The sequence below is a fragment of the Citricoccus parietis genome, assembly GCF_042433045.1.
Taxonomy (GTDB): Bacteria; Actinomycetota; Actinomycetes; order Actinomycetales; family Micrococcaceae; genus Citricoccus; species Citricoccus parietis.
On record NZ_JBHLWH010000039.1, the window covers coordinates 1 to 55028 of the forward strand.

Genomic DNA, 55028 nt, shown 5'->3' on the forward strand with positions numbered 1-55028 from the left:
TCTCTGTGAGCGAGGCCCCGGCCCGCAACCCCTCGCGAACCGCGACGGGTCAATACATACCGTCTAGGCTTGTACGAACTCAGGAGCTCACTAAGAAACTCCTCGTGAAGTTCTTACCCTCCAGAGCACCCCTTCAGGGCCGTGTAAGCCGGATCAGGAAATCTTGGCCTGACTACTAATACCTGAGGAAGCCATGACCCTTGCCCCCGGCGACAAAGCGGACCATCCGCGGACCACGCCCATGGCAATACCCCAGACGCCCAGAACCGCAATGGAGCCACGGCAGGTCGTCAATGCAGGTGGGGACCTTGGACACATCTGTCCGCTTCACACCATGTCAGTGAACACTTCTGGGGGCGGGTATACCCGGTTGGATACTTTTGGAGTGTCCTCGGATCGACGCTCTCCTAACTGAACCCTGTCACGGAACCCTGTCGACGTCGAAGGTCGCGTAGAGCTTGAGCACCATAGCCCATGACCGCCGCCCACCGCTTCGGGGCCGAGGCCTGGGGTGAGCTCACCAACGCCGAATACGGGGTGCTCTGCGCCCTGACCAAGGACCCCAGAGGGGTGCGGATCACCGACCTGGGCCAGGACGTGCTGCTCACCCAGACCGGACTCACCCGCCTGGCCGCTCACCTGGTGAACAAGGGTCTCGTCGAGCGCGTCCCCGACCCCGACGATGGCCGAGCCATCCTGCTGGTACTCACCGACCAAGGACGGTACATCCAGCGCCGCATCGCCGTCATCCATACACGGGAGATCACCGACACTATGACCGAGCATCTCTGCGTCGAAGAACTCCTCCAGCTCCGCGACCTCTGCACCAAACTCATCCAGCAGTGCCCGCCCACCAGGCCCTGACACCTGCCCTCGGGAGCTCGTCGTAGCGGCCTCGAGGCGTCGACGCTAGGTGGAGCCACTCTGGTGGTAATGGCTCCTGGGCCAGCACGGAGGTGTCTTGTGAGCGTCCAGGCAGGGTCGACGGGCGCGGGGCTGACGAGGATAATCACGCCCGGAAGGAGGCGGTGCCCGTGGCGGCGTGAACCGCCACGGATGAGGCCACGGTGATATCACGCACGGCGGGTCCCCGAGAGGAACCGCGAGGTGCCGGCTCACGGACTGGAGGAACTGATGGGGCAACAGACCAAGGACTATGGCGTCATCGGAAACCTGCAGGACGTCCGGTGATCAGCGCGCTGGCCGCTGCCGGGTGGGGACTGTTCGCCGGGGCCGCCCTGGTCATCGGCGCCGCGATCGCCTGGTTCGTCGACGTTCCGGCCAAGGTCGTGGGTTCCGTGATGGCGTTCGGCTCGGGCGTGTTGATTTCCGCGGTGGCCTTCGAACTGTTCGACGAAGCAGCGCATACTGGTGGGCTGTGGCCAGCCGTGGTCGGCTTCGCCTTCGGTGCGGTGGTGTACATGATCGCCAACCTGGCCCTGGCCCACTTCGGCGCCCGGCACCGCAAGCGCTCCCAGCGTCAACAGCCCTCGAAAGAGGATCAGGGCGGTAGCGGGCTGGCCATCGCGATCGGAGCCCTTCTGGACGGAGTACCCGAATCCGTGGTCCTGGGCGTCAGCCTGCTCAGCGGTGGCGGAGTCAGCACCGCGGTCGTAGCAGCCGTGTTCATCTCCAACCTCCCTGAAGGTCTCTCCAGCGCTGCAGGGATGAAAAAGGCCGGCCGCGGCCCTGGATACGTGTTCGGAGTCTGGGGCAGCATCGCGCTCATCAGCGCTCTGTCCGCAGCCGCTGGCTACCTGCTCCTCGGCGCGGCCTCGCCTGCGGTGATCGCCGCCATCACGGCCATCGCGGGCGGTGCGATCCTCACCATGATCGCCGACACCATGATCCCCGAGGCCTTCGAGATCACCCACGCCTGGACCGGACTGATCACCTCAGCCGGGTTCCTCCTGGCCGCCGCCATCAGCTGGATCGGCGGCTGAGCCACGGCGGGCCCGTGTACGTCACGCTGCCCACCGCGGCCGTGGTGATGGTGGTCTGGTTCGGGCTGACGGCCGCGAATCGTCCGGCTCGGGGGTCAGGAACCCGCCGGGTACGGCTCCGCACGTAGCAGCCGCGCCAGGTGCGCCGCATTGCGTGCTGCCCCGGCCGTCGTGGAGGCCACGTTCTCCGGGACCTCGTCCAGGTCCTGGTAGTCCACGGTCTGCATGGCCTCGCCCACCCAGTACGTGCCGGCCTGCGCAGGGATGCTGAAACCGATGTCGCTGAGGGCCTGAGTCATGTCCGCGATCGTCTTGTGGGCGCCGTCCTCATTGCCGACCACGGCCACGATCGCTGTCTTGTCGTACATGATCGGCCGGCCCTGCTCGTCGGTCTCGGACAGGTCCGCGTCGAGCCGTTCGATCACGCGCTGGGCGATGCTGCAGGGGTGGCCCATCCAGATGGGGGTGGCGAGTACGAGGATGTCCGCGTCCAGGACCTGTTGGTGCAGCGCGGGCCAGGCGTCGCCAGGACCCATGTCCACCTGCACGCCTGGCTTCACGTCGTGGTCCACCACCCGGACGGAGGAGGTGGCCACTCCGTTCTTCTCCAGCTCGCCCAGGACGTGCCGGGCCATCAGCTCGCTGCTGGAGGGCTTCGGGGACGGGGTCAGCGTGCAGACCAGGGCAAGGGCCGTCAGGCCCTGGGTGGAGGTCGAGGCGGTGTCAGCAGTCGAATCAGTCATGGGTCCAGCATGCTGACCGCCGCCGGGTCCTGGCCAGTGCCCAGTGACAACCAGTCGGCGCGTCGGCTACGCTTCGATCCATGAAGCGTTGAGTCCAGCCCCTCCCGCGCCCGAGGCATCGCCCGGCGGGACCCTGCCGGTGCATACCAGGACTCCCCTCATGACCCATCCCCATTCCTTGCCCTCCGCTGATCTGCGCTCCTCTGGCCTGTCGTCTGATCGGCGCCGAGCCCTCACCCCCGTCGCGTCCGCCCTCGGCGGCGCGGACCACCTCACCCTCGACGGTGTCTCCAAGTCCTTCCCGGACCGGCGCGTGCTGACCGATGTCTCCTGCACGGTGGCCTCCGGCGAACGTGCCTGCCTCATCGGCGAGAACGGCACCGGCAAGTCCACCCTGCTGCGTATCATCGCCGGCCTGGACGACGACCCTGCCGGCCGTGTCACGGTCCCCGGCAGCGTCGGGCTGTTCCACCAGCAGCCGCCCTTCGTCCTGGACCTCACCGTGCAGGAGGTGCTGGACGAGGCCACGGCCCCGGTCCGCGCGGTCGCGGAGGAGGTGGCCCGGCTCGCGGAGGCGCTCGCCGACAGCGCCGCCAGCCCGGGCACGACGCCGGCCCGCGCCCCGGGTGCCCACGGCACCACCGCTGTGCGGTCGGACGCGGCCCCGACCGACACTGCCAGCCCCTCGGAGGTTGCCACCGCCTACGACCGCGCCCTCGCCGAGGCCGTCCGTACCCAGGCGTGGGATGTGGACCAGCAGGTGGACCGCCTCGTGGACGGACTCGACCTGGCACACATCCCGCGCACCCGGCCGGCCTCGTCCCTCTCCGGAGGTCAGCTGTCCCGGCTCGCCCTGGCTTGGCTGCTGCTGCGCCGCCCGGACACCCTGCTGCTGGACGAGCCCACCAACCATCTCGACGCCCGCGGCACCGCGCTGCTCGTCGACCTGCTGCAGGGCTGGACCGGCCCCGTGCTGATCGCCAGCCATGACCGGGCGTTCCTCGACGACGTGGCCACCACCCTGCTCGACCTCGACCTGGCCCCGCAGCTCCACCGGGACGTTCCCGGCGCCTCGGACGCCGGCAGTATGGGCTCCGGTTTCGGCCTCACCCGCTACGGCGGGCGCTACACGGACTACCTGCTGCACCGGATCGGCGAGCGGGAACGGTGGGAGCGCCGGTACCGAGACGAGCAAGCCGAGCTGAAGCGGCTGCGGAGACAGGTCAAGGACAACCACACCGTGGGCAACGCAGATCGACCGCCTCCCACGGAGGGCAAGATGGCCCAGAAGTTCTACGCGGACCGCAACGCCAAGGTCGTCTCCCGGCGTGTCAACGAGGCGGCCACGGCGCTGGCCAGGCTGGAGGAATCCCAGGTCCGCAGGCCGCCCGCCGTCGTGAGTTTCGGCGGGCTGGCCGCTGCAGCACCCTCCCGTGCTGCCGGCAACGGTGCTCTCAGCGGCGCGTCCAGCGGTGCCGCCGGCGGTGACCACCGCCCCACGGCACGGGGGCAGGGAACCGGTCGGCCGGCGTCGGACGCGGGGCCGGTCCTGGTGGCCACCGAGGTGGCCCTGGCCGGACGGCTGGCCCCCGTCTCGGTGCATCTAGGCGCACGCTCGCGCCTGCTCATCACGGGTCCCAACGGGGCCGGGAAGTCCACGCTGCTGCGCATCCTGGCCGGGGACCTGATGCCCGACGCCGGCTCGGTCACCACCTCCGGCCGGGTCACCATCGGCCTGCTGGGCCAGGACGCGGACCACCTGCCGGTGGAGGGACCAGCCCGGGAGGACCTGACCGTGGCGGAGGCCTACCGGTCCGCCCTCGGGCACGGACGGGCGGAGCGGGTGCCGCTGGGAACCTTCGGCCTGATCGCCGGGCGGGACGAACAGCGCCGTGTCCGGGACCTCTCGGTGGGGCAGCGGCGTCGGCTGGACCTGGCCGTGCTGTTGGCCGACCCGCCGGACGTGCTGCTGCTGGACGAGCCCACCAACCACTTCTCGCTGTTGCTGTCCACGCAGCTGGAGGCCTCCATCCAGGACTACCCAGGGGCCGTGGTGGTGGCCAGTCACGACCGTTGGCTGGCCGCGGGGTGGACGGGTGAGCGGCTGGAACTCACCCCGGGCGCGGGCCACTGAGTCGCGCGCAGTGGATCCGGGGGCGCAGGGTAGCGGCCTGGATGCGGGGCCGGGCAGGATGGGCGCATGACCTCTCTTGCGCAGACCTGGGACCGGCACACCGAACCTCTGACCCGCGTGGTCCAGGACGTCTCGGACTGGGATGCCGCCAGCCCCTGTGAGGGCTGGACCGCCGCCGACGTGCTGGACCACCTGATGGACACCCACCGCGATTTCGTGACGCGCCATGGCCGGGAGATCCCCCTGGTCAGCGGGTCGCCGGCCGAACAGTGGCAACACCACGCCGCCGCACTGGACGCCCTGGTCCGAGACGAGGAGTTCATCGGCACCGTGGTGGAGACGCCGTTCGGGGACTCCACGGTCGGTCAGGTGCTGCTCGACTTCTACGGCATGGACCTGATCGTGCACCGCTGGGACCTGGCCACCTCACAGGGCGCCGACCACCGGCTCAGTGATGACGAACTGGCGGAGGTGGATGCCGCCGTGGACGGCTACGGTGCCGCCGCCTACGGTCCGGGGATCTTCAAGGATCCGGTCCAGGTGCCGGAGGATGCGGACCGGCAGGCGCGGGTGCTGGGCCGGACGGGACGGGCGGCCTGACCGGTCACGTCATCTGACGTGTGCGCCGCGCGGGCGCGGGAACCGGCCGACCCTACTCAGCCCCACGGCGAGCCCCGCGCACAGGACCGTCGCCACGAGGATGACGGCCCCGGTGCCCGGACCGATCAGGTCCAGGAGGACCACTGCCGAGATCACCAGGATGAGGCTGTCCACCTGCCAGGCCAGGATCATCACCCCGGAGAAGTCGCCGAACGGCGTGCCGACGGGGGTCAGGAGGCTCAGGGGGAGATCGGACTTCATCTCGCTCATGAAGCGGGCGGGCAGGGCGATGAGCACCGTCGCGACGACGGGGAGCACCTGCGCGGGATCCCAGGGGGCGCCGGCAAAGCCGAAGGCCACCATCCCTAGTCCCGCGGCGAGGATACCGACTCCGCTGCTCATTGCGACGGATATCAGCGTCCAGGGAAAGTGCCGGCCGAGGAGGCCACCGTGGGCTGGGCCGTAGAGCGGTTCAGTCAGGAACTCGTCCCGGACCATGCGCCAGGAATCGCTGACCCAGCCGCTTCCGAGGTAGACCAGCAGTGCCCCGGCCACCCAGGCGAGGACGGTCGCCGAGGCTCCCACCGCGATCAGCACCGTCCCGCCGACGAGGGCCGCGAGGCCGGCCAGGGTACGCCCGGGAGTGCGGAACGCCCGCCGTGCTCCCAGCTGCAGGTGGCCCGCCAGTCGGCCGTCCGGGCGGACCAGCGAGGTTCGGGGGCCTCCGGCACGGGCGCGGTAGACGTCGAGGGCATCATGGAACGAACCGTTGCCGGCGAAGATCCTGGCCTGGTCGGCCCGAGCCGAGGCCTTCACGAGCCGTCGTCGATCAGGGGCATCCATGGATCTCAAGGCACCCACCCAGAGGGCGACGGCCAAGACTGCCTGGACCAGGAGGCCGAGCCAGAGCTCGGCTTCCGCTGCATCGCCAGACCCGGTGAGCGGTGCTGCGTCAGGGAAGGCCACAGCAGGAACCAGCTGGACTGCACCCGCGGGTGCGAGAGCCAGGGCCAGAGCCCCCATGACGGCGAAGCCCAGGGTCAGCAGTGCGCTGCGCCGCGCGGACAGGACCTGGCCGCTGAGCCAGGCACCGGCCATCAGGGCGCCGAGAAGCAGACCTGATGCGGCGGAGGACACGATCCACCCGGCTCCGAATCCCCCGGTGATCCCCAGACCGAGGGCGACCGCGCACCAGGGAAAGCCCACCAGGACCACGGGCAGCACGGCACGGCGCCAGGCGAGCGGGCGGAGGTACGACCGGGGCGGAAGGTCGCTGGACAGCAGCACGTGGAGCACGAAGGGCGGCATGATCAGCGGACCGACGTACCGTCCCACGAGCTGAGCGGTGACCAGCAGTGCCAGGACGATCCCCAGGCCCCAGCCCTGCAGGACCGCGCCACCGCCGATCTGCAGGGCGTCCCAGAGCGCTGTGGTGGCGGCCTGGCCGATCGCCAGCCCGTAGGGCAGACCGATCAGCAGGCCCAGGTAGATGCGGTACGCGTGGGTGCGGGCCACGGTCCGGCCGCTGCGCCGCCGGTAGGCCGACCAGACGGCGGACACCCTGGCCTGGGCACCGGATTCCGTGCGTGCCTGCGTCACCGTGTCACCCATAGTTCAGCTCGAGGCGCCGGTCGGCCGTGTCGATCAGGGTCGAGTCGTGGCTCGCCATGATGATCGTCGCCCCCTGCCGGCACCGCTGCTGGAGGATGTCGGCGAGGTTCTTGACGTGGTCGGAGTCCAGGTGGCGCTCCGGCTCATCCAGGATCACCACCTGGCCGGGCCGGACCAGTACCAGGGACATCAGGAAGAGCTGGAGCTGACCGGAGGACAGTTCATGCGGGAACCGGTCCAGGAGATGGGTCAGTCGCAGTTCTCCGGCGAGGCGGACTGCGTCTTCGGCAGCGGCTGGCGTGTTGCCCGACCATGAGGCCGCCACCATCCCCAGCTGCTCGCGGAGCGTCATGTCACTGGCCACCGGGACGGAGTCCACCAGGGAGGCGATCTCGCGTCGGTGGCTGGGGTCCGAGGAGCCGACCGGCCGACCCAGTACGCGGCAGGTCCCCTCGGAGGGGGAGGCCCTGCCCGCCAGGACCCGCAGGAGGGTCGACTTCCCGGAACCATTGGGTCCGGTCACGCTCCACCACTCGCCCGCCGACGCCGCGAACGTCGTAGGCCGGAGCAGTGTGGTGTCAAGGAGTCGAACAGAGGCTTCCACGCACTCCACCCGAGTCCTTTCTGCCGCATGGCCAGAGAGAGACACCCCGACTAACCGGTCACCCGCTCGCGTTCGGCGGTCACCGCGCGTGTCAGTGACACCAGCCGCGCCAGGACCTTGGCCAGGGAGGCGTCGTGGTGGTCGGTCAACGCCAGGGCCCCGCCCGGGAAGTCCATCCGGCGCACGAGGTTCACGGAGGCACCCACCACGTGCATGTTGTAGGCGGCCACCGTCACCCGCCAGGCCTCGTTGGCCCGGACCCCGCCGAGGCCGCCGTAGGCCACGATCGCCAGGGTCTTGTCCATCCACTGCCGGCTGAGCAGGTCGTAGGCGTTCTTGAAGGCGCCGGGGATGTTGCGGTTGTACTCGGGGCTCACGAAGACGAAGCCGTCGCACTCCGCCACGGCGTCTCGCCAACGGTGCACCTCGGCGGGGCCGTCCTCGGCCTGAGCCCAGTTCTCGTCCGTCATGACCGGCAGCCCGAAGTCCTTGAGGTCCAGCACCACCCACTCAACATCCGCGGAGTCCTGCTGAACCCGGGCGCGCTCGGCCACCCAGGCGCCGATGGACTCCCCGATCCGGCCCTCGCGAACCGATCCGATGACGATGCCGATCTTCATGTGGTGCCTCCTGCGCTGTCGGTGCGGCCAGTCTCTCCCCAGCGTAGGCGGATCGCGCCATACTGATCGGGACGGCCGTCACACGCCGAAGGACACCGCCGGAGAGGACTCACCGTGAAGATCGACCAGGCCCATGTGCTCGTCAACGACCAGGATGCCGCCAAGGCGTTCTACACGGAGGTCCTCGGCTTCGAGGTGGAGACGGACTTCGCCAGCGGCGACTTCCGCTGGCTCGCCCTGCGCGCCCCGGGGGCGGACGCCGGCGCTGCCCTGGTGCTCGGGCGCGCCGAGGGTGCGGCGGTGGCCTACCAGAACGAGACCCGCCTGGCCGGGATGCCCTCCTTCGTCCTGACCCTGACCGGCGGCCGCGAGGAGTTCGAGCAGATCCGGGCCCGGGGAGCCGAGGTGATCTCCGAGCCGCAGCAGCAGGAGTACGGCGGCACGGACGCGCTGATCAATGACACGGTGGGCAACATCATCTGCCTGCACCAGGACTGACGGCCGTGGCGCTCCGCACCCTGCCGCCCGGGAAGGTGGCCGGGGCACCCGGCCGGTGGGCCGGCGTCGGGCGGGTGGTGTTCGCCCTCGCGGCGCTGCTGTCCTTCACCGGCAACGCGCTCTCGTTCCACATCGGCTCCTGGAAGGACTCGGACCTGCCGGCGGACGCGGGTTTCTCCGGCGGCTTCGTGGCCGGCTGGGAGCACATGCTCAACCAGCCGACGTACTTCACGTTCCTGGCCAACTTCCTGGTGGGGCTGACCTCGCTGCTGCTGGCCCTCCGCCCGCACCGGACCTCAGACCTGTTCCACGCGCTGCGGATCGCGGCGGTGGTGTGCATCGTCATCACCGGCGTGGTGTTCAACGTGCTGCTGCGGGGCGCGCCGCCGGGGACCCCGGTGGAGCATCTGAACGACACGATCCAGCACATCATCACGCCGATCCTGACGCCGCTGGTGTGGCTGGTGTTCGACCCCCGCGGCCAGGTCACGTGGAAGCGGATCGGCCTGGCGGCCATCATCCCGCTCGCCTGGCTGGCGTTCACGCTGGCGCGGGGGCCGGCGCTCGACTGGTATCCCTACAGCATCCTCGACGTGCCACGCATGGGCTATGACGGGGTGGCGGTCTACGTGGTGGCGATCCTGGCCTTCTTCTTCGTGCTGGCCGCGCTGATGTGGGCAGCGGACCGAATGCTGGCAGTGGTGTCCGGCAGGACCTCCGGCTGATGCATACTGGCGGAAGGGCTCCTGCCGACCTGACAGGACGATAGACCGGCGGCAGCGCCCACCGGAGGAAGGGGTGCCCATGCGGATCGCGGTCCTGGCACACATGCACCACGCGATTCGTTCCCCCTATCTGGGCGGCTTGGAAATGCACACGGACCTGTTGGTGGACCATCTGGTCCGTCGCGGTCACCAGGTGACTGTCTTCGCCAAGGAGGGCACGCGCACCGCAGGAACGGTGGTTCCACTGGTCCCGGATCATTTCGATCCCACGGTCCGCTGCCCTCAGGATGCCGTCCGGCTCCGGGAGGTCCTCTATGCGGCCATGTCCACGGCGGCCCTGCGGGTCCTCGCCGGCGACTTTGACGTGGTCCTGAACAACTCCCTGTCTCCTGTGCCGCTGCAACAACTCCGGGCCGTCCCCATGGTCACCGTGCTGCACACACCCGCCACCCTCACCGAGGTGCTGAAGGTGGTGGACGACCCGGCGTGGGTCCCGCCGCCCCATCACCGGTGGGTGTCCGTGTCTGCGGCCAACGCGCTTGCCTGGCAGCACCGGCTTCCGAGGATCGCTGTGGTGCACAACGGGCTGGACTTGGACCGGTGGAGCAGCACCACACGGCCCGTCCCGGGACGGGCCGTGTGGACCGGACGAATCATCGGGGAAAAGGGCCTGCACGTGGCCATCGACGCCGCTCGGAAGGTGGGGATGGACCTGCACTTCGCGGGACCGGTTTCCGACCATGACTACTTCCGTAGGACGGTGGAGCCGTTGCTGGGCGAGGACACCGTCTACCGCGGACACCTGGACCACCACCAGCTTCCGGATCTGCTCGCCTCCGGCGAGGTGTACCTCGCCACACCGCTGTGGGCCGAGCCCTTCGGTCTGGCCACGGTGGAGGCGATGTCCATGGGGACCCCGGTGGCAGCCCTGCTCAGCGGGGCCATGGGGGAGATCGTAGGACCATCGGCCGGGCATCTGGCAGAACACCACTCGGCGGACGCTCTGGCCGACTCCATTGAACAGGCGCGTCACAAGCCCCGGCCCGGAGTGATCGCCTGGTCTCGCCGGTTCAGTGCGGATCTGATGGTGGATTCCTACCTCGGATTGCTGCGCGACGTGGCCGAACGCGCTGGCACCCTGACCGGGGCCGGGGCCGGATGGACGCCCCTCGGTGATGTCCTGGCCGCGAAGAACCGCGACGGGATCGACGCACCGCGCCGAGGACCGGATGAGGACAGACATCCGGTCATCCGGACCGTGGAGACAGTCACGTGAGTCCCCCGCCGAAGCTCCTGTACTACGCACACGATCACGGCTCGGGACACCTGCACCACGCCGCCCGGGTTGCGGCTACCGGGGTCTTCGACCTGACCGTCGCCACGGCATCCGCGGCTGCGGGCAGGATTCTGCCACCGGGGACGGCGATCGCCCGATTGCCTTCCGACGTTGTCCCCGGCCATCGCCAGCCGCCCGCATCCCGGTTGCACTACACCCCTACCGGCCGCGTGATCCGGGATCGTTTTGCGGCCTTGCTCGAGGCGGTACAGCGCGTGGGACCAGAGGCCGTGGTGGTGGATGTCTCCGTGGAGGCCGCACTGTTCCTGCGTTTGGCCGGATACCCGGTGATCTACCGGCGCATGCACGGAGAACGTGCGGATCCGGCCCATGAACTCGCCTACACCGAGTCCGACCACCTCATCGCCTACTACGGACCGGACCTGGAGGAACCGGACTGGCGGGATCGGTTCGCCGCGAACACCACGTTCCTCGGAGTTCCGGACCGGTCAGGCCGGTTGGGCATCGCGGCCCGGCGGTCCGCGGGACCGACCGCGACGCCACAGGTCACCGTGGTGACCGGGACCGGTGGTGGCGGCGTGGACCTCGCCGACCTGGCCCGCGCGGCCTCCCGGGTGCCGTGGGCCCGGTGGAACGTCTATGGCGCCACCCGGGGATCCGGCCGGGTGCCGACCAACCTCGTCCTGCACGGGTGGGCTGAGGACGCCGTCGCACGAATGCGGGAAGCGGACGTGGTGGTGGTGTCAGCGGGTTTCTCCGCCGTGACCGATGCCATCGGCGCCGCGCGTCCACTCGTCCTGGTCGCAGAGCCAAGGCCTTTCAACGAACAGGACCGTTTCGCAGAGGCCGCGCAGGCGGCGGCGGGAATCCCCTGGTGCCGTTGGGCGGACCCGGACGCCGACTGGTCGGGCGCTGTCACGGCCGCACTCGACGAACCGTCCTCCGCCGATCGGTTGGCCGCCGCCATCCTGACCGATCCTGGTGAACATCGCCGGGCCTGGGAATCAGTGGTGGCAACCGCAGCGAGTCCCGGCACGGCTCCTCAGTAGGCTGAGCCCTCGTCCAGAGCGGCGGCGATCTCCGCAGCGGTCGGCTCCCGGCGGACCTCCAGCTGTGCACCGGCGGGATCCCACAGCACCAGCCCGAGGTCCCGGAACCGGCCCAACCATCCCCCCATGGGCCATGAACCGTGGACCTGCTTGAAGTGCCGGGCGTTGACCAGGATGTCCTGGAAGTGGTGCAAGGGCGGTCTGTAGACCCCGTGGGGCTGGTGGAAGGCCGTTGCCTCGCTGAACACCAGGTCCAACCCGGCATCCCGGGCGCGGAACGCGAAGTCCGTGTCCTCTGCGCCGTAGCCTCGGAACCCCTCGTCGAAGCCACCCAGTGCTGAGAAGTCAGACGCGGAGAGAGCCAGCACCAGGGTCCACACCATGGACCATTCCGCCGAGGGCCCCGCCCCGAGATGCTGCCGGGCGGCATGCTCCACGGAAACCGCACGAAGGCCGTCATCCCGGGACTCGGTCACCGGGACCATGTCCTGCCACCCGGGTGGCAGATAGCGAGGGGTCCCCATCACGAGGGATCCGGGATGCCTCCGAACCTCATGTGACAGTGCGCCCACCGTCCCCGAGGCGGGAATGCAGTCGACGTCGAGAAAGACCAGCACCTCGCCCTGGGCGAGGGCGGCAGCCCGGTTCCGCGCCGCCGCCAGTGGCAAACCGTCGGGATCGGACACGTGCCCGGTCACCACCTCGAGCGTGGATTCCGGGACGGCCCCTGCGGGTTGGTTCATGAAAACGACGACGACGTCGTTCGGTGCCGGGACAGAGATTTCCAATCCGGTCAGGACGCGCGCCAGGTGCTGGTCCCGGCCGCCGGTGATGATCAGGACCGACGTTGACGGCGGGATGTCCCCTTCGTCCCGGGACACCGTGGCGCCTCCGAGTGGAGTCACGCTTCCACCGCTGGGTGAGACCGGGCGGGTTGACCCGTGCGGTCGGTGATGTTTCGCGTCAACAGACCCCTCCCCAGACCGGACCAAGCTCGGCTCCACAGCATACGTGGCGGATGCTCGATCCGGGGTCCCCGCACCGATGACGGCGACTCCGGCGGATGAGATCTCACGGCTGAAAGGGGCGGACCTCCACCTTGTTCCCGCAGGCCTTCGACGCGCGGGCGGCCAGGTCCTCAGCCTGCTCCGGTCCGGAGGCGTCCACCACCCAGAATCCGCCCATGTGCTGCTGGGCCTGGGTGAACGGGCCGTCCGTGATGACCGGTTCGGCACCGCGGGTGCCGTCCACCACCACTGACTCATCCGGGGCGACAAGACCACCGGCATACACCCAGGCACCCTCGGCCCGGAGCGCCTCGTTGAACTCGCCGACGGCCTGGAACGCCGCCTGCATCTCCTCTTCGGACGCATAGGGCCCCGTCTCCCGGTGCTGGACACCGGGGGAGTGCCACACGGAAATCAGGTACTCAGGCATGCCGGCCTCCTGGGGTGAGCGGGGTTACACTCTACGGGGCTCTTTCCGCCATGGCACCCCGTGGCGGCCGGGCCCGGCCAGAGAAATGCCAGACCCCCGGGCATCCACCACGCGGAACCGATCGTTCCACGTCCATCGAGGAGCATTCCCCGTGCAGTCCACCGAAACACCCGTCGAGACCAGCGCCGCACCCCGGTGGAACCGGTTCGACACGAGCTGGACGATCGGCCTGTTCGGCACGGCCGTGGGCGCCGGCATCCTGTTCCTGCCGATCAACGCCGGACTGGGCGGACTGTGGCCGCTGCTCATCGCCACCGTGCTGATCTGGCCGATGACCTACTTCTCCCACCGGGCGCTGTCCCGCATGGTGTGTGCCTCGCCGAACCCCAACCAGGACATCACCGGCGTGGTCCGCGAGTACTTCGGCGAGACCGCCGGCCGCGTGGTCACCGTCCTGTACTTCCTGGCGATCTACCCGATCGTGCTGATCTATGGGGTGGGCATCACCAACACGGTGGAGAGCCTCATGGTGAACCAACTGGGCCTGGACCCCTGGCCGCGGTGGCTGCTGTCCGGGGTGCTGGTCCTGGCGATGTCGGCCGTCATGGTGGGCGGCAAGAAGGTCATGCTCGTGGTCACCCAGTGGCTGGTCTATCCGTTGATCGCGGTGCTGTTCGCGGTCACGCTCCTGCTGATCCCCCAGTGGTCCTTCGACGGCTTCGGTGCGCTGCCCGCTCCCGGCGACTTCGCGATGTCCCTCTGGTTGATGATCCCGGTGCTGGTCTTCGCGTTCAACCACTCCCCGGCGATCTCCCAGTTCTCCGTGTCCCTGCGCGAACGCTACGGTGCCGGATCCGTCCAGAAGGCGTCCTCCATCCTCCGGATCACCGCTGTCCTGCTGGTGGTCTTCACCATGGGCTTCGTCTGGTCCTGCGTGCTGGCCCTCGGCCCCGAGGGGCTGCAGGAGGCCAAGGAGGCCAACCTGCCGGTGCTCTCCCACCTGGCCAACGTGATGGGCCTGCCCCTCATCGCCTGGCTCGGCCCCGCCGTGGCCATCACGGCGATCGCCTCGTCCTTCTTCGGCCACTGGCTCGGTGCCGCCGAGGGGGCCACGGCGATCGTCCGCACCATGGTGGATCCGCGGCAGAAGCGCCTGAGTGACCGCGGCATCACGATCGGCGTGAGCGTCTTCCTGATCGTCACCACGTGGCTGGCCGGCGTGCTCAATCCCAGCATCCTGGCACTGATCGAGTCGTTGGCCGGCCCCGTCATCGCCGCCGTGCTCTACCTCATGCCGATGTACGCCATCCACCGGGTGCCCGCGCTGGCCCGGTTCCGCGGGAAGGCCTCGAATGTCTTCGTGGTCATCGCCGGCGTGGTGGCCGTGGGCGGCATCCTCATCAGCTTGTTCCGCTAGTCTCCCGGTTGCGGCTTCCGGCCGCCCGGCTTCCCGGAGCACGACGCGCGGGCCGGACCTGCGCTGGCAGGTGCCGGCCCGCGCGTCCTGCCCGGGTTCGAGAGGGTTCCCCCCAGAGGGGGTGGTCAAGTCCTCAGAGCTGGGAGAACGCCGCCACGATGGGCTCCTCGCCGTCCACGAAGTCGATCTGCTGGCCGATGGAGACCTGGGTGGCCAGGGCGACCCGGATCGCCTGGGCCACGTTGCCGCGCGAGGTGTCCCGATTGGCGCCGTCCGCGGTGCCTCCGCCGACGGCGATCATGCCGGAGGGCTCGTCCAGGGTGAGCTTTCCCGGGCCGAGGATGGTCCAGTCGAGCCCGGAGTTGCGCAGGTACTCGTCCGCGGCGGCCTTGGACTCCGCGTAGGGGAAGAACGGGTTGTCCTCGGCGATGCCGTGCTGGGTGGTGGCGCCCATGTAGGACACCATGACGTAGCGCTTCACGCCGGCCTGGAGGGCGGCGTCCATGGAGCGGATCGCGGCGTCCCGGTCCACGGCATAGGTGCGCTCCGGATTGCCGCCACCTGCGCCGGCGGCCCAGACGACGGCGTCCTGGCCCTCGAAGGCGCGGGCGAGCTCGTCCTGGGAGGCGGTCTCGATGTCCAGCACCAGGGCCTTCGCGCCGGCGGCCTCGATCTCCGCCGTCTGCTCCGGTGAGCGGATGACCGAGGTGACCGTGTGCCCCTCCTGCGCCAGCAGGGGTGCGGCTCGCAGGGCCACCTTGCCGTGTCCGCCGATGATCAGGTAGTTCGCCATGGATCTGGTCCTTCCGTTCGGTTCAGTGCTTCCGTGGCCACTGTTGCACTGCACCCGGAGGGCGCGCCAGCGCGTTCGGCTGGCGGCGCAATCGCTCCGCCGGTGAACCCGGGTCTCTCCTTGGCTCCGTGGCTCAGGTGGCTGACGTGTCGGTGACGCCCTCGTAGAGTCCGATCTCGTTGCCGTCGAGGTCCCGGAACACGGCCCACCAGCTGGTCTCCGTGATCGGGGACCTCGGGGCGATCACGGTGCCGCCCAGAGCCGTGACGGTGGCCAGGGTCTCGTCGATCGAGTCGACCTCCACGGTGGAGCGGGGCTGGGTGAAGCCCTCGCTGCGCGGTGCCAGGCCGCCGCCGCTGATGTCGTTGGGGGCCCGCCACATGGGGTAGTCCTCGAAACCGGGGTAGGTCTCGATCTTCCAGCCGAACACCGAGCCGTAGAACTCGGTGGCGCGCTGATGGTCGGTGACCGGGATGTCGACGTGGGTGATGTCTCCGTGTGCCATGGACCTATGGTCCGGCAGGAGGCGGGTCCGTGGGAATCCCTCCCGGCCGGGCTCTCGTGCGAGACCGCCATTCCTCAGCCAGGATCCCCATCACGTGGGCATCCACCCAGGTACCGTCGAAGAGCAGCGCCTCGCGCAGGGTTCCCTCCAGACTGAAGCCGGACTTCTCGTAGACATGGCGGGCCCGCGGATTGAACGCGTAGACCTCCAGCGACACCCGGTGCAGCCCCTGGTCCTCGAAGGCATGCCGCAGGGTCAGCTCCACCGCCTCGCTGCCGAGGCCACGGTCCCGGCCGCCGGAGATCCAGATCCGGAATCCGCAGGAGAGGTTGTCCTCATCGAGGTCGTTGAGCACGGACTCCCCGACGATCCGGCCGGTGTCCGCCTCCTCGATGACCCACACGATCCGGTCCTCCGCCTTAGACCAGCGCGCGTAGATCTCGGCGAGCTCGTCCACCGACCAGGGCACCTGCCCTCCGGAGTCCGCCGGAGCTCCGCCACCTTCTGACCCCGGGTGCGCCGGCACGGTGGAGGAGTGCACCGTCCCGGTCAGCCGGGACACCTCGGCATCCGCCAGCAGCGGGTGGAGCACCGCGGCATGCTCCCGCCCGGCCGGAACCAGCCGCACCAGTTGGCCGGCCTGTGCCTGTTTGCGGGAGAAGTCGGGTATCGGAATCACGGCACCATCATGCCAGCGCTGACCGGGTTCAAGGCATGATGGTGGCTGGCAGACTGCGGTCCGCTGCCGCGCGGGCCGTCAGGGGAGCAGCGCGGTCCCGGTCCCCAACTTCTCGGCCGCGGCCCGGTTCGCCGCGGTCCGCGGCAGCACCACCGGGTGGCCCAGCAACGGATCCTTCACGACGTCGGCATCCAGCCCGTAGATGCCCTCCAGGTTCACCGGGGTCAGGACCTCCTCCGGTGTCCCCTCGGCCACGACCTGACCGCGGGCCATGGCGATGATGTGGTCCGCCGACCGGGCGGCGAGGTTCAACTCGTGCAGCACGGCGACGACGGTGGCACGGGGCCGCTCGCCCGCACCGCCTGCACCGGCTGCACCGGCCGACCTGGGGTCCGGCAGGTCCCGCACCAGGTCCAACAGCTCCACCTGGTGGGACAGATCCAGGTAGGAGGTGGGTTCGTCGAGGAGCACCACGGGGGTCTGCTGGGCCAGCACCAGGGCCAGCCAGGCCCGCTGGCGCTGACCGCCGGAGAGCTCGGCCACGTCCCGGCCGGCCAGCTCCACCAGGTCGGCCAGCTCGAGGGCCCGGGCGATCGCTACGGTGTCCTGGGGCGTCCGGGCCCCGAACCAGCCGCGGTGCGGGTGGCGCCCGCGGTCCACGAGTTGCTCCACCGTCATACCCTCCGGCACCACGGGGGACTGGGGCAGCAATGCCACGGTGCGGGCATAGCTGCGGGGGTTCCACCCCTCCACGTCCCGGCCGAGGACCTCGAGGGATCCGCTCACCAGGGGCAGCTGCCGGGTCAACCCCTTCAGGAGGGTCGACTTGCCGCAGCCGTTGGCGCCGATGATGGCCGTGGTCTGGCCAGCCGGCACGTCCAGGTCCACGGGCCTCTCCGGCCCCACGACGGTGTGCGGGCCATAGGCCAGGGTCGCGCCGCGCAAGCGGATCGCCGGTTCTACTGTCATCTCATGCCTTCCGTCCGCTTCGAATCAACAGCCACAGCATCAGCGGTGCCCCGGCCGCACCGGTGAGCACGCCGGTCGGCAAGCGGACCCCGCCGAAGGCCTCGGCGGCCGCGAAGTCCGCGACCACCACGATCACCGAGCCGCACAGGGCCGCCACCGGCAGCGAGGGCCGTCCGCCGGTGAGCCCCCGGGCCAGGGGGGTGGAGAGCAGGGCGACGAACGCGAGTGGGCCGGTGGCCGCCGTCGCCGCCGCCGCCAGCAGGGCGCCGATCACGAGGGACCAGAGGCCCGTCCGGCCGGGCCGCGAGCCCACGCCGTGGGCCAGCTCGCCGCCCAGGTCGGCCGGGGCCAACCGGGCGTGCAGGTGGCCGGCGAGGGGCACCAGCACGATCATGATGACGGCCAGCCGGGTGATCCGCTCCCACGTCACGGCGTTGAGGGATCCAGCGGTCCACACGGCGGCGGCCTGCAGGTCGTGCTGGGACAGGGCCAGCATCGCCCCGGACAGGATGGCCTGGCACAGGGACGCCACGGCGATCCCGGCCACGATGAAGGTGGTCCCGCCCAAGGCGCCGGCCAACCCGCCGGAGCCGGCGCCGGCGGAGGACCGCCCGGCCATCGAGAACCCGAGGACGATGGCGATCGCCACCAGACCGCCGATCAGGGCGGCGGCGGCCATGCCGGTCCCGCGCACCCCGCCGAAGGCGAGCACGGTCACGGCGGCGACGGCGGCGCCCTGGGTCACGCCGATGATGTCCGGGCTGGCCAGGGGGTTGCGCAGCGTGCGCCGGAAGAGCGCGCCGGCGGCGCCGAACGCCGCCCCGGCCAGGGCTCCGGCCACGGCCCGGGGCAGCTTCTCCTGCATCACGATGAACGAGGCGCCGGGGATGGTCTCCCCGCCGAGGATGGCGAAGAAGTCGGGAATGGTGACGGTGTAGTGGCCCAGCAGCACCCGTACCCCCATGGCCAGCGCCAAGGCCGCTGCGAGGCAGAGCGTGGCGGTGAGCAGCCGGCGTCGTGCCCGGGAATGCAGGGACTGCACGGCGGCCACCGCAGCCGGGGAGGGCCCGGTGGCTGCTTCAGGGGCAGCGGCCGTGGCCTCGAGGGATGGGGCGCTCACAGGGAGACCGCCTTCCGGCGTAGCAACAGCAGCAACACGGGCACGCCGATGACCACCGTGGTCACGCCCACGTGGATCTCCTGGGGCGCCACCACCAGCCGCCCGGCGAGGTCGGCGAGGACGAGCAGGACGGCTCCCCACAGGGCGCATCCCAGCACGAGCACGCGCGTGGAGGCCGGTCGGAACCGGCGCAGGGCATGGGGGACCAGCAGGCCCACGAATACCACGGGTCCGGCCAGGGCGGTCGCGGCGGCGGTCAGCAGCACGGTGGCACCGAGCAAGACCATGCGCAGGCGTTCGGGGCGGGAGCCGAGCCCGTGGGCCAGCTCGTCACCGAGGGCCAGCGCATCCAGCCCGGGGGCGGCCACGAAGACCATCAGGATGCCCAGGGCGATCACGGGCGCTAGCCAGGCGGCGTCTTCCAGTGAGGACCTGGCCACGGAGCCGACGGTCCAGAACCGGAAGCGCTCCAGCACCGCGGGGGAGAGGATCAACAGGGCGCTGGTGACGGCGGTGCAGCCTGCCGTGACGGCGGCCCCGGCCAGCACGAGGGACAGGGGCCCGGGGGCGCCACCCGTGCCGCCCCCCAGCCGGGAGGCGGCCGAGGCCACGGTGTAGACCACCGCGGCGGCCACGAGCGTCCCGAGGATCGCCAGCACCATCACCCCCGCCAGGCCGGCCGAGATGCCGATGCCCAGGCCCAGCGCCACCGCCAGGGAGGCCCCGGCGGTCAGACCCAGCAAGCCCGCATCACCCAGCGGGTTGCGGGTGGCCCCCTGCAGGGCCACCCCGGACACTGCAAGGGCCGCTCCCACGAGGACCGCGGTGATGGTGCGCGGGATGCGGGACAGGGCCGCCGCGGCGTCGATGTCCGCCGCCGCAGCGTCACCCCGGCCGGTGAGGAACGCGCCGAGGGCCTCCAGGGTGGTGCCCGGGTCCACGTGGCGCGCACCGAAGGCCAGCGCCGCCAGGCAGGCGAACACCAGCACCAGCGCCGGGAGGGCAAGGAACGGCAGGGTGCGGATACGCGCAGCGGCGACCGGCCGGCGTCGTGCTGGGGGCGCGGACCTTTGCTCCGGCGGGCCAGGGGTACTGGTGCCGGGCGGCGGGTGCTCCGTGGAGGGGCGCTGGAGGGAGAGTCTCATGCGCTTTCTGTCATCGGACGGTGTTCACTGGGCTTCTTCTCGCCAGACTATTCCGCGCTGTCGGCCTGCTCGGCCGCGGCGGCGATGTCCGGCACCACGTTCTCCAGGGCCCACGGGATGGACAGCGGAGAGGCGGCCGAGGTGGACAGGACCTCCTGCTCGTCGGTCTGCACCACGAGGGTCTCGTCCTGCACGGCCGGGATCTTGGACAGCAGCGGGTCGGCGGCGATGGCCTCGGTCACCGACTCGTCGGTGGCCGAGGTGACGAGGATGTCCGAGTCGAGTTCGTCCGCCCGCTCCGGGGACCAGGTCAGGTAGAAGGCGTCCTGGGCCTCCTCGTTGTCCGCGAGCACGGGGGCCAGCTCCATGCCGAGGGAGCTCAGGAACTTCGGCCGGTTGTCCGCGGCCGTGAACAGGTAGATCTGGTCGGCGGCGGCCGGGTCCACGGTGCCGGTCAGGAAGGTGGTGCCCTCCAGGGCGGGGAACTCCTCTGCGGCCTGGGCCACCTGCCCCTCCACGTCCGAGATGACCTCCTCGGCCTTCTCCTCCTTGCCGAGAGCCTCACCGATCAGGCGGGTGGAGTCCTGCCAGGCCGTGGTGAACGCCGCGGTGTCCTCCGGGTAGGCCACCACGGGTGCGATCTCGGAGAGCTTGTCATACTCCTCCTGCGTGATGCCGGAGTAGGCGGCGAGGATGACGTCCGGTTCGGTGGCGGCCAGGGCCTCGAAGTTGATGCCGTCAGCCTCGGAGTACTGCTCCGGGGCCTCGCCGCCGGCCTCCTCCAGGGCCGCATCGAACCAGTCGGTGGACTGGTTCTCGTTGCCGCCGTATTCGGTGGCCGCCACGCCCACGGGCACCACGCCCAGGGCCAGTGCGACATCCTGGTTCACCCAGGACACGGTGGCCACGCGTTCGGGCTGCGCCGGGATCTCGGTCTCGCCGTAGACGTGCTCCACCGTCCGGGGGAAGGTGGCGTCCGAGGCCGCGGACGCATCGGTGGAGCCGGAGGCCTCGGTGTCCGAACCGCCGGCCGGGCCGGTGGAACAGCCGGCGAGCAGGGCGGCACTCAGTGCCAGGGAACCCACGGACAGGGCCCGACGACGGGTGGTCCGGTGGGGGGCCCGGCGGAGGGTCGGAGCACTGGCGGTGGGGGAGAGAGGGGCTGAGGACACGAGGCGGCCTTTCGAGTCATTGGCAAACGAGGGTGTTGCCTAATTGCTGTAGGTTAGCCTAGCCTAACAACATGTGCAGCCGCCGTGCGGGGTGGCAGCACACTGCAGTTGGGTCAACGGTGGACGTGCCCAGCGACCGCACCGGATGTGCGAGCCCTCCCAGGTTTCCGGTGCAGTCGCTGGGCACGCGTCGTTGCGGTGGCGGAGGATCAGCCGGCGTCCGGCTGGACGAAGTCCGGCAGCCGCGGCACGGGCATCACGACCACGTCCCAGACCATCCAGTCCACTGACCGGCAGGCCTTCTCTGCCTCCTCGATCTGGTCCAGGCCGACGTGATCGGATCGGGGGACCACGAAGACCTCGATGTGCAATCGCCGGCCGAGATCCCGCACGCGGCAGCCGGCCTGATCCACCCACGGCAAGGCCTGCATGGCGTGGATGGCGCCGGCGATGGCCGGATGCGGAGCCTTGTTGTCTGGCGTGGTGGCCCGCCTGTCGATCAGGTCCAGGACGGCGGCCCGCAGGTGCTGGACGCCATCCTTGAGGATGTCCACCGAGATGACGAAGGCGGCTGCGTAGTCCATCCACCACAGTCCGAGGCCGATGCCTGCCACGCCCACGACGGACGCGGCGTTGGTGAGCCAGTCGGCCTTATTCATGTTCGCGTCGGCGAAGAGCACCTTGTCGTTGAGGATCGGTGCGACCTTCAACTTGGCGCGCGCCAGGAAAATCGGTGGAAGTGCAATGACCGCCATCACGCCCATCATGATCCAACCGAGCCAGACGGTGTTGCCGAACAGCTGCACCGTGCCGACCGTGGGGTGCTCGGCGGTCACCAGCCTGCTGACAGCCTCGTAGGCCAGGAACCCACCGACGAGGGTCAACGCCACGGATGAGACCAGGTGGCCGATGCCGGCGGCGCGGTGGACCCCGTAGGGACGCCGGGCGTTCTGGCGGAACCGGCGGATGGCGAGCAGGGAGACCAGGAAGGAGATCTGCGGGATCGTGGAGAGCATGTCCTCGATCCAGGCCGTCTTCATGGCCTGGGAACTGCCCAGCACGAAGGCGACCAGGGTGATCGTGCAAGCCGTGATCCCCAGACTGAGCCACTCCAGGCGCACCGCCTTGCGCAGTGCCTCCTGCTGCTCACGAGGCAGGTCCCAGCCGATCTTATGGGGATGGTCCATCGACTTGCTCATCACGGCATCACCCTAAGCCGCCATCAGCGCCGCCCGCCATGCGCCGAGCACACGGACAACCCATGGGCCGATCCATGGTTGGGCCCTTGGGGCGTCCGGCCGGAGGCCGGCTGTCGTCCCATCGGAGCGGCTCGCCAATCAAGAATCCCGCCGGGAGCGGCTACCGTGGAGCGGGTGAGCACACGCCAGCCAGCCTCAGAGAACCCATGGTCCGATCGGTCTGCGGACAACGCGACGGAGTCGGGCGGGGTGCCAGCGGACCATGGGACGAAGGTGGCCTCGATGTTCGATGGCATCGCTGGCCGGTATGACCTGATGAACCTCGTGATGACGTGGGGGCAGGAGCCGCGGTTCGTGCGCCGGACGGTGGAGAAGGCCGAGCTGCCGGACCGCCCGGTGGTCCTGGACCTGGCCACCGGCACCGGGGACATCGCCTTGGAGGTCTTGCGCTCACGCTATGGCGCCCAGGTCACCGGCGCGGACTTCGCGCCCGAGATGATGGAGGTGGGCAGGAACCGGCCGGGTGGCGGGCAGGTCGACTGGGTCGAGGCCGATGCCATGGACCTGCCGTTCGAGGACAACACGTTCGATGCCGTCACCCACGGCTACCTGCTGCGCAACGTGGCTGACATCCCCACCACGCTGGCCGAACAGTTCCGCGTGCTCAAGCCCGGCGGCCGCATGGTCGCCCTGGAGACCTCCCCCGCGCCGGACAACATCATCAAGCCGTTCTCCACGGCGTACATCAAGTACGTGGTGCCGCAGATCTCCCGGCTGATCACCCGCACCCCGGACGCCTACGAGTACCTCTCCGCCACCAGCCGGGGCTTCAAGACGCCTGCCCAGATCCAGGCACTGCTGGGGGACGCCGGCTTCGAGGGGGTGGGGCACGAGACCCACCTGTTCGGCACGCTCGCGATCCATTGGGCCACCAAGCCCCTCTGAGCACCTCCGCTCGGCACGCCAGCCGTTCACCTTCCGCAGGGGCGGTCCTAGGCTGGGAGTACGCCGGTGCTCCGGCATCGGCAGTCCCTTGGAGGAATGCCATGCGAGACGAAGAGATCCACGAGAACCAGAAGATCCACGTGCTGGAGAAGGACAAGACCGGGTTGTCCCCCGGATACCGCCTGCTGTGGCGGATCCGCTATGCGGCCAATGACGTCTACGGCCCTGCGAGCCGGCAGGCGGGCCTGAACCCACGGGAGGCGCTGCGGGTGGAGCGGGCCCAGCGGGTGGCCGCCGCCTACCGGGCCCAGGGTGAGGAGCCGCCGCCGGCCATCCGCAGAGCCGCTGGCGAGGAGGGGGTGACGGAGTCCTGGGACGACGCCGGCCACGGCCACCATGGTCAGCCGCCGAAACCCTTCCAGGAGGGTTATCGGTATTTCATGCTGAAGGACGGCGAGGAGCCTCCCGTCATGCGGCCGAACGAGACCGGGGACAAGACCTGATCCAGATTTCAGTTAGTGGGCTAACTAAAATAGACTGGCTTCGGCCACCGTAGCCGTGGTGGATTCCGAACCAGGGGGAACCTGATGACCGAGCAGAGCCCACAGCACCAGCCGAACAGGCCCACACGCCAGAAGGCCTACTCGGTGGTGAGGGACAAGACCGGCCTGGGTGCCTGGTTCCGGTTCCAGTGGAGGTTCATCTACATCGCCTCCTGCACGTTCGGCCCGGCCAGCCGCCAGGGCACGCTGGACCCCCGCAAGCAGCTCCAGAAGGAGCGCGCGGTGAAACTCCTGGAGGGTTACCGGAACACCGGTCAGCAGCCGCCCGCCGAGTTGCTGGCGTTCACCGGCCTCTGATCCGCCGCCGGCCGTACCGGGAATCCCGGCCGCGCATGATCACGGGTGGACGCGCTGCATCAGGGTCGTCATGAGCCGGTGCAGGTCCTTCAAATCGGCCTCGTCCATCTGCAGCCGCTGCATCATCTCCACCGGCACCTGCTCGGCCTGCTGGCGCAACGCACGGCCCTCCTCGGTGAGTGACAGGGCGAGGCCGCGGCCGTCGTCGGGATTCTTGGCCCGCTGAACGTAGCCCAACGCCTCCAGGCGTTTGGTCAGCGGGGACAGGGTGGCAGGCTCCATATGCAGCAACCCCGCCAGTTCTTTGAGGGACAGGGGTGCGTGCTGCCAGAGTGCAAGCATCACCAGATACTGAGGGTGAGTCAGCTTCAGCGGTTCGAGCACGGGCCGGTAGGCGGCGATCACGCCTCGGGACGCCACGGACAGCGCAAAACAGATCTGGCTTTCCAGGGCCAGGGGATCCGTGATGGGAAGCGGTTCGTCCATACCTCTAGGATGCCTGATGTGTCCGGATGCGGGCTCCCGGTGCCCGTGTGAGTGCGGATCCGGCCGGTGAGAGGAGTCCCCTGGTGACAGGACCGCATGGTTCCCGACGGCGGCGCCTCCGCCGGGCGGTCCTGGTCACCTGCGTGGTGCTGGCGGTCCTCCTGGCGGTCTTGCCCCATCCGGCGATCACCCGGCCGTGGGTCATGCCGGCCCTGCAGTCGCTTGTGCCGGTTCTCTGCGCGGTGGCCGGGGTGATCGCGCTCCTGGTACTGGTGTTCCGTCAGTGGTGGGCGGCCGGCGTGCTGGCCGCCGGTGCAGTGCTGGGGCTGTTGCCGACGTTGGTGCCTCTCGGTGCGCTCGGGGTCGGCTTCGGGGCCGGCGTCGAGCGTGGTGCGGAGGCCGGCGTCGAGGCAGGCGAGTTGACCGTGCTGAGCCTCAACGCCGAATACGGCGGCGTGGACCCCGCCGCACTGGCCGCGGCGCTCGGGGACGGCGGAATCGACGTACTGGTCCTCGTGGAGGCCGACGAGGACCTGGTCACGGCCCTGCAGGAGCAAGGGGCGCTGGACGGTCTGCCGTACCGTACCGAGACCATCCCGGACGAACCCCAGGGAGGAACCGCGGGCGGTGCGGTGATCCTCTCCGCTCATCCGCTGCGGTCCGAGGGAGTCCTGCCGCGCTTCGCCACCCACCGTCACTTCGAACAGCCCGTGGCGGTGGTCGAGCATCCGGAGCTGGGTGCCGTGCGGGTGGTGGGCATCCATCCCGTGCCGCCGATCGGAGACGACTTCGTCCCCTCATGGGACGCCACGCTCCGCGGGCTGGATGGCTGGCAGGCCGCGCACGCAGACCCACCCCTGATCCTGGCAGGGGATTTCAACGCAAGCCATGCCCACCCCCAGTTCCGGGCCCTGGCTGACGGGTTCACGCCCGCCGCGGCAGCTGCCGGTCCGTTCCCAGGGCCCACCTGGCCGGTGGGGTCGTGGTTGCCGCCCTTCACGGCCATCGACCATGTCCTGCTGAAGGGGCTGGTGCCGTTGGACTACGAACGGCTGGACTTTCCCGGAACGGACCATCGGGGCATCCTCACCACGGTGGTAGGAGAACGTGTCACGGGGGGAGGGTGACGGGGGAAGCCTAGTCTTCAGACGGCGTGTTTGCGCGGAACAGTTCGGACATGGCCTCCGCCACGTCCTCGGCCGTGTCCTGGCCGAGGACGTCGATGAAGGCCTCCCGGGTGAGTCGGGCAGCCAACCGGGTCAGTTCGTCAGCCAGCCTGCGCCCCTCGGGGGTGAACTCGAGGAACGTCACGCGGCGGTCGTCGGCGCAGGCGGCGCGGGAGACGAGCCCACGCTGGGTCAGCTTGTCCGCCAACTTGGTGAAACCACCGGTTGAGAAGGATGCCGCCCTGGCCAGCTTGGCCATCGGGGCGCGGAGCTCTGGCTGGCGATGCAGGTTCAGCAGGACCTGGACCTCGGCCTCTGACAACGAGAACCGTTCGTTGATCGCCCCGTGGATCCGGCGGTTGGTGACCTCGAAGCCGTTGATGACGCGTCCCCAGAGCTCGACGGCGTGGTCGTCCCGGGTCTCCCCGGTGTCCGCGCTGGCCATATGCACCCGTCCTCACGATTAGTTTCCAGCATGCTATCTTTCGAGGAAGTAACACGCAAGGTCCTCGTATAGGGTTGATGTGGTCAAAAGAGGAGCGCACGTCATGGGCGAGGTCGAAGCGGCGAAGACGGTGCCCCGTCCCGTGCCGCGGATCACCGGCTTCCTGGCCACCGTCATCGTGTTCTCGGCGGTCAACGCGCCCACCATGCTCTACGCGGCGTGGCGCACGGAGATGGGGTTCTCCGCCACCGTCCAGACCCTGGTCTTCGCCGTCTACGTGGCCGGGCTGATCCCCGGACTGCTGGTCACGGGGCGCCTGCTGAGCCGCTACTCCGCCCGCTCGCTCCTGCTGGTGGCCACCGTGGTCTCCGTGGCCGGCGCACTGGCGCTGTCCGTGGCAGCCGACCCCGGTCTCCTCCTGGCTGCCCGCGCGGTCCAGGGCCTGGCTCTCGGAGCGGTGATGTCCGCCTCGAGCGCCGCCCTCTACAGCGCCGTCCCGTCCCGGCCGAGGTCCTTCACCGCACTGCTGGTCACCCTCACAGCCATCGTGGGGGCCTGCCTCGGGCCCATCGGCGCCGGCCTGCTCGCAGATGCCTCCGGCGGGACCACGGTGCCCATGCTGGCGGCGGCCGGAGCGGTGGCGGTCGCTGCCGTCCTCCTGCTCGCCCACGGCCGGTCCGCGCTCCCCGCGCTCCCCTCAACCGTCGGCCCGACGCCGGCCCCGCCCGTCCCGCAGCCCGCCGCTGCCCCGCAGCCCGTCTCCGAAGCGGTCACGGCCCCGTCTCCCGCACCGCGCAGTCACCTCATGATCAGCCTGACCGCAGGCACCAGCTGGGCCATGGCCGGCCTCTACCAGTCGGTCGGGCCGAGCATCATCGGCACCGCACTGGGCATCGACAGCCTGACCCTCCTGGGGCTGATCGTGGCCACCATGCTTGCCGTGGCCGGCCTGGTCCAGGTGCTATCCCACCGCATGCCGATCCTCCTCGGGCGCCGGCTCGGCCTCTCGTTCCTGATGGTCGGCATCGGCGGCTTCGCCGCCATGCTGGCGACCGGGCAGGTGTGGCTGGCGGTCATCGCAGCGGTCGGGGCCGGCATCGGGCACGGGTTCACGTACCTGAGCGCGACGCAGGAGATGGGCGAGCTCAACCGGCGCGAACCGGTGCGGGCCGCGGCCAACATGAGCCGGTACTTCACCGTGGCCTACCTCTGCATGGCCGTGTTCACCGTGGCCCTCGGCATGGTGGGTGACCTGTGGGCCATGGTGCCCGCCGCGATGGCCCTGCTGGGGCTGCTGGCCGCCGGCTGCGTGGCGATGCTGTTCTCCGGGGGTCATCCCACAGGTGGACCCGCCGCGGCCTAGGTTCGGAGCCTGGTCCGATGCCGGCAGGGGGTGCCCGGCGGGACAGTGGAGACATGATGAATCGACCCGCACCCCTGCTCACCGCCCGTGGCCTGAGGAAGTCCTACGGCACCACCCATGCCCTCGATGGCGTGGACCTGACCGTGCACGCCGGGGAGTCCGTGGCCATCATGGGCCCCTCCGGCTCCGGCAAGACCACCCTGATGCACGTGCTCTCGGGAATCCTGTTGCCCGACGCCGGCTCGGTGCTGTTCACCGCGTCCGGCGCCGAGCCGACCGAGATCACCACCCTGAACGAGGAGGCCCGCGCCCGCCTACGCCGCGAGCGGCTCGGGTTCGTGTTCCAGGACGGGCTGCTGCTGCCCGAGCTGACCGCCCAGGAGAACGTGGCCCTGCCGCTGCTGCTCTCCGGGGTGCCCCGCCCCGCTGCCGAGGCCCACGCGGCCCAGTGGCTGGCAGCCCTCGGCCTGGACGGCATGCAGACCCGCCGTCTCGGCGAACTCTCCGGCGGCCAAGCCCAGCGGGTGGCCATCGCCCGCGCCCAGGTGGCTGATCCCCAGGTCGTCTTCGCCGATGAGCCCACCGGTGCCCTCGACTCCGCCACCTCGGCCTCCGTCCTCGACGCCCTGCTCGACTCCACCGTCGGCCGCGGCCGCACCCTCGTCGTGGTCACGCACGACCAGGCCACCGCCGACCGCTGCTCCCGCCTCGTGCGCGTGCAGGACGGACAGATCATGGCCGACTCGGCGGCGGCTGCCACCGGAGGTGCGCGATGAGGAACGAGACCATCCATCCCGGCGCGACGCCGGCCGGTCACCTCACCGCAGTCCCCGGCCGGCCACCGTCGTCCTCGGGCCGCGGGGCGTCCCGTGGAACCGCCACCCTGCTCAAGCTGTTCCTGGGCAAGCTGTTCTCCGATCGTCAGGTCTGGGGGCTGCCGGTCACCGCGTTCGCGATCGTCGGCACGCTGGCCCTGCTCGTGGCCGGCGGTGCCGCCTCGTTCTGGACCATCGAGGGGGACCTGGCCGGCTTCTACCTGATGCTCTCCGTCTTCGCGCTGATGCTGCTCGTGTTCCCGATGGCCGGCCTGGCCGGGTCCGCGGCCAAACTCCTCGCCCGGCGCCGGGACGAACGCCTGTCCTCCTTGCGCCTGTTGGGTGCCGGGACGGGAACGGTGCGCACCCTGGCCGTCGTCGAGTCCGTGGTGCTGGCCGCGGCCGGGCTGCTGCTCGGTGTGGTCGGCTACCTCGTGTTCATGCCGCTCGTCGGGCTGATCCCGTTCGCAGGGCGGCCGATCGGGCTGGAGGGGATGTGGCTCGGCACCGGCTGGCTCTTCGCCGTGGTCGGCGCCCTGCTGGTGATGGCCGCCGCGAGCTCGATGGCCGGGCTGCGGCGGATCGAGATCACCCCCCTCGGCGTGCGCACCCGCCAGGAGGCATCCAAGGTCCACTGGGTCCGCGTGGTGCTGGCCGTGGCGGGCCTGGCGCTGGCGCAGGTGGTGCTCAACGCCTTCGGGGCGGCGAACATGATGGTGCTGCTGATCATCATGCTGGTCGGCTTCAGCCTGCCGATGATCGCCCTGCATTTCATCGGTCCCTGGCTGGTGGGCGTGGTGACGCGCCGGACGTGGCGCCGCGCAGACACCGCCGAGAAGCTCGTGGCCGCCCGCAACGTGCTCGAATCCCCGCAACAGGCCTGGCGGCAGATCGGCGGGCTGGCCGTGACCGTGTACATCGGCGTGGTCGGGGGAGCAGGCATGGGGCTGGCCAACTCCGTCTCAGCCGACGGGATGCGGACCGAGGACCTGATGTTGGTGGCCGACCTGCGCACCGGAGTGCTGTTGACCATGCTCATCGCCTTCGTGCTGACCGCCTGCTCCGTGGGCATCACCCAGGCCGCGCAGGTGCTCGATCGCGCGGACATGTACCGGGGCCTGGGACGGCTCGGCATGACGGAGTCGAGCATGGAGGCCATCCGCCGGCGTTCGGTGATGGGGCCGCTGTGGATCGTGCTGGTGTTCACCCTGGTGGCCGCCGTGGTGACGACCCTGCCGGTGATCGGCGCCGCCGTGATCTTCAGCCCCCTGTCCATAGGCCTCGTGGCGGCGGTGCTGGTGCTCGGCGTGGTGCTCGTCCGGCTGGGCGTCACCGCCTCCCGGCCCACGTTGCGCGGAGTGCTGGCGGAGGGCTGATCAGCCGGCGTTGTGTCTGGAGGGATTCACTCCGGGGAGCGGGTTTTCGGTGAATCCCTCCAGACTCAACGTGGCGGTGCCGGTCTCAGTTGACGGTGCTCTCGCCCAGGTCCAGGTTGGCGGTGTGCTCGGCGCCGTCGGCGTCCGTCCAGACCAGGCTCACGGAGTCGCCCGGGTCCAGCGCGCTGACCTGATCGGAGAGCTCGGAGGAATCGGCCACCGCCGTGCCGTCCAGGACCGTCACGGTGTCACCGGCCACCAGGCCCGCCGACTCGGCCGCGGATCCCGGGGCGACCTCCACCACGAGCGCGCCGGAGGTTGCGGAGTCGGTTCCGCCCTCCCGCGATCCCCGCGAGCGCGGATCCGCGTACTCCTGCTGTGCCGCGGCGGCGGCATCCGTGATCGTGACGCCCAGGGCACCGGAGGAGCCGACCTGCACGGTGTCCGACTCGGTGCCGGCCAGGATCTGGTCTGCGATGCCCAGGGCTTCGGTGATTCCGACGGCGTAGCCGTTGACCTGCTCGGATGTCTGGCCGGTGGAGGCCGCGGTGCTCATGCCGACCACCTGGCCGTCACCATCCACGAGGGGGCCGCCCGAGTATCCGGGCACCACGTCCGCGTCTGTCTCGATCAGGCCGGTCAGGTCCTCGGTGTCCCCGAGGCTTGCAGCGGAGATCGACTGATCCACGGCAGTGACGTTGCCGGACACGGCGGTCAGGTAGCCCTGGCCGGAGCCGTTGCCGATGGCGGCCACCGACTCCCCGGTCTCCACACCCGCGGCATCGACGCTGATGGTCTCCAGGTCGGCGGCATCCTGCAGCTGCAGGACGGCGACGTCATGGGTGGCGTCCCGGCCGACCACCGTGGCCCGGTAGGTCTCCCCGGTGTCGGAGACGGTCACCTCCACCTCCGAGGAGCCGTCCACCACGTGATAGTTCGTCAGGGCGAGCCCGTCGGAACTGAGCACCATGCCGGTGCCGGCCCCCTCGCCGAGGTCGGAGGCGGTGTTGACCTCCAGGATGCCGTCCGCGTCGGGGACCTCGACGCCGGCGTCCACCTCGGTGCCGGCGGCACCCCACTCGCCGGCCGATCCGGCACCACCGGGCCCCGCGTCGTTGCGCTCGGGCCCGCCGAAGGAGTAGCCGCCGTTCGGCCCGTTGGGGATCTCCGCGCCGCTCCCCGCGTTGCCCTCCGGACTGACGTCCGTGCCGTCATCGGTGCTGTCCACCGTGTTGTCATCCGCCGGGACGGAGGTGCCGTCGTGGACGTGGTCCAAGGTCTCGGCCAACGTGGCCGGGTCGGAGACGGTCTGGGCGGAGGCGCCGGAGGTCGGGTCCGCTACGCCGGCGGACACCGGTGACGAAGCGACATCCGGGGTGCCCTCGCCGACGGACTCGGCCACCACGCCGCCGATCCCCCCGGCCACCATGAGCCCGGCCACGGCCAGTGTCGCCACCGACCACCGGATCCGGCGTGGCCGGTCACCCGTGGCGGCGTCCGGGTGGCCGACCGCCGGATCGTTGACGGCTGGGGTCTCGGACCCAGCACCTGGCGCAGCATCGGCAGACAGGATGGGCAGCGCGGCGGTCTCGGGGTGGGGCCGGCCGGCGGGCCGTGCGTCCGCGGGCTGTCCGCCGGAAGGCTGTCCGGCGCTGTCGGGGGTGGTGGGGCCGGTACCGGTCATGGCGTGCTCCTGGGGATGGGGTTGTCGGTGATTCGTCCATACATCACCACCGCCATCTCGGTGCCACGTGTGCCCTTCCTGTGCCTGCCCTGTGCATCACAGCCGGACGGGATGCCCGCCTGGTGATCCGGCGTCCGCGGCACAGGCTTCACAGCTGCAACACAGCTTCGGCTGGTGTCTCTGACAGGATCGCGGGCTGAACTGGGACCATGGCAACCATGAACCCTGAATCCCCGGTCGGCTCCCGGTCTTCCACGCCGGCCACCTCGATGGCCGCCCTGCGTGAGGTGCTGCCCCAACTGGCCCATCCGGACGGATCGCCGGTCCGGGCCCTCGTGGTGGATGACGAGCCGATGCTCGCAGATCTGGTCTCCATGGGGCTGTCGCTCTGCGGCTGGGAGGTCCGGGTGGCGCATGCAGGCCGGGCCGCCGTCGAGGCCGCTCGGGAGTTCGGCCCCGATGTGCTGGTGCTGGACTGGATGCTGCCCGAACTCGACGGAATCGAGGTACTGGCCAAGGTGCGTTCCTTCCGTCCGGGGATTCCCGCCCTGATGCTCACGGCCCGGGACTCCGTGGATGATCGGATCCGTGGGCTGGCGGCAGGCGGTGACGACTACGTCACCAAGCCGTTCTCACTCGAAGAGGTCCTGATCCGACTCCACCGGCTCGTCCAGCGCACGGGTGTCATGGCACTGGACGCCGACGAACTCGTGGTCGGGGACCTGAGCCTGAATGTCCGCACCCGCGAGGTCAGCCGGAGTGGTGAGGCGATCGAGCTCACCGCCACCCAGTTCAACCTGCTGCAGTACCTCATGGAGAATCCGCGAGCCGTGTTGTCCAAGGCTCAGATCCTGGACCACGTGTGGGACTACGACTTCGGCGGGCAGGCGAACATCGTGGAACTGTACATCTCCTACCTGCGCAAGCGGATCGACGCCGGCCGCGTCCCCATGATCCACACCGTGCGCGGTGCCGGCTACGTGATCCGGCCGGCCTGAATGACCGTGACACCCCGTCCCCGCCAAGCCCCCACACCCGGGGCCGACGCCGGCCGGCCCACTCGCACGGTGGCCTCGCCTCGGACCGCTGGTCCTGGTGCCGGCCGCAGCCGGGCCAGCCTGGCATTGCGGACCATGCTCGGGGTCGTGGTGCTGCTGGCCATCGTGCTGGCCGCCTTCACGGTGACCTCCTTGGTGCTGAGCGGGCGGGCGGTGGATGCCCAGCTGGAACAACGCGTGGACCAGGCCTGGGAACGGTCGTTGACGTTCCTGGGCGGCCCCGAGGGACTGTCCCCGGGGCCAGCGGACGGACAGCCGAACGAGGGGGACGCTCCCCGGGGTGAGTTCGACCGCAGCCCGCTCGAAGCTCCGGGCCAACCGGCGGGGATGCTGGCCCTCGTGGCGGTCGGCGACACCGTATTGAGCGCCGACAGACTGGATGCGGACGGCCGGGCGGTGGAGCTGTCCGACGCCGATGTGCAGATCCTGTCAGCCGTCGTCGAGGAGGCGGGCGCTGCCGATCCCACTGCCGCGGATCCCGCTGTGGAGGGTGTGACCCGGACCGTGGGCCTGGAAGCCGGTCGCTACCTCGTGAGGGCCCAGGCGGTGGACGCCGTCTCTGGCACCGGTCAGGTCTCGCCGGCCGTGGCGGTGGCGGGCTTGCCCACCTCAGAGGTGGACGGGACCAAGGCCACGCTCGCCTGGGTGCAGGTTGTCGGTTCCCTGGCCGCCCTGGTGGTGGCCGGCGTCGCCGGATGGTGGTGGATCCGGAGGTCGCTGCGCCCCCTTTCGGACGTCTCCCGTGCGGCGGCCCGCATGGCGGAGGTGCCCATGGGCGCCGGTGACGTCTCGCTGGCGCAGTACAGGGTCCGCCACGACCTGGCTCAACCGGGGGATGAGGTCGGGGACGTCGGGCATGCCTTGAACCGGCTGGTGGACTCCGTGGACGGGGCCTTCGAACAGCGCAACCGCTCCGAGCGGCGGCTGCGGACCTTCGTGGCGGACGCCTCCCACGAATTGCGCACTCCGCTGGCCGCCGTGCGCGGCTATGCCGAGATGGTGAGCCTGACCGAGCCGCTGACCGAGCGGGGAAGGGAATCGGTGGGCCGGGTGCTCACCCAGGCTGACCGGATGGGCTCGCTGGTGGAGGACCTGTTGCTGCTGGCGCGGCTGGATGCGGCGGAGGCCGAAGGGGGCACCGGCGCCGGCGCTGCCGGGGACCGACAGGCCGTGGACCTGGGCGAGATCGTGGTGGACGCCGTCATGGACGCCACCGCCGCCGGCCGGGACCACCACTGGGAGGTGGACGTGCCGGAAGCGGCGGTGGTCGTGGCAGGAGACGGTCGCCAGCTGGCACAACTGGTGGCCAACCTCCTCTCGAACGCGCGCAAGCACACCCCCGCCGGGACCACGGTGTCCGTGCGGCTGGACGCGGAAGGACCGGCCGGCGTCGGGAGCGGTCCGAACGCGGCTGGTGCCGGCATCGAAAGGCGCGGGGCCGGTGGCGGGGCCGCGGTGCTGACCGTGGAGGACGACGGACCCGGCATCGAACCAGAGCTGCAGAACGGATTGTTCGACCGCTTCGTCCGCGGTGATGCGGCCCGAACCGGGATGGAGGGGTCCACGGGGCTGGGGCTGTCCATCGTCCGTTCCGTGGCGCACGCCCACGGCGGCGAGGTCTCGGTGGAGTCGGTTCCGTGGCGCACGGTGTTCACCGTTGAGCTGCCGATTGCTTCATCTATCGTTTAGCGATAGATTGCCATCGAAAAGCAATCGATGGAGGTTCGTCATGCCCGCTCCCGTCCCCCGGTCACTCGTGGTCATCCTGCGGACCATGCTGGTCCTGGCCGCCACCGGTTCCCTGGTCGTGCTGGCGGTGATCCTGCCGCTGCTGTGGATCGACCTCGAGGGCGTCTCCATGGCCTACGCCATCCCTTTGATCGCCTCTCTGGCCCTGGGCGTGGCCTGCCTCCAGGTGGTGGGGGTCTGCATCTGGCGCCTGTTGACGCTGGTGCTGCGCGGCCGGATCTTCTCCCGCTCCGCGTTCCGTTATGTCGACGTCATCACCGGAGCCGTGGCGGCCGGCGGTGTACTCCTGGTGGTGATCGGCGTGGTCCTGAGCGAGGGAACGGCCGCCCCCGGACTGGTCCTGCTGATCGGCGGGGCCGCGCTGCTGGCGTTCGCGGCGGCCCTGACGGTGAACGTCGCCCGGCGGCTGCTGGCCCAGGCCGTGGAGCGTGACACCCAAGCCAGGCGGCTCGAGGACGAGCTCTCGGACGTGATCTGATGCCGATCATCGTGGACGTGGACGTGATGATGGCCCGCCGGAAGATGTCGGCCGGCGAACTGGCGGAGGCCGTCGGGATCACCCCGGCGAACCTGGCTGTGTTGAAGAACGGCCGGGCCAAGGCCGTCCGGTTCACCACGCTGGCCGCCTTGTGCCGCGTGCTGGACTGCCAGCCCGGTGACCTCCTGCGCTGGGAGGCTGCTGGGCGGGCTGCTCCGGAGGGCGATCGCCGGGAGGACGGGGATGGCGGTGAGTGAACGGAACGCTGAAGTAGACGTCTTGGTGGTCGGGGCGGGCCTGGCCGGACTGCACTGCGCCACCCAGCTGGCACGCGCCGGTCATCAGGTGCTGCTGGCGGAGCGCCGCCCCACGCTGACGGGCACCGTCCGGACCACCGGCATCTTCGTGCGCCGGACCCTCGAGGACTACGCGCTGCCCGAGGAGCACTTGGGGCCGGCCATCCGCCGCATGGTGCTCTATCCGCCCGGGCTGACGGGTCCGGTGGAGTTGACCAGTGATCGGGACGAGTACCGGGTCGGGGACATGGGGCCGCTCTATGTGGCGGCAGCCCGCGATGCCGTGCGAGCCGGCGTCGAGCTGCGGCTGGCCACGCGCTTCACCGGCCAGCGGGAGGGCACCTATCTCCTCGAGGACGCGGCGGGCCCACTCCTGGTCCGGGCCCGCTTCGTGGTCGGTGCTGATGGCGCTCGGTCCAGGGTGGCGCGGGACCTGGGGCTGAGCCGCAACCGCCACCTGCTGGTCGGGGCCGAGGAGGTCTTCGCCGACCGACCTGACGGCTCGGACCCCGCCTTCCACTGCGTGATCGATCCGAGGCTGGCCCCCGGGTATCTCGCGTGGGTGCTGCGGGACGGCGAACACGTCCACGTGGGCACGGCCGGCCATGCCCACCGCTTCCCGCGAGGCCTGTACAGCGCCCTGCGCTCCTTCCGCGAGCGGGCGCCAGGGCTGGAGGGCGTCGAGAGGCCGGAGCAGGTGGAGAAGAGGGCCGGCCCGATCCCCGTGGGCGGCGTGCTGCCCCGGATCGCCTCCCCGGCCGGACTGCTCGTGGGCGACGCCGCCGGTGCGGTGTCCCCGCTCACCGCCGGTGGGCTCGATCCGTGCCTGCGGCTGTCCGGGCATGCCGCCGAGATTCTGGACGCCGCCCTCCGAGCCGGCCGGCCCGCGGAGCTGGAGGCCTATGACGGCCACGCCTTGCGGGCCAGATTCCGCAAGCGGCTGCTCCTGCGCAAGGGCCTGGACGGGCTACGCACGCCGGCTCTCGCCACGAGCGCCTTCGCCGTGTTGAGGACGCCGCCGGGCCGGGCGCTGGCGCGGCGGATCCTCTTCGGCAACGGCTCCTTCCCGCTGCCTTAACCCGTGTCCAGCCCTCTGCCGTAGCCAGTCACCAACCAATTGAGTCGGCAGTTGTGGTGGCGATCCCGCCCCGGACCGCCACCACAACTGCCGACTCAATGCAGGGCCGCCAGGAAAGAAGTACAAATCTCAAGGAATGGAACAGGTCGGGTCCAGTGTTCACCCTGATGTGACCGAGAATCCCAGACCCCAGCCGCAGCCGGCGCCCGAGCATGCACCCCCTCCTGCCGAGTCTGCACCCACTCCTGCAGCGCAACCCACAGTGCACCCTGCAGCGCTCGCCGCCCCGCGGCCCAATCCCTCCACCGAGCGCGCCGACTCCGTGCTCGCCGGCACGGTCGAGTTCGGGCTGCACACCTTCGGCGACGTCACCCAGGGACTCGACGGACAGCTGCTGGACCACCCCCAGGTGCTCCGCAACGTCGTGGCCGAGGCCGTGCTCGCAGATCAGGCCGGAGTGGACGTTATCGGGATCGGCGAACACCACCGCCCCGACTACTCCGTGTCCTCGCCGGAGATGGTCCTGTCCGCGATCGCCGGACAGACCGAGCACATCAAGCTGATCTCCGCCGTCACCGTGCTGTCCTCGGATGACCCGGTCCGCGTCTACCAGCGCTTCGCGACTCTGGATGCCGTCTCGAACGGCCGCGCCGAGGTCTCCCTGGGCCGCGGCTCCTTCATCGAGTCCTTCCCCCTGTTCGGCTATGAGCTCTCCGACTACGAGATGCTCTACGAGGAGAAGTTGGATCTCTTCGCCCGCCTGCGCACTGAAAAGCCGGTGACCTGGCAGGGCAACACCCGGGCCGCGCTGCAGCGCCAGTCCGTGTTCCCGACGACGGCCCACGAGTTCGGCCTGCCCGCCTGGGTGGCGGTGGGCGGCACCCCGACCTCGGTCGTGCGCGCGGCCACCTACGGGCTGGGGCTCGAGTTGGCGATCATCGGCGGCACCCCAGATCGGTTCAAGCCCTTCGCGCAGCTCTACCGCCGCGAGATCGACGCCCGCGGCTTTGAACCGCGCCGGGTGGCCCTGCACTCCCACGGTTTCGTGGCCGCCACGGATGAGGAGGCCGCCGAGCGGTACTACCCGTACTGGGAGGCCTCCATGCGCAAGATAGGCGCCGAGCGTGGGTGGCCCGCGCCGACGCCCACTCAGTTCCGTCAGGAGATCACCCATGGCGCCCTGCACCTCGGGTCCCCGGAGACGGTGGCCCGCAAGGTGGCCCTGAGCATCCAGACACTCGACGCCGGCCGCTTCGGCATGAAGTACGGCAACGGCCACCTGCCCCACGAGTACATGCTGGAGTCGATCGAGCTCTACGGCTCGAAGGTCAAGCCGATGGTGCTGGACATGCTCGCCGGTTCCTGACTGGACAGGCTTCTGACAGAAAAGGCTCCTGACGAAAACTCGTTATGAGAACGGCCAGCGTCGTTCAGTCCGGCGTGTCTCGACGTCAAGCGTGTCCGTAACGTGGCGGGGTGGTCAGGCGACGCCGGGTTGGGTCAGGACGCCCGCAGGGCCGCCGCGATGACCTGGACCAGATGGCGGCCGTCGAGGTCCGCCAGGTCCTTCACCTGGGTGCGGCAGGAGAATCCGTCGGCCAGGATCGGCTTGTCGGGAGAAGCCTCCGCCTTGGCCAGGATGCCCTGCTGGGCGATCGTCTCCGAGACCTCGTAGTGCCCCTGCTCCATGCCGAAGTTCCCCGCCAGGCCACAGCAGCCGTTGGAGGTCTCCACGTCGCAGCCCATGGCGTCCAGGATCGCCTCGTCCGCGGAATAGCCCATGACCGCATGGTGGTGGCAGTGGGGTTGGACGAGGAGCCTCCCGTCCGAGCCCTGGACTCGAGGCGGCGTCCAGTCGAGTTCGGTCAGCAGTTCGGCCACCGTCCGCACGGCCGACGCCACCTCCCGTGCACCGGGGTGCCCGGGCAGCAGCTCCACCAGGTCGGAGCGCAGCGTGGCGGTGCAGCTGGGCTCCAGCCCGACGACGGTCTGCCCCGCCCGCACGTACGGCAGCAGGATCGCCACGGTCCGGCGCAGCTTCTCCTTGGCCGCCGTGAGCTGTCCGGTCGAGATCAGCGTCAGCCCGCAGCAGGCCTGCTCACCGGTCGACTGCCCGATCACTTCTACCTCACACCCGGCGGCGTCCAGCACCGTCAGGGCATCGGCGGGGATCTCCGGGGAGAGAGCGTCCGAGAAGGAGTCCACCCACAGCACCACCTGACGACGGCCGGAGCCGGACGGCGCCCGTGTCGCCTCCGCTGACCACCGGAACGGCGCCCGCGGCAGCAGCGGCAACGAGCGCCGGGTGTCCGCCCCCATCAGTGTCATCATCGCCCGGCGCAGCACCGGCACCCGGCCGGCGGCGTTGACCAGCGGAGCCATCGGTGCGGCGAGCCGCAGCCAGAACGGCAGTCGGCCCAGGGTGTAGTGGGCCAGTGGCCGCACTTTGCCCCGGTAGGTCCGGTGCAGGGTCTCGGACTTGTAGGTGGCCATGTCCACGCCGGTGGGACAGTCGCTGGCGCAGGCCTTGCAGGACAGGCACAGGTCCAGGGCCTCGTGGACCTCGGGGGACTCCCACCCGAGCGTGACCACCCCGCCGTTGAGCATCTCCTGCAGCACCCGGGCCCGCCCGCGCGTCGAGTCCTTGTCATCCCCGGTCGCCAGGTAGGACGGGCACATGAAGGTGCCCTGCTCGCGCAGGTCCGCCCGGCACTTGCCGATGCCCACGCAGCGGTGCACGGCATCGGCGACCGAGCCGTCGTCGTCGGCGAAGGCGAAACCATCCGTGGCCCGCTGCTCGGAGGAGGCGGGGCGGCGCAGGGCGGTGTCGATCGGATCCGGGTCCACCACCACCCCCGGATTCATCAGCCCCGCCGGGTCGAACAAGGCCTTGAACTCGGCGAACGCGGCCAGCGCCTCCGGCGAGTACATGACTGGCAACAGCTCGCTGCGCGCCCGCCCGTCCCCGTGCTCACCGGCCAGGGACCCTCCGTACCGGGCCACCAGCTTTGCAGCGGACTCCATGAACTCCCGGAACTCGGAGGAGCCGGAGGCGAAGGGGAAGTCGATGCGCATGTGGATGCAGCCGTCACCGAAGTGCCCGTAGGCCAGGCCGGAGAGGCCGCGGGAGTCCATGAGCTCCTTCAGGTCCCGCAGGTAGGACCCGAGGTGCTCCGGGGGCACGGCGGCATCCTCCCAGCCGGGCCAGGCGTGGGCCCCCGCGGCCGTCCGCACGGCCAGCCCGGAGCCGTCCGCGCGGATCTGCCACAGCCGCGCCGCTTCCGGACCGGAGGGCAGCACCACCGCTTCCAAGCCGTGGGCGGCACGGACCATGGCCTCCGCGGCGGCCACCGCCTCGGCCGTGTCCGCCCCGCCGACCTCCACCATCAGCCAGCCGCCGCCGGCCGGCAGCTCCGGCACGTCGTCCCCGCCGGGGGAGCGCCGCACCACCTCGACCATCTCGCCGGACAGGCCCTCCAGCGCCAACGGCCGATGGGGCAGCAGCGAGGGGACGTCATCGGCCGCCGCGGGCATGTCCGGGTAGCCGATCACCGCCAGTGCGGGCGCCGGCGCCCGGGGCACCAGCTCGACCTCGGCCTCGAGCAGCACCCCGCACGTCCCCTCGGTCCCCACGAGTGCTGCGGCCAGGTTGCGCCCGTTCTCGGGCAGCAGGTGCTCCAGGCTGTAGCCGGAGATCTGCCGGTCGAACCGGCCCAGCTCGGTGCGCAGCACCTCGAGGTGCTGCTGGACGAAGGACTCCAGCCCGGGTACCTGCTCCAGCGCCTCGCGCCCCGGGACCACGTCCAGGATCCGCCCGTTGGGCAGCAGCCAGCGCAGGCGGCGGACGTTGTCCGCGGTCCGCCCGTAGGCCAGCCCGTGGGGGCCGCACGCGTTGTTGCCGATCATCCCGCCCAGGGTGCAGCGGCTCGCCGAGGACGGGTCCGGCCCGAACCTCAGGCCGTGCGGCGCCGCGGCGGCCTGCAGGTCCGTCAGCACCACCCCCGGTTGCACGACGGCGGAGCGCGCCTGGGCGTCGATCGAGACGATGCGGTTCAGGTGCTTCCCCACATCCAGGACCAGCCCGGGCCCGACGGCATTGCCGGCGATGGAGGTGCCTCCGCCCCGCACGGTCACGGGAAGCCCGTGCCGGGCCGCGATCCGCACGGCGGTCACGACGTCGGCCTCGTCCAGCGGGCAGACCACCACCCGTGGGGCGATCCGGTAGTTGGAGGCATCCGAGGAGTAGAGGGCGCGGCGCAGCGCCGAGGTGTGCACCTCGCCGCGCAACTGCTGCTCGAGCTCCCGGACCACGACATCGGCGCCGGGACCGGCCTGCGGATCGGTGGTCGGGCCGGTGGCCGGGCCGTCGTTCTGGAGTGCGGTCGGCTGGGTGTCTGGATCCAGGTCCGTCTCAAGGTCCATGGGTGGGGTTCCTTCGGGGTGCGGGCGGCATCGGGTCCTGTCCCTGCACTGTGCCGGACCGCGAGGACACGGGCAAGCATGGAAGACCCTGTCTGTTGTCCCGGGCTTGGGCAATACTGGGGTCATGAGTGATCCAGCCAACACTCCCGCCGCCCCGTCCCCGCACCCCTCCGACGCCGCCCCCGACTGGAAGCCGATCCTCGCCGCCCTCGGCAACGAGGCCGCCCGCACGGTCTTCGCCCGGGCCGCCCTCGGCATCCTCGACCCCGTGGCCCGCGGGGACCTGACCACCAAGGAGCAGAAGTCCGTGGAGGGATGGCTGAAGCTCGGCATCCTGACGGAGGATGACATCGGCTCCGTCACCGTGGACGGCAACGCCCTGCGGGCGCCCCTGATCGTGCCCGCCCGTGGTGGTCAGCGGGAGGCGAGGGCCGGCGTCGGGAAGTTCCTGGTGGACGGACGCGGGCCGCGGATCGACACGATGCCCGCCTCGCCGGCCGAACGGACCGAAGTGCTGCGGTGGGTGCGCGACCATGCGCTGGAGCCCGACGAGGTCCTCACCGAGGTGCAATTGAACCAGCGGCTGCACGTGTTCCACCCGGACGTGGCGATGCTGCGCCGCTATCTCGTGGATGCGTCCCTGCTGGAGCGCACCGCGACGGGCACCGAGTACGCGATCCCGGCGGATTCCCGCATCCCCTAACCGCGGCGGGCGAGGACTTCACGGATCGTGCGGGTCACCGACAGGGCCGTCATGCCGGACGTCTTGGGGTTCTCCGGGCTGGGCGCCGACTCGAAGGTGAGCTCGATCCGCCCGGCAGGACCGGTGGCCAGGATCTCGTGACGGCTGCGCACGGCGGCGGCGTCAGCGACCAGCTCCACCTGGACTCGCTCCAGGGACCGCCGCAACAGTTCCGCGTCCTCCGGCCCGTCACCACCGACAACGCCGCCAACCCCGACGCCGGCCCCCGGCCGCCCGCGCGTGGCCCACGCCAGCCCGACGGCGACGTTGACGTTGGCGGGGAACCGCTCGATGGCCTCGGCGGGACCGCCGGCGAAGACGGTCAGGGGGCCGTCCTCCGGGCGCAGGCCGTGCAGCCGGTCCACCTCGTCCGGGGTCATCCAGGGCCGGAGCAGAGAGGTGGGGAGCTTGGTGGTACGGATGCGGACCGAGTCCAGGCCGTCCGCATCGGCCGCCGCGGCGAGGACGTCGAAGCCGCCGATGGCCCCGTTGGTGACCCAGAGCCGCCCGGGGCCGGCCAGCAGAGTCCGTGCCAGGTCCGGGTCGGCGAGGGCTCCGACGCTGGTCAGGACCAGGTCGGTCCCGGCGGTGATGACCCCGGGGCCGTACTCACCGGCTGGGGCGACGCCGGCACACTCCACCACCAGGTCGGCCTCCGCCAGCGCCTCGGGCCACGTGGGGCAGTCGGTGTCCTCGCCGGTGGTGACCAGTTCGACGCCCGGGATGGTCCGGTGACCGTGCGAGGCCACGTCCCGCTCCGCTGCCCGCAGCTGCAGCAGGCCGGCGTCCCGCTCCGGTCCCAGCAGTGTGGCGACGTGGCGGCCGATGGCGCCGAAGCCCAGCAGGAGCACGCGGGCGGGTGAGGGCCGAACGGTCTGGGACATGTGGGGTCCTTCACGGAAGAGGTCTGGGATCAGAGGGGAAGATCTGGACCGGCGTGAGGCCGTCCGGGGCTCCCAGTCCACACCATCGCCGCGACTGATCAGGCCATGTTGCGTGCCGCCTGCTGCACGGCGGCGGTGAGCCGGTCCAGGGCCTTGGTTCCGGCGGACCAGCGCTGCCAGTGCAGGGTCACGCGGGACTGTCCCAGTTCGGGGATGGCCACCAGGTCTGGGTGGGTGCCCTCCAGGACACCCTCGGGCAACTGGCCGGTCGGGATCATGCCCCAGCCCAGTCCTGCGGCCACGGCGGCGTTGAACCCGCCGACGGTGGGGACCTGGTGGAGCGGGGGCCCGGCGGCGCCCGTCCCGTCGCCGCCCGGGCCCATGCCGCCTGCGCCGGAACCGGACTGTTGGCCGGACTGGCCGGCGCGCCACGCGGCCAGCCGGCTGCGCTGCAGGCTGTCCCGGGTGCCGAACTCCTGCACGGGGACGGCCCCGAAATCCACGGACCCGTCCTCGCGGCGGTATCGGTCCAGCAGGGCGGACGCCGCCACCGCGTGGTAGTCCATGGCGCCCAGCTCCATCGAGAGGCAGCCCGAGACCGGTGCCGGGTCCTCGGTGATGGCCGCGATGACCGTACCGGAGCGCAGCAGCTCATGCGTGTGCTCCTGGTCCTCGAGATGCAATTGCAGCACCGCATCGTCCCAGGTGGCGGCCTGCCGCAGCACCTCCACGAACCAGGTCGCCATTGAGTCGGCGTTGACCGCCACGGACAGCACCGTCCGCCCGCCGGTGCCCTGGCCGAGTGAGCGCCTCGTCTCATCCTCGAGCACCGCCACCTGCCGGGCGAGGCGCAGCATCCGGTCCCCGGCCGAGGTGGTGCCCACCGGGACGGTGCGCGTGAGCAGGACCTGGCCGGCGTCCTTCTCGAGCGCTTTGATGCGCTGGGAGAAGGCGGACCCGGAGATCCGCAGGGCGGCGGCGGCAGCGTCGAAGGTCCCCTCGTCCACGGCGGCGGCCAAGGCTCGTAGGTGGTCAGTGTTCATGAAGCAAAGCTTAATACCCTGAAGGATATGTAGTTGGAGCGGATGGTCCGCCCCGCCCTACCGTGGCTTCGTGACGATCTTCCTAACCGGTCTTTTGACCAGCCTCGCCCTCATCGTGGCCATCGGCGCCCAGAGCCTGTTCATCATGCGCCAGGCCATTCGCCGCGACCGGCTCCTGCTGGCCCTCGCCGTCTGCCTGGTGGGAGACATCGTGCTGATCACGGCCGGGACGGCCGGCGTCGGCGTGATCACCGAGAACGCCCCGTGGCTGCTGGAGGTCCTCAAGTGGGGTGGCGTGGCCTACCTGCTCTGGTTCGCGTACTCATCCTTCCGCTCCGCCTTCGGCGCGCGGCGGTCCATGGCGGTGGGTGCGGACGAAGGAGATGAGGCAGACGCAGAGCACGACGGCGGCGCACGGCCGGGTGCCGCCGTCGCCGACGACGCGGGCGAGGGTCGCGCACCCGGGGGCGAGCCCGCGCTGGTGGGTGCCGGAGCCGGCGTCGGGCGCGGGACGGGGACCGCCGGCGGGCCGGCGACCGGCACACTGTCCGTGGTCTCGGACCGGCAGCGGCTGTCCGTGCGGATGGATCGCTCCGGCGAGCGGCAGCGGGCCCTGAGCCCCGTGTGGACGGTGGTGCTGACCGCGCTGTCCGTGTCCCTGCTGAACCCGCACGCGATCCTGGACACGGTGGTCATGCTGGGCACCCTGGCCAACTCCTACGGGGCCGAGAAGTGGGTCTTCGCCGGCGGCGCCCTGACCGGTTCGGCGATCTGGTTCCTGACCCTGGGCTTCGGCGTCCGCGCCCTGGCCCCGCTGCTGGACACTCCGCGGACGTGGAAGATCGTGGACCTTGTGGTCGGCTCGATCATGGTCTTCATTGCCGGTTCACTGGCCTTCGGGTGACCCCGGACCGTTTTCCGCGTGCCGGGAAGAGATCCCGCTGCCGCGCTGTTCCGCTTGATGATTGACGGATCAACCACGAGGAGCACAGCATGAAGATCGGCATCATCGGGGCCACCGGCATGGCCGGCCAGGAGATCTACCGCGAGGCCGTGCGCCGCGGCGAGGAAGCAGTGGCGCTGGTCCGCAATGCCGCCAAGGCGAGGGAACTGCTGGGGACCGGGGCCGCCGTCGTGGAGAAGGACGCCTTCGACCTGACCGCCGCGGACTTGGCCGGCTTCGACGCGGTGGTGGATGCCTTCGGCACCTCGCCGGACCAGGCCCACACCCACAACGACCTGACGCGCCAGCTGGTGCAGGCGGCGCCGGCCTCCGATCAGGCGTCCCCGCGGCTGCTGTTCATCCTCGGCGCAGGCTCCCTGACCAATCCGGAGACCAGCCGGCTCGCGATCGAGGACATCCGCAGCGCCCCCGGCTCCGAGGCCTGGATCAGCATCCCGGAGGCGGCCCTGGAGCAGCTGGAGTACCTGCGCACCGTGGACTCGGTGGACTGGGTGGGGGTCTCCCCGCAGATGATGTTCACCCCCGGCGAGGCCACCATGCCGCAGGTGGGCCAGGACTCCCTGCTGACCGCCGCCGACGGGGGATCCCACACCACCGCCGGCACCATGGCCGTGGGCATCCTCGACGAACTGCAGGACCCGGCCCACCGCAACACCCGGTTCACGGTCTCGGATGCCTGACCCCTCAGCGGCGCTGGGAGGGTTCGTGGCCGCGGGCGTCGAAATCGAGCGCTCCGGCCCCGCGGAACCGCTCGGCGGGAACCGGCCGCCCGGCCATCGCCATGATGAGGTCCAGGGCGGTGCCCTCCACCTCCGGGCCGGCGCCCACCCAGTGGTGCACGTCCCGGGCCACCAGGGTTAGCCCCCGGGCGCGGGCCTTCGAGGGGACCGTGAAGTTCGAGGACTCGAAGAAGTCGAGCAGCGTCACCAGGACCTCGTCCGGGTAGGTCCGGCGCAGGCCCAGTGGCACGCGGATGTCCTCGCCGTGGATGACCACCTCGCCCAGCCAGGCCGGCAGGGTCCCGGTGGGGGAGACAGTGGAGTCGATCGTGGCGCGGAACTGCTCCAGCGTCCCCGCCGGGGTCGGGCCCAGCCGTTCCTCGAGACGACGCTGGTTGTGGAGGTCCGCATTGAACCCCGCCCCCACGATGCTGCGGATCCACGCCCAGAAGCCGGTCGAGGCCCCCGCCGTCAGGTGAGCCACGGCCTGCTCCACCGTCCACGCCGTGGACAGGGTGTGCAACTGCCACTGCTCCTCGTCCAGGCCCGCCAGGTCGTCCGCGAGTGCCGCGCGTTCGGTATGGATGAGTTCCCAGAGGTGGTTCACGGTCCCACCCTAGGCCACGGGGCACGGCGTCATCCGGGCCGGAGATACACTCGCCGCATGGACCAGCCCACGGCCCCCGAGCCACACCTCACCACGCGCCCCTTCTCCCAGGTCAACGTCTTCTCCGCGGAGCCGCTGGCCGGCAACCCGGTGGCCGTGGTGCACGCGGCGGACGGGGTGGCCGAGGAACAGATGGCCGCCTTCGCCCGGTGGACCAACCTCTCCGAGACCACGTTCCTGCTGACCCCCACGGACCCCGCCGCCGACTACCGGCTGCGCATCTTCACCCCGGGTGGCGAGCTGCCCTTCGCCGGTCATCCCACGCTCGGCTCGGCGCACGCCTGGCTGGCCGCCGGCGGCCGCCCGGCTGCGGAGGGCCGGGTGGTCCAGGAGTGCGCCGCCGGTCTGATCACGCTGCGCCGGGAGCATCAGGACTCACCGGCGCACGACGCCGGCCGCCTCGCCTTCGCCGCCCCGCCCCTGGTGCGCTCCGGTCCCGTGGACCCCGCCGACGTGGACCGTGCCCTGACCGAGGCCGGGCTGGAACCGGCCGACCTCGTGGACGCGGCCTGGGTGGACAACGGCCCCGGCTGGATGGGCCTGCTGCTGACCGATGCCGACGCCGTGCTCCGGGCCGCCCCGCAGGCCGGGTCGGAACTGAAGATCGGCCTCGCGGGACCGCACCGGTCCGCGGCGGCCCCGGCCGACGTCGAGGTCCGTGCCTTCGTCCCCGGCCTGGGCATCCCGGAGGACCCGGTGACCGGCAGCCTCAACGCGGGCCTGGCGCAGTGGCTCATCGGCGCGGGGCGGCTGCCGGCCCGGTACGTGGCCGCGCAGGGCACGGCCCTGCAACGCGCCGGGCGGGTCCACGTGGAGCAGGACGCCACGGACCCGGAGACCATCTGGGTGGGCGGGGAGTGCGTCACGGTGCTCGAGGGCACTGTCCGGATGTAGACCGGCCGGTAGACCGCGTTCCACGGCCCGTGAGAGCATGACGCCCACCGGGACCTACCCCTCAACTGATCGGAAGGACCATCCCCATGACCACCCATTACCACTCCCCAGAAGACCTCGACCGGCTGAAAGAGTACAAGGAACTGGCCGGCCCCGAGTTCGCCGCCTATGCCAAGTTCGACGGGAGCATCGGCCGGGAGGGCGGGGCGATCGACCTCCTGCACCGCGAGCTCATCGCCGTGGGTGTCGCGGTCTCCTCCCAGTGCCCGTACTGCATCCAGGTCCACGTGACCCAGGCGAAGAAGGCCGGCGCCACCAAGGCCCAGATCGCCGAGGCAAGCATGATCGCCGCCGCCCTGGGGGCGGGCGCGGCGGTCACCCACGGGACCCTGGCGTTCCGCCTCTACGACGAGGCCTGACACTCGGCGGCCCTCGGCGGCAGGGCTCGTCCCGCCCTTTCCGCGCCACTGTCCCGGCGCGCCTACCGCCGGGTACAACACGCCCTCGCTGACATCTTCAACCTTTTGGCGGCGGCCGCGAGAAGATGGGGGGATGCAGAACTCAGTTCCGGACGGATCCAGCGCCACCCAGCCGATCGAGGTTGCCGCGGTGGTCCTGTACCGTCCGGACGGCAAGGTGCTGACGGTGCGCAAGGCCGGCACCACCATGTTCATGTTCCCCGGTGGCAAACACCAGGATGACGAGACCCCGTTGGACACCGCGATCCGCGAGCTGGCGGAGGAGACGAGCCTGGCCGTGCCCCCGGAGGACCTGGAGCACATCGGTGCCTGGGACACCCCGGCCGCCAATGAGAACGGGCACCAACTCCACTCGGAGGTCTTCGTCCTCCTGCGTCCGCTGGCCCGCAACGAGGTCCCGGAGGCCAACGCCGAGATCGAGGAACTGGTCTGGATGGACCCGGCCGCCCCGGAGGCCCCGGCCGGCCACGGCATCGCGCCGCTGCTGCGGGCAGTCTTCCCGGAGCTGGCGCGTCGCCGCCCGTTTTGAGCCGGTTCTGAGCCGCCTGTTCTGACCGCGGTTGTACGCAGCCGGCGGTCGCCCCCGGCTCAGCCCCTCACGGCGCCGGCGTGCGCGTCGTGCTCGCGCAGGAACCGCTTCTGCATCCTCGCGTCCACCACCAGCAGGAGGGCGACCACCGCGAAACCGGCCAGGGCCAGCAGGGCGGCCGGGCCGGCGTCGTCTCCGGGGGCGGACAGTGCCCGCGTCTCGTCCTGCCAGGGCCACAAGGTCCGCAGCCCGCCGATCATGACGCCGGTCAGCAGGGCCAGGGTGATGGTGTGGTGGTGGTCCAGCAGCCACTTGAGCAGCTTCACCACCACCACCATGCCCAGCGCCATGCCGAGGGCGAAGACGCCCAGGTAGGCGAGGTCGAGCTCGTCCACGGCGCGCAGCGTGGGCTCGTAGAGGCCGAACGTCAGCAGCAGGAACGAGCCGGAGAGTCCCGGCAGCACGAGGGCGGAGACGGCCACCATGGCCGCCGGCACCAGCACCAGCGGGTGGGCCTCCACGGAGGCCGGCGGCAGGGAGACGAGCAGGGAGGTGGCCGCGGCGGCGGCCAGCCCGCCGATCAGGTGGACCGGCCGCAGGCGGACGTCCCCGGGGTCCCTCCCCACGGCGACGCGCCGGAACCGCTCGGTGGCCAGGCCCTGCAGCATCATCCGGAACGGCACGGCCACGGAGGCCAGCACCATGCCGAAGAACAGCGCGCGCATCAGCACGGGGTGGTTCTGCATGGCGTCGGCCATGGGGCCGGCCGCCGTGAACACGGCGACCACCATGCCGAGGGCCACGGGAAGGACGACCTTCCAGTGCACCAGCGCCAGGTGCTCCCGCATCCCGGCGGCGCGGTCCGGGCCGGTGATGAGCCGGCGCACGGCGGAGATCACGTGGGCCGCCGAGTTGATGATCTGGTGGTAGATCCCGACCACGAGCGCCACCGTCCCACCGGAGACGCCCGGGACGGTCTCCACCGCGCCGATCAGCGCCCCGCGGACCAGGTTGCCCAGCAACGACGTCGGCCGCTCGGCCGGGGCGGTGGGTTCGGCTGGGTCGCCGGCTCGGTTCATCGCGGGGGAGCCGTCGGTGGGGCCGGAGGTGGGACCGGCGGGGGATTCGGCACGGCACATGGAGCGGTGGACCTCCGGGGGTGGCTGTAGGCCGCACGACGGCTGGACGGCCCCTGAGTCTACCGACGCGGGGCGCCAGTCCGCCTCACGGCCGGGGTGGCCGTGCCTCCAGGAGGGCGCGGGTGAACGGGGCGCTCGGGTGGGCCCAGACCTGTTCCACGGGTCCCTGCTCCACGATCCGCCCGCGGTGCATGACGGCGACCGTGTCACAGACCTGGCGGATGACCGCGAGGTCGTGGGAGATCAGCACCAGCGCCGTGCCGGTGCGCTCCTGCAGGTCGGCCAGCGTCTCCAGGATCGAGGCCTGCACCGTGACGTCCAGGGCGGAGACCGGCTCGTCCAGCACGAGCACGGCGGGCTCGGCGGCCAGGGCCCGGGCGATCGCCAGCCGCTGCCGCTGGCCGCCGGAGAGCGAACGGGGGCTCCGGCGCAGGGCGGAGGCCGGCAGCCGGACCAGCTCCAGCAGCTCCGCGGGCGTGCGGGCGCTGCCGGACAGGCGCAGCGCCGTGCGCAGGATCCTCCCGCCGTCCCAGCGCGGGTCGAAGGAGCCCAGCGGGTCCTGGGGGACCAGCCGGACCAGGTGCCGCCGGGGCCGGCGGTGCCGTTCGGGCAGCTCGCTCCACGGCTCGCCGGCCAGCTCCACGCGGCCGGCGTCCGCCCGCTCGGCAGCCACGAGGATCCGCGCCAGCGTGGACTTCCCGCTGCCGGACTCCCCGACCACCCCGAGCGCCTGGCCGCGGCGCACGGTCAGGTCCACGCCGTCGAGGGCCTCCACCGCGCCACCGCCGGGCAGTCGGTAGCGCCGGCGCAGCCCCGTGGCGCGCAGCACCTCCGGGGCCTGCTCCGGGACCGGTGGCCGCTGCCCCGGGCCCCGCGGGACGGCGGCCACGAGGGCCCGGGTGACGGGGTGGGCCGGCCGGCCCAACACCTGCCCGGCGCTGCCGGACTCGACCACGCGGCCGCCGTCCAGCACCACCATATCGTCGGCCAGCCGCGCCACCGCGCCGAGGTCGTGGGTCACGAGCAGCACAGCCGTCCCCTCGTCCCGCAGCCGCCCGAGCAGCTCGAGCACGCCCCGGGCCACCGTGGCATCCAGGGCAGTGGTCGGCTCGTCGGCGACCAGCAGCTGCGGCTCGGAGACGATCGCCGAGGCGATGAGCGCGCGCTGCCGCATCCCGCCGGACAGCTCCCCGGAACGCTGGGCGGCCCGCGTCTCCGGCTCGTCCAGTCCGGCGTGGGCCAGGGCCTGCAGCACCCGGCGGCTGCGTTCCGGCCGGCGGGCCCCGCGCAGCTGCAGCGACTCGGCCACCTCGGCGCCCACGGTGCGCAGCGGGTCGAGTGACTGCAGGGCGTCCTGCAGCACGAAGCCCACCTCGGCGCCGCGCAGTTTCCGCCAGCGCCGGGCGTCCGCCCCCGTGACGTCCTGCCCGGCCACCGTGAACCGCTCGGCGGCCACCGTGGCCGGCGCGCCGCCCTCCCCGGCCAGCCCGACGAGGCTGCGCGCCAGCACGGACTTGCCGGCCCCGGACCCGCCGACCACGGCCAGGCACCGCCCTGGCTCCAGCCACAGGTCCACGTCCCGCAGCACCTGGCCGACGCCCGGGAAGGAGACGGTGAGCCCGGCGACGTCGAGGATCGGGCCCGTGCCCGAGCCACCGCAGGCGCCGCTCGTGCTCTCTTGGCTCGCCTTGCCGTTCAGACCGCTGCCGTTCAGACCGCCGCCGCTCATGCCGGCGCCACCGCGCTGAGCCGCCGGCCGAGCATCGTCAGCGCGGCGGCGGCCGCCGTGATCGCCAGCCCCGGCGCCACGGTGAGCCACCAGGAGCTGGTGATGTGCAGCCGGCCGGCGTTGAGCATGGCCCCCCACTCGGGGGAGGGCGGCAGCGCGCCGAGGCCCAGGTAGCTCAGGGCGGAGACCCACACGATCGCCTGCCCGATCCCCAGGGTTCCCACGGCGATCAGCGGCCACAGGGTGTTGGGCACCACGTGGCGGAAGAACGCCACCGGAGCGGACACCCCCTCCAGTCGGGCGGCGGTGACGTAGGGGCTGTGCACCACCGACCGGGCGCGGGCGCGCAGGATGCGGGCGTAACCGGGGGCGGTGGCCAGGCCCACGGCGAGCACCGAAGGTCCCACGCCTGGTCCGAGCACCGAGACCAGCAGCAGGGCGAGCACGAGGCTGGGCAGCGCGAAGAGCACCTCGATGACCCGGCTGAGCGCACCGTCGAGCCAGCGCGGACCGAGGGCGGCGCCGAAACCGAGCAGCAGCCCGAGGCCCAGCCCGATCGCCGTGGCGGCCGCCCCGACCCCCAGCGACTGGCCCGCCCCGTGCACCACACGCGTGTAGACGTCCCGCCCGGAGGCGTCCGTGCCGAAGACCGCACCCGGCCCCGGCGGCTGGTAGGCCTGCGCCGGGGCAATCGCCGTGGGGTCACCGGGGGCGAGCAGCCCCGGGAGCAGCGCGGCCAGCACCACCAGGAGCACGACGCCGGCGCTCACCATCCCGCCCAGCCCCAGGTTCGCGGACCAGCGCCTCATCCAATGCCTCAGCCACCCGCCGACGGCGGCGGCCCGGCCCTGCGCCCGGCCGGCGGTCCGCTGCCCGCTCACGAGACCACCTCGCCCGCAGGTGCCGTCCGCACGGCCTCGACCCGGCCGCGCAGCCGGGGATCGACCACCCGTTCGAGCAGGTCGGCCACGGACATGACCACCACGTACCCCAGGGCGATGACGAGCACCACGCCGATCACGAGCGGCACGTCCCGCGCATGCGTGGCGTCGATCAGCAGGCGGCCCAGGCCCGGCCGGCCGAACAGGGTCTCCACCACGACGGCCCCGGAGAGCAGCGAGCCGAAGGCCCATCCGGACAGCGCGATCGCCGGCAGTGCGGCATGGCGCAGCGAGTGGACCCACAGCACCCGCCGCTCCGAGGCACCCCGGGTGCGGGCCGTCGTCGCGAAGGGCGCGGCGTGCGCCTCCTCCAGGCCGTCCCGCATCACCTGCCCGAGGAATCCGGCCACCGGGACGGCCAGCGTCACGGCCGGCAGGAGGAGTGAGCGCAGGGAGTTGTCGCGGCTCGTGGCCGGCAGCCAGCCCAGCCCGCCGGCAAAGACCGCGATCAGCACGGCGCCCAGCCAGAAGTGCGGCATCACGGAGGCGACCACCTCGCCGCCGCGCAGCAGGCCCACCGCCCGGCGGGCCAGCCGGCCACGGGCGCGCACCGCCAGGGTGGCGACCGCCAGCGCGAGCGTCCAGGCGAGCACGAGACCGAGGCCGGCCAAGGCGAGGGTCCCGGGCAGCTGGTCCCCGATGAGCTCGGAGACGGGCTGGCGCCGCGCGTAGGAGTCGCCGAGCTGGAACGTGACGGTCCGGGCCAGCTGCAGCAGGTACTGCACCAGGAGCGGCTCGTCGAGGGAGTACTCCTGCCGCACCCGGGCCATCGACTCCTCGCTCGCCTGGGAGCCGGGGCCTCCGAGGATCGCCTCCGAGGGGTCGCCGCCCGCGGCCCGCAGGGCGAAGAACACCACGGTGGCGACCACCCAGGCCACCAGGGCCGCCGCGGCCAGGCGGCCGAGCAGCCAGCGCAGCACGGCCCTCATGCCGTGTCCGTCCGGCCCCGCCTCACGGGGTCACGGCTGCGTGAGCCGGGCGTTGATGAAGGTGGGCGTGGCCACCGTGCCGAGGGTCGTCACGCCGGTCACCCCGCGGGTGAGGAAGTGGTTCTGCTGGTCGTACAGCGGCAGGATGTAGTAGCCCTCCAGCACCGTCCGCTGCGCCTGCTCGTACAGCGCGGCGCGCTGGTCCGGGTCGGTGATCCGGGCGGCCTCCTCCAGCGTGGCGTCCAGCTCCTCATCCGTGACCTGGGAGAGGTTGGCGAAGTAGCCGGACGGCGCGGGTTCGGTGCCGGCGGAGTGGTAGAGGGTCCGCAGTACGTCCGGGCCGACCTTGGTGTACGGGGCGCTGACCGCCTCATACTGGTTCTCGCCGCCGTCCTCGGGCGCGGCCAGGGCGCCGTACCAGGCGGACAGGTCGAGCGGCGTGAGGATGACCTCGAACCCCACCTCGCGGGTGTTGGCCTGGATCTGCTCGAAGAGTGCCTGCTCGGCGGCCACCGACTGGTTGGTGCTCACCGGGAAGCGCACGGTCAGGCGCTCGCCGTCCTTGACGCGGTAGCCCTCGGCGTCGGTCTCGTCCCAGCCGGCCTCGTCCAGGAGCCGCTTCGCAGCCTCCGTGTCGGTGCCGAAGAGGGAAGGGTCGCTGTAGGCCATCGGCTCCGCGCTGGACAGCGGCGAGTGGGAGCGGGTGGTCACGCCCTGGTAGAGCGCCTCGATCCCCGGGTCCACGTCCGCGGAGCGGATGAACGCCTCGCGCACCCGCTCGTCGTCGAACGGTGCCTGCCCGGAGTTGAGCTCGATCCGGTTCACGGAGCCGGGCCGGGGCGCGTCCAGGTGACTGACCTGGTCGCCGGCCGCGCCGCTCTCGGCGGCCACGATCGCCTCCGGCTCGGGGTTGTCGATGACGTGGACCTCACCGGACTGTAGGGCCGCCCAGCGGGTGGCCGGGTCCGGCAGGAACCGCCACTCGACGCGCTCGAGGTGCGCGGCGCCGTCGTGCTCTGCCTCCGGCCCGTGGGAGGTGTACTCCTCGTTGCGCTCGAGGATCACGTGCTGCTGGGGGACCCACTCGCTCACGGTGAAGGGGCCGGTGCCGATCGGGGCCGCACAGTTCTCCTCCATGCCCCGCTCGATCCCGGCGGGGGACTGCATGGCGGTCCACTGCATGCTCAGCGACTCCAGCAGCGCCGAGTCGGGCTCGCTGAGGTGGAAGCGCACGTGGGTGGCGTCCACCGGCTCGACCTCGTCGATCTTCTGCACGGCGAGGAAACCGGTGGAGGAGGCGGTGTCCGGGTCCTGCAGGTGCTCGATGTTCGCCTGCACGGCCTCGGCGTCCAGCGGCGTGCCGTCGGTGAAGGTGATGTCCTCGGCCAGGGTCAGGTCCCAGGTGAGGCCGTCCTCGCTGACCTCCCAGTCCGTGGCCAGCCAGGGCTGGATCTGCCCCTCCGCGTCCCGCCCGACGAGCGGCTCGAGGTACTGGGTGCTCAGCAACGCCTGCGGATAGTTGCCGCCCACGTGCGGGTCCAGGCAGGTCGGTTCGGCGTCCCCGGTGGCGTAGATGAGGGTGCCGCCGTCCACGGGCTCTCCCGCACCGGCATCACCGTTTCCGGAGCCGCTCTCACCGCCGCTGCAGGCCGCGAGCAGGAGCGTGAGCACCGCCGCGCCGGTGGCCAGGCGGACTCCGCGACGGCGGGAAACGGGGGACAGCCGGGCATCGGCCATAGGGATATGCACCTTCATTCGAGATTGACACGTCAATCGTAGGCGAGCCGCCCCGGGTGGATTCATCCGGCGTCATGCCGTCCTGGCGCATACCTCACGCACCGCCCACCGGGGATGGCGGCCAGCCCGGTGGGGATGCCACCATGGCCGGCATGCCCAGCGAGCCTCCCGCCACTCCGACCGGCGCCCGCCCAGCTCCCGCCCGCCCGCCGAGCGGGTCCGCGGAGGACGGCGGCGTGAAGGCCGTCCTGCACTGGTACCTGAGGAACGCACGCAGGGACCTGCGCTGGAAGCTTGAGGGTCTCACGGAGCGGCAGCTCCGCACGCCGATGACGCCCACCGGCACCAACCTGCTGGGGGTCCTCAAGCACGTCTCCTCGGTGGAGGTCGAGTACTTCACCGACTGCTTCGGCCGGCCCTCCGGGATCGAGATGCCGTGGTTCGAGGACAGCGCCGAGCCCAACGCGGACATGTATGCCACGGCCGAGGAATCGGTGGAGTGGGTTTTCGCGCTCGCGGACCGCTGCGCCACAGCAACTGATGCGGCGATCAAAGGGCTGGACCTGGCCGCCGTCGGGCACGTGCCGTGGTGGACGAACGGGACGGTGACGCTCGGCCGGCTGCTGGTGCACATGGTGGCCGAGTACCAGCGGCACCTGGGGCACGTGGACATCGTGCGGGAACTGCTCGACGGTGCCGCCGGCCTGGCCCCCGGCAATTCCAACCTCCCCGGCGAGGGGGACGGTGTTTCGGCAGACTGGTGGGCCGGGTACACCGAGCGGCTGCGGCAGATTGCGGTGGACGCGCCGGACACGTTGCCGAACACCCCCAACACGTGAGTCCGCTATCCGGCCGGCAGCTCCGAGATCTGGAACGTGGCCCAGGCCGGATCGGCCACGGTGGCCAGGCGGCCGAAGGGCGTGTCCATCGGGCCGTCCAGCACGGCCCCGCCCTGCGCCCGGACGAGGTCCACGGCGGCATCGGCGTTCTCCACGATGAAGTACGGGCGCCAGAAGGAGTCGGTGCCCTCGGGGAACCAGTCGCGCGGGGCATCGCACAGTCCGGCGGTCGCGGCCTCACCCGGGTGGTTGTTGGCGTAGCACCCGCCTTCAGTACCGTCGCCGGCGTCGTCGGTCGCGACGGTCTCGCCG

56 protein-coding genes (1 of these 56 running past the window's edge) are annotated in these 55028 nt (G+C 71.1%); 29 read left to right on the plus strand and 27 right to left on the minus strand.

Features of this window, described 5'->3' with window-relative positions; all coding sequences use genetic code 11:
* The first annotated feature begins 474 nt into the window (after nucleotides 1–474).
* Together ACFFIO_RS13070 and ACFFIO_RS13075 are read left to right on the plus strand one after the other, a co-directional pair.
* Nucleotides 475–864 (plus strand): MarR family winged helix-turn-helix transcriptional regulator, encoded by a 390-nt coding sequence (locus tag ACFFIO_RS13070; RefSeq protein WP_378042415.1) that lies wholly within the window; start codon nucleotides 475–477, stop codon nucleotides 862–864.
* Between the two features lie 323 nt (nucleotides 865–1187).
* A complete protein-coding gene (locus tag ACFFIO_RS13075; RefSeq protein WP_378042417.1) occupies nucleotides 1188–1943 on the plus strand; it encodes a ZIP family metal transporter in 756 nt (251 codons plus the stop codon).
* Nucleotides 1944–2038: 95 nt separating this feature from the next.
* Here the strand turns inward: ACFFIO_RS13075 and ACFFIO_RS13080 are convergent, their stop codons facing one another.
* Entirely contained in the window at nucleotides 2039–2686 is a 648-nt protein-coding gene (locus ACFFIO_RS13080; protein WP_378042421.1) for a flavodoxin family protein, read from the minus strand.
* Between the two features lie 160 nt (nucleotides 2687–2846).
* On the opposite strand from ACFFIO_RS13080, the gene ACFFIO_RS13085 reads away from it, so the two are divergent.
* Both ACFFIO_RS13085 and ACFFIO_RS13090 read left to right on the plus strand, forming a co-directional pair.
* Entirely contained in the window at nucleotides 2847–4820 is a 1974-nt protein-coding gene (locus ACFFIO_RS13085) for an ABC-F family ATP-binding cassette domain-containing protein (protein ID WP_378042423.1), read from the plus strand.
* 66 nt (nucleotides 4821–4886) lie between these two features.
* Nucleotides 4887–5420, plus strand: a complete 534-nt coding sequence (locus ACFFIO_RS13090; RefSeq protein ID WP_378042425.1) for a maleylpyruvate isomerase N-terminal domain-containing protein — start codon at nucleotides 4887–4889, stop codon at nucleotides 5418–5420.
* Nucleotides 5421–5429: 9 nt separating this feature from the next.
* Here ACFFIO_RS13090 and ACFFIO_RS13095 read toward each other — a convergent pair whose 3' ends face one another.
* From ACFFIO_RS13095 to ACFFIO_RS13105, 3 genes are read right to left on the minus strand one after another with little or no spacing between them, the layout of a single operon-like run.
* Nucleotides 5430–7019, minus strand: coding sequence for a hypothetical protein (locus ACFFIO_RS13095; protein WP_378042426.1), 1590 nt, complete (start codon nucleotides 7017–7019; stop codon nucleotides 5430–5432).
* A 4-nt stretch (nucleotides 7020–7023) separates the two neighbouring features.
* A complete protein-coding gene (locus ACFFIO_RS13100; RefSeq protein ID WP_378042427.1) occupies nucleotides 7024–7680 on the minus strand; it encodes an ABC transporter ATP-binding protein in 657 nt (218 codons plus the stop codon).
* Nucleotides 7681–7685: 5 nt separating this feature from the next.
* Complete coding sequence (locus ACFFIO_RS13105) at nucleotides 7686–8255, minus strand: NADPH-dependent FMN reductase (RefSeq protein WP_378042429.1); 570 nt, start codon at nucleotides 8253–8255, stop codon at nucleotides 7686–7688.
* A gap of 114 nt (nucleotides 8256–8369) precedes the next feature.
* Between ACFFIO_RS13105 and ACFFIO_RS13110 the strand changes: the two genes are divergently transcribed.
* From ACFFIO_RS13110 to ACFFIO_RS13125, 4 genes are all read left to right on the plus strand, one after another.
* Nucleotides 8370–8753 (plus strand): VOC family protein, encoded by a 384-nt coding sequence (locus tag ACFFIO_RS13110; protein WP_378042431.1) that lies wholly within the window; start codon nucleotides 8370–8372, stop codon nucleotides 8751–8753.
* A gap of 5 nt (nucleotides 8754–8758) precedes the next feature.
* Nucleotides 8759–9478, plus strand: coding sequence for a Pr6Pr family membrane protein (locus ACFFIO_RS13115; protein ID WP_378042433.1), 720 nt, complete (start codon nucleotides 8759–8761; stop codon nucleotides 9476–9478).
* Between the two features lie 79 nt (nucleotides 9479–9557).
* A complete protein-coding gene (locus tag ACFFIO_RS13120) occupies nucleotides 9558–10754 on the plus strand; it encodes a glycosyltransferase (protein ID WP_378042435.1) in 1197 nt (398 codons plus the stop codon).
* Nucleotides 10751–11824: a glycosyl transferase gene (locus ACFFIO_RS13125; RefSeq protein ID WP_378042437.1), complete on the plus strand. Its 1074-nt coding sequence runs from the start codon at nucleotides 10751–10753 to the stop codon at nucleotides 11822–11824. Before ACFFIO_RS13120 ends, ACFFIO_RS13125 begins: the two co-directional genes overlap by 4 nt.
* On the opposite strand, the gene ACFFIO_RS13130 is transcribed toward ACFFIO_RS13125, so the two are convergent.
* Together ACFFIO_RS13130 and ACFFIO_RS13135 are read right to left on the minus strand one after the other, a co-directional pair.
* Nucleotides 11818–12729 carry a glycosyltransferase family 2 protein gene (locus tag ACFFIO_RS13130; protein ID WP_378042439.1) on the minus strand — a complete coding sequence of 304 codons (912 nt, stop codon included), beginning with the start codon at nucleotides 12727–12729 and terminating at the stop codon, nucleotides 11818–11820. The genes ACFFIO_RS13125 and ACFFIO_RS13130 overlap by 7 nt on opposite strands.
* Nucleotides 12730–12895: 166 nt before the next feature.
* Nucleotides 12896–13261, minus strand: a complete 366-nt coding sequence (locus ACFFIO_RS13135; RefSeq protein WP_378042441.1) for a YciI family protein — start codon at nucleotides 13259–13261, stop codon at nucleotides 12896–12898.
* Between the two features lie 151 nt (nucleotides 13262–13412).
* On the opposite strand from ACFFIO_RS13135, the gene ACFFIO_RS13140 reads away from it, so the two are divergent.
* Nucleotides 13413–14678 (plus strand): aromatic amino acid transport family protein, encoded by a 1266-nt coding sequence (locus tag ACFFIO_RS13140; RefSeq protein WP_378042443.1) that lies wholly within the window; start codon nucleotides 13413–13415, stop codon nucleotides 14676–14678.
* Between the two features lie 133 nt (nucleotides 14679–14811).
* Here ACFFIO_RS13140 and ACFFIO_RS13145 read toward each other — a convergent pair whose 3' ends face one another.
* From ACFFIO_RS13145 to ACFFIO_RS13180, 8 genes are all read right to left on the minus strand, one after another.
* Entirely contained in the window at nucleotides 14812–15471 is a 660-nt protein-coding gene (locus tag ACFFIO_RS13145) for an SDR family oxidoreductase (RefSeq protein ID WP_378042445.1), read from the minus strand.
* A gap of 133 nt (nucleotides 15472–15604) precedes the next feature.
* Nucleotides 15605–15976, minus strand: a complete 372-nt coding sequence (locus ACFFIO_RS13150; RefSeq protein WP_378042447.1) for a VOC family protein — start codon at nucleotides 15974–15976, stop codon at nucleotides 15605–15607.
* 4 nt (nucleotides 15977–15980) lie between these two features.
* On the minus strand, nucleotides 15981–16655 hold the full coding sequence (locus ACFFIO_RS13155) for a GNAT family N-acetyltransferase (protein WP_378042448.1): 675 nt from the start codon (nucleotides 16653–16655) through the stop codon (nucleotides 15981–15983).
* Nucleotides 16656–16733: 78 nt separating this feature from the next.
* Nucleotides 16734–17624: an ABC transporter ATP-binding protein gene (locus ACFFIO_RS13160; protein ID WP_378042450.1), complete on the minus strand. Its 891-nt coding sequence runs from the start codon at nucleotides 17622–17624 to the stop codon at nucleotides 16734–16736.
* A 1-nt stretch (nucleotide 17625) separates the two neighbouring features.
* Entirely contained in the window at nucleotides 17626–18744 is a 1119-nt protein-coding gene (locus ACFFIO_RS13165) for a FecCD family ABC transporter permease (RefSeq protein ID WP_378042452.1), read from the minus strand.
* The gene (locus tag ACFFIO_RS13170) at nucleotides 18741–19889 is read right to left on the minus strand and encodes a FecCD family ABC transporter permease (RefSeq protein ID WP_378042454.1); all 1149 of its coding nucleotides are present in this window, start codon (nucleotides 19887–19889) and stop codon (nucleotides 18741–18743) included. The genes ACFFIO_RS13165 and ACFFIO_RS13170 overlap by 4 nt, the downstream gene beginning before the upstream one ends.
* A gap of 47 nt (nucleotides 19890–19936) precedes the next feature.
* Entirely contained in the window at nucleotides 19937–21061 is a 1125-nt protein-coding gene (locus ACFFIO_RS13175) for an iron-siderophore ABC transporter substrate-binding protein (RefSeq protein ID WP_378042456.1), read from the minus strand.
* 209 nt (nucleotides 21062–21270) lie between these two features.
* A complete protein-coding gene (locus ACFFIO_RS13180; RefSeq protein WP_378042458.1) occupies nucleotides 21271–22248 on the minus strand; it encodes a cation diffusion facilitator family transporter in 978 nt (325 codons plus the stop codon).
* A 261-nt stretch (nucleotides 22249–22509) separates the two neighbouring features.
* Here ACFFIO_RS13180 and ACFFIO_RS13185 point away from each other — a divergent pair, with 261 nt between their 5' ends.
* The 3 genes from ACFFIO_RS13185 (at nucleotide 22510) to ACFFIO_RS13195 (ending at nucleotide 24065) form a co-directional block, all read left to right on the plus strand.
* On the plus strand, nucleotides 22510–23205 hold the full coding sequence (locus ACFFIO_RS13185; RefSeq protein WP_378042729.1) for a ubiquinone/menaquinone biosynthesis methyltransferase: 696 nt from the start codon (nucleotides 22510–22512) through the stop codon (nucleotides 23203–23205).
* Between the two features lie 101 nt (nucleotides 23206–23306).
* A complete protein-coding gene (locus tag ACFFIO_RS13190) occupies nucleotides 23307–23708 on the plus strand; it encodes a hypothetical protein (RefSeq protein ID WP_378042459.1) in 402 nt (133 codons plus the stop codon).
* A gap of 84 nt (nucleotides 23709–23792) precedes the next feature.
* Nucleotides 23793–24065, plus strand: a complete 273-nt coding sequence (locus tag ACFFIO_RS13195) for a hypothetical protein (protein WP_378042461.1) — start codon at nucleotides 23793–23795, stop codon at nucleotides 24063–24065.
* Nucleotides 24066–24104: 39 nt separating this feature from the next.
* On the opposite strand, the gene ACFFIO_RS13200 is transcribed toward ACFFIO_RS13195, so the two are convergent.
* The gene (locus ACFFIO_RS13200) at nucleotides 24105–24551 is read right to left on the minus strand and encodes a MarR family winged helix-turn-helix transcriptional regulator (RefSeq protein WP_378042463.1); all 447 of its coding nucleotides are present in this window, start codon (nucleotides 24549–24551) and stop codon (nucleotides 24105–24107) included.
* 83 nt (nucleotides 24552–24634) lie between these two features.
* Here ACFFIO_RS13200 and ACFFIO_RS13205 point away from each other — a divergent pair, with 83 nt between their 5' ends.
* The gene (locus ACFFIO_RS13205) at nucleotides 24635–25678 is read left to right on the plus strand and encodes an endonuclease/exonuclease/phosphatase family protein (protein ID WP_378042464.1); all 1044 of its coding nucleotides are present in this window, start codon (nucleotides 24635–24637) and stop codon (nucleotides 25676–25678) included.
* Nucleotides 25679–25688: 10 nt separating this feature from the next.
* Here ACFFIO_RS13205 and ACFFIO_RS13210 read toward each other — a convergent pair whose 3' ends face one another.
* Entirely contained in the window at nucleotides 25689–26162 is a 474-nt protein-coding gene (locus tag ACFFIO_RS13210; RefSeq protein ID WP_378042466.1) for a MarR family winged helix-turn-helix transcriptional regulator, read from the minus strand.
* Nucleotides 26163–26265: 103 nt separating this feature from the next.
* On the opposite strand from ACFFIO_RS13210, the gene ACFFIO_RS13215 reads away from it, so the two are divergent.
* From ACFFIO_RS13215 to ACFFIO_RS13225, 3 genes are read left to right on the plus strand one after another with little or no spacing between them, the layout of a single operon-like run.
* Entirely contained in the window at nucleotides 26266–27525 is a 1260-nt protein-coding gene (locus ACFFIO_RS13215) for an MFS transporter (RefSeq protein WP_378042469.1), read from the plus strand.
* Nucleotides 27526–27578: 53 nt separating this feature from the next.
* Nucleotides 27579–28301, plus strand: coding sequence for an ABC transporter ATP-binding protein (locus tag ACFFIO_RS13220; protein WP_378042470.1), 723 nt, complete (start codon nucleotides 27579–27581; stop codon nucleotides 28299–28301).
* A complete protein-coding gene (locus tag ACFFIO_RS13225) occupies nucleotides 28298–29716 on the plus strand; it encodes an ABC transporter permease family protein (RefSeq protein WP_378042472.1) in 1419 nt (472 codons plus the stop codon). Before ACFFIO_RS13220 ends, ACFFIO_RS13225 begins: the two co-directional genes overlap by 4 nt.
* 85 nt (nucleotides 29717–29801) lie before the next feature.
* Here the strand turns inward: ACFFIO_RS13225 and ACFFIO_RS13230 are convergent, their stop codons facing one another.
* Complete coding sequence (locus tag ACFFIO_RS13230) at nucleotides 29802–31400, minus strand: S1C family serine protease (protein ID WP_378042474.1); 1599 nt, start codon at nucleotides 31398–31400, stop codon at nucleotides 29802–29804.
* Nucleotides 31401–31669: 269 nt separating this feature from the next.
* Here ACFFIO_RS13230 and ACFFIO_RS13235 point away from each other — a divergent pair, with 269 nt between their 5' ends.
* The 6 genes from ACFFIO_RS13235 (at nucleotide 31670) to ACFFIO_RS13260 (ending at nucleotide 37425) form a co-directional block, all read left to right on the plus strand.
* Nucleotides 31670–32398: a response regulator transcription factor gene (locus ACFFIO_RS13235; RefSeq protein ID WP_378042731.1), complete on the plus strand. Its 729-nt coding sequence runs from the start codon at nucleotides 31670–31672 to the stop codon at nucleotides 32396–32398.
* Nucleotides 32399–32404: 6 nt separating this feature from the next.
* Nucleotides 32405–34147: a sensor histidine kinase gene (locus ACFFIO_RS13240; protein ID WP_378042475.1), complete on the plus strand. Its 1743-nt coding sequence runs from the start codon at nucleotides 32405–32407 to the stop codon at nucleotides 34145–34147.
* Nucleotides 34148–34187: 40 nt separating this feature from the next.
* Complete coding sequence (locus tag ACFFIO_RS13245; protein ID WP_378042477.1) at nucleotides 34188–34685, plus strand: DUF2975 domain-containing protein; 498 nt, start codon at nucleotides 34188–34190, stop codon at nucleotides 34683–34685.
* Nucleotides 34685–34942: a helix-turn-helix domain-containing protein gene (locus tag ACFFIO_RS13250; RefSeq protein WP_378042479.1), complete on the plus strand. Its 258-nt coding sequence runs from the start codon at nucleotides 34685–34687 to the stop codon at nucleotides 34940–34942. Before ACFFIO_RS13245 ends, ACFFIO_RS13250 begins: the two co-directional genes overlap by 1 nt.
* Nucleotides 34935–36059 (plus strand): NAD(P)/FAD-dependent oxidoreductase, encoded by a 1125-nt coding sequence (locus ACFFIO_RS13255; RefSeq protein ID WP_378042481.1) that lies wholly within the window; start codon nucleotides 34935–34937, stop codon nucleotides 36057–36059. The genes ACFFIO_RS13250 and ACFFIO_RS13255 overlap by 8 nt, the downstream gene beginning before the upstream one ends.
* 322 nt (nucleotides 36060–36381) lie before the next feature.
* On the plus strand, nucleotides 36382–37425 hold the full coding sequence (locus tag ACFFIO_RS13260) for an LLM class flavin-dependent oxidoreductase (RefSeq protein WP_378042732.1): 1044 nt from the start codon (nucleotides 36382–36384) through the stop codon (nucleotides 37423–37425).
* 134 nt (nucleotides 37426–37559) lie between these two features.
* Here the strand turns inward: ACFFIO_RS13260 and ACFFIO_RS13265 are convergent, their stop codons facing one another.
* On the minus strand, nucleotides 37560–40481 hold the full coding sequence (locus tag ACFFIO_RS13265) for an FAD-binding and (Fe-S)-binding domain-containing protein (RefSeq protein WP_378042483.1): 2922 nt from the start codon (nucleotides 40479–40481) through the stop codon (nucleotides 37560–37562).
* Between the two features lie 124 nt (nucleotides 40482–40605).
* Here ACFFIO_RS13265 and ACFFIO_RS13270 point away from each other — a divergent pair, with 124 nt between their 5' ends.
* Nucleotides 40606–41184, plus strand: coding sequence for a DUF2087 domain-containing protein (locus ACFFIO_RS13270; protein ID WP_378042485.1), 579 nt, complete (start codon nucleotides 40606–40608; stop codon nucleotides 41182–41184).
* Here ACFFIO_RS13270 and ACFFIO_RS13275 read toward each other — a convergent pair.
* The gene (locus ACFFIO_RS13275) at nucleotides 41181–42107 is read right to left on the minus strand and encodes an aspartate dehydrogenase domain-containing protein (protein WP_378042486.1); all 927 of its coding nucleotides are present in this window, start codon (nucleotides 42105–42107) and stop codon (nucleotides 41181–41183) included. The genes ACFFIO_RS13270 and ACFFIO_RS13275 overlap by 4 nt on opposite strands.
* Before the next feature lie 98 nt (nucleotides 42108–42205).
* The gene (locus ACFFIO_RS13280) at nucleotides 42206–43150 is read right to left on the minus strand and encodes an ArgP/LysG family DNA-binding transcriptional regulator (RefSeq protein WP_378042488.1); all 945 of its coding nucleotides are present in this window, start codon (nucleotides 43148–43150) and stop codon (nucleotides 42206–42208) included.
* Between the two features lie 70 nt (nucleotides 43151–43220).
* On the opposite strand from ACFFIO_RS13280, the gene ACFFIO_RS13285 reads away from it, so the two are divergent.
* Together ACFFIO_RS13285 and ACFFIO_RS13290 are read left to right on the plus strand one after the other, a co-directional pair.
* A complete protein-coding gene (locus tag ACFFIO_RS13285) occupies nucleotides 43221–44054 on the plus strand; it encodes a LysE/ArgO family amino acid transporter (protein WP_378042490.1) in 834 nt (277 codons plus the stop codon).
* Between the two features lie 89 nt (nucleotides 44055–44143).
* On the plus strand, nucleotides 44144–44794 hold the full coding sequence (locus ACFFIO_RS13290; RefSeq protein ID WP_378042492.1) for an NAD(P)-dependent oxidoreductase: 651 nt from the start codon (nucleotides 44144–44146) through the stop codon (nucleotides 44792–44794).
* Between the two features lie 4 nt (nucleotides 44795–44798).
* On the opposite strand, the gene ACFFIO_RS13295 is transcribed toward ACFFIO_RS13290, so the two are convergent.
* Nucleotides 44799–45440: a maleylpyruvate isomerase family mycothiol-dependent enzyme gene (locus tag ACFFIO_RS13295; protein ID WP_378042493.1), complete on the minus strand. Its 642-nt coding sequence runs from the start codon at nucleotides 45438–45440 to the stop codon at nucleotides 44799–44801.
* Between the two features lie 57 nt (nucleotides 45441–45497).
* Here ACFFIO_RS13295 and ACFFIO_RS13300 point away from each other — a divergent pair, with 57 nt between their 5' ends.
* The 3 genes from ACFFIO_RS13300 (at nucleotide 45498) to ACFFIO_RS13310 (ending at nucleotide 47402) form a co-directional block, all read left to right on the plus strand.
* Nucleotides 45498–46394 carry a PhzF family protein gene (locus ACFFIO_RS13300; protein WP_378042495.1) on the plus strand — a complete coding sequence of 299 codons (897 nt, stop codon included), beginning with the start codon at nucleotides 45498–45500 and terminating at the stop codon, nucleotides 46392–46394.
* Nucleotides 46395–46480: 86 nt separating this feature from the next.
* Complete coding sequence (locus ACFFIO_RS13305) at nucleotides 46481–46813, plus strand: carboxymuconolactone decarboxylase family protein (RefSeq protein ID WP_378042497.1); 333 nt, start codon at nucleotides 46481–46483, stop codon at nucleotides 46811–46813.
* Nucleotides 46814–46946: 133 nt separating this feature from the next.
* Nucleotides 46947–47402 (plus strand): NUDIX hydrolase, encoded by a 456-nt coding sequence (locus tag ACFFIO_RS13310; protein WP_378042499.1) that lies wholly within the window; start codon nucleotides 46947–46949, stop codon nucleotides 47400–47402.
* A 59-nt stretch (nucleotides 47403–47461) separates the two neighbouring features.
* On the opposite strand, the gene ACFFIO_RS13315 is transcribed toward ACFFIO_RS13310, so the two are convergent.
* From ACFFIO_RS13315 to ACFFIO_RS13335, 5 genes are all read right to left on the minus strand, one after another.
* A complete protein-coding gene (locus ACFFIO_RS13315) occupies nucleotides 47462–48541 on the minus strand; it encodes a DUF368 domain-containing protein (RefSeq protein ID WP_378042500.1) in 1080 nt (359 codons plus the stop codon).
* Nucleotides 48542–48626: 85 nt separating this feature from the next.
* Entirely contained in the window at nucleotides 48627–50270 is a 1644-nt protein-coding gene (locus tag ACFFIO_RS13320; RefSeq protein WP_378042502.1) for an ATP-binding cassette domain-containing protein, read from the minus strand.
* Entirely contained in the window at nucleotides 50267–51151 is an 885-nt protein-coding gene (locus tag ACFFIO_RS13325) for an ABC transporter permease (RefSeq protein WP_378042504.1), read from the minus strand. Before ACFFIO_RS13325 ends, ACFFIO_RS13320 begins: the two co-directional genes overlap by 4 nt.
* The gene (locus ACFFIO_RS13330) at nucleotides 51148–52140 is read right to left on the minus strand and encodes an ABC transporter permease (RefSeq protein WP_378042506.1); all 993 of its coding nucleotides are present in this window, start codon (nucleotides 52138–52140) and stop codon (nucleotides 51148–51150) included. Before ACFFIO_RS13330 ends, ACFFIO_RS13325 begins: the two co-directional genes overlap by 4 nt.
* Before the next feature lie 30 nt (nucleotides 52141–52170).
* Nucleotides 52171–53877: an ABC transporter substrate-binding protein gene (locus ACFFIO_RS13335; RefSeq protein WP_378042508.1), complete on the minus strand. Its 1707-nt coding sequence runs from the start codon at nucleotides 53875–53877 to the stop codon at nucleotides 52171–52173.
* A 152-nt stretch (nucleotides 53878–54029) separates the two neighbouring features.
* Here ACFFIO_RS13335 and ACFFIO_RS13340 point away from each other — a divergent pair, with 152 nt between their 5' ends.
* Nucleotides 54030–54716, plus strand: coding sequence for a DinB family protein (locus tag ACFFIO_RS13340; RefSeq protein WP_378042509.1), 687 nt, complete (start codon nucleotides 54030–54032; stop codon nucleotides 54714–54716).
* Nucleotides 54717–54721: 5 nt separating this feature from the next.
* Here the strand turns inward: ACFFIO_RS13340 and ACFFIO_RS13345 are convergent, their stop codons facing one another.
* Nucleotides 54722–55028: the 3' portion of a VOC family protein gene (locus ACFFIO_RS13345; protein ID WP_378042510.1), read on the minus strand. Its footprint extends 599 nt past the window's final position; 307 of the gene's 906 nt are visible here — the last part of the coding sequence; its start codon lies off the right edge, out of view; it ends in the stop codon at nucleotides 54722–54724.

What these genes read in the sequence shown, in the direction of transcription:
- ACFFIO_RS13085 (WP_378042423.1), top strand. Translation starts at nt 2,847, where the DNA reads ATGACCCATCCCCATTCCTTGCCCTCCGCTGATCTGCGCTCCTCTGGC.
- ACFFIO_RS13275 (WP_378042486.1), bottom strand. Translation starts at nt 42,107, where the DNA reads ATGTCCCAGACCGTTCGGCCCTCACCCGCCCGCGTGCTCCTGCTGGGC.
- ACFFIO_RS13305 (WP_378042497.1), top strand. Translation starts at nt 46,481, where the DNA reads ATGACCACCCATTACCACTCCCCAGAAGACCTCGACCGGCTGAAAGAG.
- ACFFIO_RS13135 (WP_378042441.1), bottom strand. Translation starts at nt 13,261, where the DNA reads ATGCCTGAGTACCTGATTTCCGTGTGGCACTCCCCCGGTGTCCAGCAC.
- ACFFIO_RS13190 (WP_378042459.1), top strand. Translation starts at nt 23,307, where the DNA reads ATGCGAGACGAAGAGATCCACGAGAACCAGAAGATCCACGTGCTGGAG.
- ACFFIO_RS13245 (WP_378042477.1), top strand. Translation starts at nt 34,188, where the DNA reads ATGCCCGCTCCCGTCCCCCGGTCACTCGTGGTCATCCTGCGGACCATG.
- ACFFIO_RS13290 (WP_378042492.1), top strand. Translation starts at nt 44,144, where the DNA reads ATGAAGATCGGCATCATCGGGGCCACCGGCATGGCCGGCCAGGAGATC.
- ACFFIO_RS13265 (WP_378042483.1), bottom strand. Translation starts at nt 40,481, where the DNA reads ATGGACCTTGAGACGGACCTGGATCCAGACACCCAGCCGACCGCACTC.
- ACFFIO_RS13270 (WP_378042485.1), top strand. Translation starts at nt 40,606, where the DNA reads ATGAGTGATCCAGCCAACACTCCCGCCGCCCCGTCCCCGCACCCCTCC.
- ACFFIO_RS13335 (WP_378042508.1), bottom strand. Translation starts at nt 53,877, where the DNA reads ATGGCCGATGCCCGGCTGTCCCCCGTTTCCCGCCGTCGCGGAGTCCGC.
- ACFFIO_RS13315 (WP_378042500.1), bottom strand. Translation starts at nt 48,541, where the DNA reads ATGTGCCGTGCCGAATCCCCCGCCGGTCCCACCTCCGGCCCCACCGAC.
- ACFFIO_RS13310 (WP_378042499.1), top strand. Translation starts at nt 46,947, where the DNA reads ATGCAGAACTCAGTTCCGGACGGATCCAGCGCCACCCAGCCGATCGAG.
- ACFFIO_RS13180 (WP_378042458.1), bottom strand. Translation starts at nt 22,248, where the DNA reads ATGGACCATCCCCATAAGATCGGCTGGGACCTGCCTCGTGAGCAGCAG.
- ACFFIO_RS13145 (WP_378042445.1), bottom strand. Translation starts at nt 15,471, where the DNA reads ATGGCGAACTACCTGATCATCGGCGGACACGGCAAGGTGGCCCTGCGA.
- ACFFIO_RS13070 (WP_378042415.1), top strand. Translation starts at nt 475, where the DNA reads ATGACCGCCGCCCACCGCTTCGGGGCCGAGGCCTGGGGTGAGCTCACC.
- ACFFIO_RS13195 (WP_378042461.1), top strand. Translation starts at nt 23,793, where the DNA reads ATGACCGAGCAGAGCCCACAGCACCAGCCGAACAGGCCCACACGCCAG.
- ACFFIO_RS13210 (WP_378042466.1), bottom strand. Translation starts at nt 26,162, where the DNA reads ATGGCCAGCGCGGACACCGGGGAGACCCGGGACGACCACGCCGTCGAG.
- ACFFIO_RS13160 (WP_378042450.1), bottom strand. Translation starts at nt 17,624, where the DNA reads ATGACAGTAGAACCGGCGATCCGCTTGCGCGGCGCGACCCTGGCCTAT.
- ACFFIO_RS13215 (WP_378042469.1), top strand. Translation starts at nt 26,266, where the DNA reads ATGGGCGAGGTCGAAGCGGCGAAGACGGTGCCCCGTCCCGTGCCGCGG.
- ACFFIO_RS13090 (WP_378042425.1), top strand. Translation starts at nt 4,887, where the DNA reads ATGACCTCTCTTGCGCAGACCTGGGACCGGCACACCGAACCTCTGACC.
- ACFFIO_RS13250 (WP_378042479.1), top strand. Translation starts at nt 34,685, where the DNA reads ATGCCGATCATCGTGGACGTGGACGTGATGATGGCCCGCCGGAAGATG.
- ACFFIO_RS13170 (WP_378042454.1), bottom strand. Translation starts at nt 19,889, where the DNA reads ATGAGACTCTCCCTCCAGCGCCCCTCCACGGAGCACCCGCCGCCCGGC.
- ACFFIO_RS13150 (WP_378042447.1), bottom strand. Translation starts at nt 15,976, where the DNA reads ATGGCACACGGAGACATCACCCACGTCGACATCCCGGTCACCGACCAT.
- ACFFIO_RS13080 (WP_378042421.1), bottom strand. Translation starts at nt 2,686, where the DNA reads ATGACTGATTCGACTGCTGACACCGCCTCGACCTCCACCCAGGGCCTG.
- ACFFIO_RS13220 (WP_378042470.1), top strand. Translation starts at nt 27,579, where the DNA reads ATGATGAATCGACCCGCACCCCTGCTCACCGCCCGTGGCCTGAGGAAG.
- ACFFIO_RS13230 (WP_378042474.1), bottom strand. Translation starts at nt 31,400, where the DNA reads ATGACCGGTACCGGCCCCACCACCCCCGACAGCGCCGGACAGCCTTCC.
- ACFFIO_RS13340 (WP_378042509.1), top strand. Translation starts at nt 54,030, where the DNA reads ATGCCCAGCGAGCCTCCCGCCACTCCGACCGGCGCCCGCCCAGCTCCC.
- ACFFIO_RS13200 (WP_378042463.1), bottom strand. Translation starts at nt 24,551, where the DNA reads ATGGACGAACCGCTTCCCATCACGGATCCCCTGGCCCTGGAAAGCCAG.
- ACFFIO_RS13105 (WP_378042429.1), bottom strand. Translation starts at nt 8,255, where the DNA reads ATGAAGATCGGCATCGTCATCGGATCGGTTCGCGAGGGCCGGATCGGG.
- ACFFIO_RS13280 (WP_378042488.1), bottom strand. Translation starts at nt 43,150, where the DNA reads ATGAACACTGACCACCTACGAGCCTTGGCCGCCGCCGTGGACGAGGGG.
- ACFFIO_RS13300 (WP_378042495.1), top strand. Translation starts at nt 45,498, where the DNA reads ATGGACCAGCCCACGGCCCCCGAGCCACACCTCACCACGCGCCCCTTC.
- ACFFIO_RS13120 (WP_378042435.1), top strand. Translation starts at nt 9,558, where the DNA reads ATGCGGATCGCGGTCCTGGCACACATGCACCACGCGATTCGTTCCCCC.
- ACFFIO_RS13320 (WP_378042502.1), bottom strand. Translation starts at nt 50,270, where the DNA reads ATGAGCGGCGGCGGTCTGAACGGCAGCGGTCTGAACGGCAAGGCGAGC.
- ACFFIO_RS13330 (WP_378042506.1), bottom strand. Translation starts at nt 52,140, where the DNA reads ATGAGGGCCGTGCTGCGCTGGCTGCTCGGCCGCCTGGCCGCGGCGGCC.
- ACFFIO_RS13225 (WP_378042472.1), top strand. Translation starts at nt 28,298, where the DNA reads ATGAGGAACGAGACCATCCATCCCGGCGCGACGCCGGCCGGTCACCTC.
- ACFFIO_RS13235 (WP_378042731.1), top strand. Translation starts at nt 31,670, where the DNA reads ATGGCCGCCCTGCGTGAGGTGCTGCCCCAACTGGCCCATCCGGACGGA.